The 57,671-nt window shown below is 67.7% G+C and carries 27 protein-coding genes (1 of these 27 running past the window's edge); 17 read left to right on the top strand and 10 right to left on the bottom strand.

Annotation, left to right across the window (positions count from 1 at the left end):
• The 7 genes from ACJA3G_RS00135 to ACJA3G_RS00105 all read left to right on the top strand — a co-directional run.
• Nucleotides 1-915: the 3' portion of a DEAD/DEAH box helicase gene (locus tag ACJA3G_RS00135; protein ID WP_406550749.1), read on the top strand. It extends 573 nt beyond the left edge of the window; the window shows 915 of its 1,488 coding nt (coding positions 574-1,488); its start codon lies beyond the left edge, outside the window; its stop codon occupies nt 913-915.
• Nucleotides 916-1,822: 907 nt separating this feature from the next.
• The gene (locus tag ACJA3G_RS00130; protein ID WP_065965692.1) at nt 1,823-2,026 is read left to right on the top strand and encodes a cold-shock protein; all 204 of its coding nucleotides are present in this window, start codon (nt 1,823-1,825) and stop codon (nt 2,024-2,026) included.
• Between the two features lie 355 nt (nt 2,027-2,381).
• Nucleotides 2,382-2,591 (top strand): DUF6243 family protein, encoded by a 210-nt coding sequence (locus ACJA3G_RS00125; RefSeq protein WP_406550748.1) that lies wholly within the window; start codon nt 2,382-2,384, stop codon nt 2,589-2,591.
• An 883-nt stretch (nt 2,592-3,474) separates the two neighbouring features.
• On the top strand, nt 3,475-5,658 hold the full coding sequence (locus ACJA3G_RS00120) for a carbohydrate binding domain-containing protein (RefSeq protein ID WP_406550747.1): 2,184 nt from the start codon (nt 3,475-3,477) through the stop codon (nt 5,656-5,658).
• A 230-nt stretch (nt 5,659-5,888) separates the two neighbouring features.
• Complete coding sequence (locus tag ACJA3G_RS00115) at nt 5,889-6,647, top strand: hypothetical protein (RefSeq protein WP_406550746.1); 759 nt, start codon at nt 5,889-5,891, stop codon at nt 6,645-6,647.
• 481 nt (nt 6,648-7,128) lie between these two features.
• Nucleotides 7,129-8,757 carry a restriction endonuclease fold toxin-2 domain-containing protein gene (locus ACJA3G_RS00110; RefSeq protein WP_406550745.1) on the top strand — a complete coding sequence of 543 codons (1,629 nt, stop codon included), beginning with the start codon at nt 7,129-7,131 and terminating at the stop codon, nt 8,755-8,757.
• A 21-nt stretch (nt 8,758-8,778) separates the two neighbouring features.
• On the top strand, nt 8,779-9,231 hold the full coding sequence (locus ACJA3G_RS00105) for a hypothetical protein (protein ID WP_406550744.1): 453 nt from the start codon (nt 8,779-8,781) through the stop codon (nt 9,229-9,231).
• A 201-nt stretch (nt 9,232-9,432) separates the two neighbouring features.
• On the opposite strand, the gene ACJA3G_RS00100 is transcribed toward ACJA3G_RS00105, so the two are convergent.
• The 5 genes from ACJA3G_RS00100 to ACJA3G_RS00080 all read right to left on the bottom strand — a co-directional run bounded on the left by ACJA3G_RS00100 (nt 9,433) and on the right by ACJA3G_RS00080 (nt 17,434).
• Nucleotides 9,433-10,548 carry an MFS transporter gene (locus tag ACJA3G_RS00100; protein WP_406550743.1) on the bottom strand — a complete coding sequence of 372 codons (1,116 nt, stop codon included), beginning with the start codon at nt 10,546-10,548 and terminating at the stop codon, nt 9,433-9,435.
• A gap of 444 nt (nt 10,549-10,992) precedes the next feature.
• Nucleotides 10,993-12,444 (bottom strand): hypothetical protein, encoded by a 1,452-nt coding sequence (locus ACJA3G_RS00095; protein ID WP_406550742.1) that lies wholly within the window; start codon nt 12,442-12,444, stop codon nt 10,993-10,995.
• A 55-nt stretch (nt 12,445-12,499) separates the two neighbouring features.
• Nucleotides 12,500-16,351 (bottom strand): caspase, EACC1-associated type, encoded by a 3,852-nt coding sequence (locus tag ACJA3G_RS00090; protein ID WP_406550741.1) that lies wholly within the window; start codon nt 16,349-16,351, stop codon nt 12,500-12,502.
• A 30-nt stretch (nt 16,352-16,381) separates the two neighbouring features.
• Nucleotides 16,382-16,819, bottom strand: coding sequence for an effector-associated constant component EACC1 (locus ACJA3G_RS00085; RefSeq protein WP_406550740.1), 438 nt, complete (start codon nt 16,817-16,819; stop codon nt 16,382-16,384).
• Between the two features lie 258 nt (nt 16,820-17,077).
• Nucleotides 17,078-17,434: a hypothetical protein gene (locus tag ACJA3G_RS00080; RefSeq protein WP_406550739.1), complete on the bottom strand. Its 357-nt coding sequence runs from the start codon at nt 17,432-17,434 to the stop codon at nt 17,078-17,080.
• Nucleotides 17,435-17,699: 265 nt separating this feature from the next.
• Here ACJA3G_RS00080 and ACJA3G_RS00075 point away from each other — a divergent pair, with 265 nt between their 5' ends.
• Nucleotides 17,700-18,371: a restriction endonuclease gene (locus ACJA3G_RS00075; protein ID WP_406550738.1), complete on the top strand. Its 672-nt coding sequence runs from the start codon at nt 17,700-17,702 to the stop codon at nt 18,369-18,371.
• A 178-nt stretch (nt 18,372-18,549) separates the two neighbouring features.
• Here the strand turns inward: ACJA3G_RS00075 and ACJA3G_RS00070 are convergent, their stop codons facing one another.
• Nucleotides 18,550-22,575 carry a ricin-type beta-trefoil lectin domain protein gene (locus tag ACJA3G_RS00070; protein WP_406550737.1) on the bottom strand — a complete coding sequence of 1,342 codons (4,026 nt, stop codon included), beginning with the start codon at nt 22,573-22,575 and terminating at the stop codon, nt 18,550-18,552.
• Nucleotides 22,576-23,975: 1,400 nt separating this feature from the next.
• Between ACJA3G_RS00070 and ACJA3G_RS00065 the strand changes: the two genes are divergently transcribed.
• From ACJA3G_RS00065 to ACJA3G_RS00055, 3 genes are all read left to right on the top strand, one after another.
• Nucleotides 23,976-31,094 (top strand): polymorphic toxin-type HINT domain-containing protein, encoded by a 7,119-nt coding sequence (locus ACJA3G_RS00065; RefSeq protein WP_406550736.1) that lies wholly within the window; start codon nt 23,976-23,978, stop codon nt 31,092-31,094.
• A 311-nt stretch (nt 31,095-31,405) separates the two neighbouring features.
• Nucleotides 31,406-32,083, top strand: coding sequence for a tetratricopeptide repeat protein (locus tag ACJA3G_RS00060; RefSeq protein WP_406550735.1), 678 nt, complete (start codon nt 31,406-31,408; stop codon nt 32,081-32,083).
• A 2,588-nt stretch (nt 32,084-34,671) separates the two neighbouring features.
• Nucleotides 34,672-35,730, top strand: coding sequence for an IS110 family transposase (locus ACJA3G_RS00055; RefSeq protein ID WP_406550734.1), 1,059 nt, complete (start codon nt 34,672-34,674; stop codon nt 35,728-35,730).
• A 582-nt stretch (nt 35,731-36,312) separates the two neighbouring features.
• Here ACJA3G_RS00055 and ACJA3G_RS00050 read toward each other — a convergent pair.
• The gene (locus ACJA3G_RS00050) at nt 36,313-37,278 is read right to left on the bottom strand and encodes a restriction endonuclease (protein ID WP_406550733.1); all 966 of its coding nucleotides are present in this window, start codon (nt 37,276-37,278) and stop codon (nt 36,313-36,315) included.
• A 478-nt stretch (nt 37,279-37,756) separates the two neighbouring features.
• Here ACJA3G_RS00050 and ACJA3G_RS00045 point away from each other — a divergent pair, with 478 nt between their 5' ends.
• A complete protein-coding gene (locus ACJA3G_RS00045; protein ID WP_406550732.1) occupies nt 37,757-38,602 on the top strand; it encodes a hypothetical protein in 846 nt (281 codons plus the stop codon).
• A gap of 749 nt (nt 38,603-39,351) precedes the next feature.
• Nucleotides 39,352-41,445, top strand: coding sequence for an N-6 DNA methylase (locus ACJA3G_RS00040; protein WP_406550731.1), 2,094 nt, complete (start codon nt 39,352-39,354; stop codon nt 41,443-41,445).
• A 216-nt stretch (nt 41,446-41,661) separates the two neighbouring features.
• On the opposite strand, the gene ACJA3G_RS00035 is transcribed toward ACJA3G_RS00040, so the two are convergent.
• The gene (locus ACJA3G_RS00035; protein ID WP_406550730.1) at nt 41,662-43,107 is read right to left on the bottom strand and encodes a serine/threonine protein kinase; all 1,446 of its coding nucleotides are present in this window, start codon (nt 43,105-43,107) and stop codon (nt 41,662-41,664) included.
• 363 nt (nt 43,108-43,470) lie between these two features.
• Between ACJA3G_RS00035 and ACJA3G_RS00030 the strand changes: the two genes are divergently transcribed.
• Genes ACJA3G_RS00030 through ACJA3G_RS00015 form a run of 4 tightly spaced genes read left to right on the top strand, consistent with a single transcriptional unit; the run spans nt 43,471 to nt 53,039 of the window.
• On the top strand, nt 43,471-45,066 hold the full coding sequence (locus ACJA3G_RS00030; RefSeq protein WP_406550729.1) for a PD-(D/E)XK nuclease family protein: 1,596 nt from the start codon (nt 43,471-43,473) through the stop codon (nt 45,064-45,066).
• Nucleotides 45,066-46,256: a hypothetical protein gene (locus ACJA3G_RS00025; protein ID WP_406550728.1), complete on the top strand. Its 1,191-nt coding sequence runs from the start codon at nt 45,066-45,068 to the stop codon at nt 46,254-46,256. The genes ACJA3G_RS00030 and ACJA3G_RS00025 overlap by 1 nt, the downstream gene beginning before the upstream one ends.
• On the top strand, nt 46,249-49,902 hold the full coding sequence (locus ACJA3G_RS00020) for a hypothetical protein (RefSeq protein WP_406550727.1): 3,654 nt from the start codon (nt 46,249-46,251) through the stop codon (nt 49,900-49,902). Before ACJA3G_RS00025 ends, ACJA3G_RS00020 begins: the two co-directional genes overlap by 8 nt.
• Nucleotides 49,903-49,928: 26 nt before the next feature.
• The gene (locus ACJA3G_RS00015; RefSeq protein WP_406550726.1) at nt 49,929-53,039 is read left to right on the top strand and encodes a pPIWI_RE module domain-containing protein; all 3,111 of its coding nucleotides are present in this window, start codon (nt 49,929-49,931) and stop codon (nt 53,037-53,039) included.
• A gap of 816 nt (nt 53,040-53,855) precedes the next feature.
• On the opposite strand, the gene ACJA3G_RS00010 is transcribed toward ACJA3G_RS00015, so the two are convergent.
• Nucleotides 53,856-57,290 (bottom strand): tetratricopeptide repeat protein, encoded by a 3,435-nt coding sequence (locus ACJA3G_RS00010; protein ID WP_406550725.1) that lies wholly within the window; start codon nt 57,288-57,290, stop codon nt 53,856-53,858.
• Nucleotides 57,291-57,301: 11 nt separating this feature from the next.
• A partial coding sequence (locus tag ACJA3G_RS00005) for a hypothetical protein (protein ID WP_406550724.1) occupies nt 57,302-57,671 on the bottom strand: 370 nt, incomplete at its 5' end.

The following is a 57,671-nucleotide window of genomic DNA, read 5'->3' as shown; positions in this document are numbered from 1 at the left end:
GTCGTCGCGACCCCCGGCCGGCTCAAGGACCTCATCGACCGGGGCGACTGCCGGCTGAACCAGGTGGGCGTCACGGTGCTGGACGAGGCCGACCAGATGGCCGACATGGGGTTCATGCCGCAGGTCACCGCGCTGCTCGACCAGGTACGTCCGGAGGGGCAGCGGATGCTCTTCTCCGCCACCCTGGACCGCAACGTCGACCTGCTGGTGCGCCGCTACCTGACCGACCCGGTCGTCCACTCGGTCGACCCGTCGGCCGGTGCGGTCACGACGATGGAACACCACGTCCTGCACGTCCACGGGGCCGACAAGCAGGCCGCGACGACCGAGATCGCGGCCCGGGACGGCCGCGTGATCATGTTCCTGGACACCAAGCACGCCGTCGACCGGCTGACCCAGGACCTGCTGAACAGCGGTGTACGGGCCGCCGCGCTGCACGGCGGCAAGTCCCAGCCGCAGCGCACCCGGACGCTGACGCAGTTCAAGACGGGGCACGTCACCGTGCTGGTCGCCACCAATGTCGCGGCGCGCGGCATCCACGTCGACAACCTCGACCTCGTCGTCAACGTCGACCCGCCGACCGACCACAAGGACTACCTGCACCGCGGCGGGCGTACCGCCCGCGCCGGTGAGTCCGGAAGCGTCGTCACGCTCGTCACGCCCAGCCAGCGCCGCGGCATGGTCCGCCTGATGTCGGACGCCGGAATCCGGCCGCTGACCACCCAGGTCCACTCGGGCGACGAGGCGCTGAACCGGATCACCGGCGCCCAGGCCCCGTCCGGCATTCCGGTCGTCATCACGGCGCCGGTGGTCGAGCGTCCCAAGCGGAGCGCCTCCTCCTCTTCCCGGGGCCGGCGCCGCCCCTCCGGGACGGCCCGGCGCGCCCCGGCCCGTACGTCGGCCGCCACGGTCTGACCGGCAGCACCCAGCAGCACCACCCCGCGACGGCGGTGGGGCCCGACCGGAATCCCGGTCGGGCCCCACCGCCGTTCGGCATACCCGGCCGTCCCCCGCTCGCGTCATCCCGAACGCTGCACGGTGAACGGTGAACGGTCGAGGCGGATTTCCTCACCTTCGAGCGGGCGGAAATCTATGCCGACGAGAGTAGACATTGGGTGGTGGGGTGGCTATGGTTTCTCTCGTAGTCAAGAACGAGCAGGGCCCGGCAGGATGGCCTGCCGGGCAGCAGTACCCGCAGTTCGCAGCACGGTGCGGTGGTGGAGTTCCGAAGCCAGAGCGGTCGTAGGACGGCGACGGGACTGACGACCGGACCGGGGGGCCCGCAGTGATCAGGGGCCGCCATGAGCAGGAGCGCGGCGGTAGTTCCGCAAGCGCGTAGCAGTACGCAGTTCCGTCCGTGCAGTTGAGTCACGAGGGAAGAACGGAGGAGTTCGCGCCATCAGGATCGCCCGGGACGAGGACGTGGGCCCGGGTACCGCAGGACATCGATAGTGAGGTGGTCTCCGGTCAGGCAATCGCGATCCCCATGGGTCCGGCATCGTTCAGGTCAGCTCTGCGGACACAGAGCGCCGGTGCGGTACCAGGACCAGCAGATGGTGTAGAAGCCCCTTCGGGGCCCTGGTGCCGACTCAGGCACCGGGGCCCCTCCGCGTATTCGGCGGTCGACGGTGTGCCGTGTGATCGTTCCTCTGGTGACGTGGCGTGTGGACGTGTAGCGTTTGCGTCAGCTGTCGTGGTTCGGAGTTCCCCATTGCCCACGCTTTGGCGTGGGCGTCTTGCTGTGCTGTGCCGCAGGAACCAGGGCGATCACCTCCGCCTTCCACATGGAGTGGAAGGCGTTCATCGACTGGAAGGCATGACTATGGCTACGGGAACAGTGAAGTGGTTCAACGCGGAGAAGGGCTTCGGCTTCATCGCCCAGGACGGTGGCGGCCCGGACGTCTTCGCCCACTACTCCGCCATCAACTCCTCGGGCTTCCGTGAGCTCCAGGAGGGCCAGGCCGTGACGTTCGACGTCACCCAGGGCCAGAAGGGCCCGCAGGCCGAGAACATCAACCTCGCCTGAACTCAGCGCGCCTGAAGAAGATCGAAGAAGATCAGGGGCCGAGCGGCACTGGCCGCTCGGCCCCTGATCCGCTGTCCGGAAAGCCCGCCGCCCGCCCCGTTCGTCCGCCCAGCGGTCCGTGCGCGGGAAGCGCCAGGCGGCGAGCTCGCCCGCGACACCTGGCCCGGCCGACGCCGTGACGGCGAAAACGTGGTGTGCGGGGCCGACGGAACCGGGTAACGTCTTGTCCATGTTCTTCCAGACGCCGATTTACGAGTGAGAGCGTGACGGGCCCCCGCTGACGTCCTCCGATGTCGCCGCGCCCGTCCCCCGCCGATGAATCCGTAGATCACTTCACATCATTCCGGGAGAACCCGTGAGCAAGAACATCAACAACCCCGTGGGCATGGGCGGCGGCCAGCGCAAGAAGCTGTCGCGCGCCGAACGCCAGAACAACGGGCCGCACCGCAACCTCGACCGCCAGAGCGCCGCCGACCAGAAGGCGGAGCTGGTGCGCAAGATGCGCGAGAAGGCGGGCGTGGCCGAGGACGCCGGGCAGACGGGCGACGACACCGCACAGAGCTGACGCACCGCCGCCACGGGGCGGCACCGCACGGGGCAGGGCCCGGACCGCGACGAGCGGTCCGGGCCCTGCTGCCGTGCCGGACCCGGTCGGCCGCCCGGCTCTCGGCCGAGCGCCAGGGTCTGGCTCGCGCCCGTCACCGCGCGTGCGGGACCGGTTGCCCGCCCCGCACGGCGCGAGCAGGACGGAGACACCGTCGGCGGTTGCGGTGACCCGGGCCGGAGCGGCGGGCGCCCGGGTGCCGGGCGGGGTGGCGGCGCAGGGATCGGTCGTATTTGCGGTCACCACCCGGTCCCGGACGGTGGAGGTCCCGGTGCCGAGGGTGTAGTCAGCGCCGGCGTTGTTGTCCCGAGGGGGCGTCGGGTGGGACGGCGAGCAGGGCGAGCAGGCCGGCGGCCACGGCCCAGGAGAGCCACTGGGAGTCTGGCAGCCGCGTGGAGGAGCGGCGGCATCTGATCCTGGAAACACTGTCGGAAACTTTCTGAAATACCTTGCGTCGGCGGGAAGTTACTGTCGCACGGGCCGTGCGTAAAGGGTTCCGGTGGAAGTGCGGTCGCTTCCGCTGGTCATGCGGGGTGGACTAGGGCAGCCCGCGTCTCGCGGCCGTGCCGGGAGGCCCGAGAGGGCCCGACCGTTCGGCGCTCGCGGTCAATGTCCGTCCGTGCGAGGAGTATTGACGCCCGATGGGGCCAGTCGTAAGTTCGCAGCGCCTTGCTAAAAATTTCAGCAAACTCCTGCAGCGAGGTGGCGCACGGCGCCCCGAGTCGCGGCTGGTGGCCCCACATCAGCCCCTCGTATCCGTCGAGCGCGGCAGCCGTCCCGTCCCCACGAGCCGGTTGCGGCCCCCACCACCGAGCAGCAGCCCTCCACCCAAGGGAGTCCGTCGGTGCCCCATCTGATTCGGCAGCCAAGACCTGCCCCCGCCCCCCGTCCCGCCTCCGGAGCCTGGTCCCGGCGCGGCCCCGCCTGCGTGCTGGCCGCCGGGGCCGTGATAGCCGGCGCGCTCCTGCCCGTCGCCGCCCAGGGCAGCGCGCGGGCCGCCACCGCCTCGAACGGCGGGGATGTGATCGCGAACCTCTTCGAGTGGAACTGGAACTCTGTCGCGAGCGAGTGCACCACGGTGCTCGGCCCCAAGGGGTACGGCGCCGTCCAGGTCGCACCGCCCGCCGACTCGATCAAACTCAGCGGCGCCCACCCCTGGTGGGAGGTCTACCAGCCCGTCTCGTACGGCCTCAACAGCCGGATGGGCACCGAGGCGCAGTTCAAGGCGATGGTCACGGCCTGCCACAACGCCGGTGTGAAGGTGTACGCCGACGCGGTGATCAACCACACCGCGGGCGTCAACCAGACCAGCACCAGTTCCTATGGAGGCGCGAGCTTCAGCCCGACGGCCTACAAGTACAACGACATCCCGTACGGCAGCGCGGACTTCCACGGCTCCCCGCCGTGTCCCAACGCCAACCTGGGCATCAATGACTGGAACAGCGTCACCCAGGTCCAGGAGTGCCAGCTGCTCTCGCTGTCCGACCTGAACACCGAGTCGGACTACGTCCGCGGCAAGATCTCCGGCTACCTGAACAGCATGGTCGACGCCGGGGTGGACGGCTTCCGGGTCGACGCGGCCAAGCACATCGCCCAGGCCGACATGGCCGCCATCCTCTCCCGGCTGCACGACACCACCTGGGGCGGACGGCCGTACATCTACCAGGAGGTCTTCCCCGGCGGCGGAGGCGGGCTCGCCCCGTCCGCGTTCGAGGGCAACGGCAGCGTGCTGGAGTTCACGTACGCCTACAAGCTCAAGGACCAGTTCAACGGCAACATCGCCAACCTGAAGACCTTCGGTCAGAGCTGGGGTCTGGAGCCGAGCGACAAGTCCGCGGTCATGGTGACCAACCACGACCTGGAGCGCGACCAGACCACACTCACGTACAACAGCGGCTCCAAGTACACGCTGGCCCACATCTTCGAACTCGCCTGGAACCACGGCACCCCGCAGGTCTACTCCGGCTTCCGCTTCACCAACAGGGACGACTCCCCGCCCGCCGACAGCAACGGTTTCGTCACCGACACCGACTGTTCCGGCACCGCCTGGACCTGCACCGACCGCGACCGGGGCATCGCCAACATGGTCGGCTGGCACAACGCCGCCAAGGGGCAGGCCGTGGCCAACTGGTGGGACAACGGCAGCAACGCCATCGCCTTCAGCCGCGGAAACACGGCCTGGGTCGCGATGAACAACGGCGCCGACGCCGTCACCCGGACGTTCACCACCGGGCTCGCCACCGGCACCTACTGCGACGTCATCCACGGCGACCTCACCGCCACCGGCGCGTGCACGGGAAACACCGTGACCGTCGACGGCTCCGGCAACGCCACCATCACCGTCCCGGCCGGCGACGCCGTCGCCCTGCGCACCGGCGTGGGCGGTGCGACGCCCACCCCGAGCGGCACCCCCGGCGGCACCAGCAGCGCGACCGTGTTCTACAGCACTGACAAGAACTGGGCCGCCTACAACCTCCACTACGCCCCCACCGGCGGCACCTGGACCACCGCACCCGGCGTCGCGATGACCACGGCCTGCACCGGCTGGGTCAAGAAGAACGTCGACCTCGGCGGCGCCACCGGCCTGGCCGCCACCTTCAACAACGGCTCCGGTACGTGGGACAACAACGGCGGGCGCAACTACGCCCTCGGCAGCGGCAACGTGACCGTCAAGGACGGTGTCGTCGCGAGCGGCGACCCCTGCGCCACGGCGACCGCCCCGCCCACCCCGGCCGCCGGAGGCGCCGACTTCGCCGTCAGCGCCACCACCGTGGTCGGCCAGAACATCTACGTCGTCGGTGACAAGGCCGCCCTGGGCCAGTGGGATCCGAGCAGGGCGCTACCGCTCTCCTCCGCCGCTTACCCGGTCTGGAAGCTGAACGTCCCGCTCGCCGCCGGCACCTCCATCGAGTACAAGTACCTCCGTAAGGACGCCTCGGGCACGGTGACCTGGGAGTCCGGCACCAACCGCACCGCCACGGTCCCGGCCTCCGGCGGGCTCACACTGAACGACACCTGGCGCAACTGACCCCGAACCCCATGGAGGCCGCCGCCGCACCGGGCCGGCGCGGCGGCGGCCTCTGGGGGGAGGGACGCCTGGGCGGTGCACCGGCGCCTGAACGCGAGCGGCTGCCACGGGCACCTGACCCCGGAACGCGAACTGGAGATCCTCAAGGCACCGGGTGGCGTATACATTTCGAGCGCTGGTGCCGGACGGCCGCCCTGCCTCCGGTGACGCGGCTTGGACAAGGAACCACCATGCGACTCGACCTGGCAACGGACTTCGCCGTCACCGACACCCCTCGGCAGCTGCCCCACACGCCGCGCTACTCCCTCTCGGGTGCGTACGTCGTGGCGTCTCCGCACAGGGATCAGCCGAGCCACGAGGTGCTGCTGTCCGAGACGTACGGGAGCGTCGACTGGCTGTGGTCCGGTGATGACGAGTTCCGCTTCGACAACAATGACCGCACGTTGCGAGGCATCATGCTCTCGGTTCCGGAGGAAGAGCCTTCCGCCGGCTGGAACCCCCGCGACTGGACCGTGTTTCCTCCCGTCCCACGGGGCTTGGCGGCCCTTTCCCGGGCCAACTTCGCAGCGGGGCCCACATCGGTCAGGTGGGTGAGCGAATCCGGGGACCACCTGATCTGCGCCCACGAAGACTCACTCGCTCCCGTGAACGACATGCGGCGCCTTCGTGTCGCACCCCATCTGGATCTCGTCTTCGCGGACCACGTCTACGCGGGATGGATCCTCAGCCACCCGGCCGACCACCTCGTGAGGGAGTGGGAACCCACGCCCTCGATGCCTGCACCGGACGGTACGGCGTCCGTATTGCGGGACTATCTGACGACGGTCGTCGAGCCGAAAATTGACCGGATGCGGGACGGTGACCCCGCCCTGCTCCAAGAACTGCACTCGCTCCTAGCCCGTAGCACCGCACTCCCCGACGACCCCAGGTGTGAGGTGCTGCGCGACCAGCTGACCGACCTCCGCGACAACTGGTACGGCGACATCTGAGCAGCAGGGCCCGGCGCGAAATCGACCGTCGCCTCAGGCGCCAAGCGGTCCCGGGAGGTCTTCCACCTGGTCAGACCGCCGCGGCCGTGACCCCGCCTGGAGGGACCGCCGTGTGAGATGAGAGGCTCAGGCGGGTGAGCGAGACGCCGAAGAACACCCTCCAATACCGCTCTGACGGGCCAGAAGACGCCCCGGTCCTGGTCCTGGGGCCCTCCCTCGGTACCACCTGGCACATGTGGGTGAAGCCGTCTTATGGCGTCCACGTGGTCCAGGGCAGGAGCTTTTGACCGAGTTGGGAGCTTCCCATCCAGGCGCGTCAACGGGGTTGGTGATACGGACGTGACAGATGTTGACCGCCGTCCGTTTGTTTCGGCGGGGATCTGCCCGTTGTGCCAGGGGACTCCGCGCTGCGGTCGCTGTACTGCATCCGCTAGTTTGATCGACAACGGGGGTAAATGGGGAGTGTGTGGGGGGCGTTGAAGTGAGCGGGCTTACGCCGGATCTGGAGTTCATCGCAACCGGCATGGTCAGCGGCGCGATGGGGCTGTGCGAGACGATGCGGAGCGCCCGGGACACCGCGATCGCTATGGGGCAGGAGCTGTCCCGGCAGCGCGGGATGGTCGGCGATGATGACGCGGGTCACCACTTCGCGAAGGTCTACGTCTCGGCGGCACGCACTACCCTCGACCAAATCGGGTTTAGCGCACATGTGCTCGGCGAGACCGGCAGAGGGCTGATGCGCAATGCCCGGGAGTTCATGGCGACGGAGAGCGCCGTGGTCGCCGCGTTCCTCGGTAAACAGGTCGACCTGACCGCGAGCATGGGTGACCCGGGAGAGGACTGCCCCCAGCAGTACCTGGGGCTCGGTCAAGAACTCCCGGAGGTCGTCGGCGACACGTCGTGGTGGGACCAGTACGCGCCGGGCGGGCGCAGCGACCGGTTCCGCGGTTCCCCCGAGAGGCTCCGGGACGTCGCTGGCTGCTGGCGTCGGGGCGGCGAACTCATGGTGCGCTTCCTGGAGGATGCACAGGCACATGCCTCCACCGCGAGCAAGGCGCACTCGGGAGAGGCAGCCGAGTCCTTCCACACGTACTTCAGGGCCTCCGTGGGCCTTGGCGTGCCGCCGCAGCAGGCGCAATCCGATGAACCTCTCGTCATGAACCTCATCGCGGCTTGCAACCAGCTCGCCAAGGCATGCGACCGGTACGCGGACCACGTCGAGGACGCCAAGCTGAAAATCCAGTTTCATAAGGATGATCCCCTGACGTTCGACATGCCATGGCATCAGCCGGTGTTCGGGGGGAACGGCTACGACGGCGGCCTGAAGGACGCCGTGACGGGTGATCCCTACATTCAGCAGCTAGGGGACGTGGCGCACGCCCTGGACTCCTCCCAGAGCCGCATCAAGCTCCCGCGGAGCTCCGGCGGACCCGGGCTTCCCGGACTGCCGTTCCTGCCTCCACTCCCGGCGCCGGCGCCGGCACCATTCGCCCTCGCGTCCTACCGCAGCGGCCTGCCGGGCATCATGCCCGCACTCTTCCGCAACCCCGACCCCAACGTTCCCTGGCGCGCCCCGATCCCGCCGTCCCCGGTGCCGCCTCCGGCACTCCTGACACCCAGTGAACTCGCCTCGTTCACCAACTGGGTGAACACGCTCACGCCGGCAGGTCTCGCCGGATCCCCCGATCCCGCGAGGCCGGAGAATGCGTACCAGCTGCGCGTTGCCGGCTACCCCGAGCGTATCGTGCCGCTTTCAGGGCCTGGAAAGTCCAGCATCTCCGCCGACGGAATGCGTGCAGTAGACGGCATGATGGTCGATGCGAAGTACGTCAAAGGCGTTGACGATGACTGCAAGAAGAGCACTTTCCGCAAGATGTCGACCTTTGACATTCAAGACGAGTACAAGCCGAACGGTGAATTGAAGCGGAATAAGAAGAACGTCCTCATCGGTGGGGACAAGAAAGAACTCATCAAATACAGGCAGGCCATCCGCGAGCACAGCGAGCTGCGTGGGCTCGAAATCATCACCAATGACAAGGAGGCCGTCCCTTACTGGCAGACGCTCATGGCGATGGAGCAGGTGAAGGGGGCAGCCCGGTATGTCCGGTAGCACAGAGGAAGAGGTACACGCGTGCTGAACGACGACGACGAGCAGAACACTTTTCTCCTGTTCGCCCCCGAACGGGACCCTCATGCGTGGGGGCTCGACCTGGAACAGCTGGGTGAGGCCCTACGCGGATCCTTCCAGGATGTCAGCTACGAGCTCCGGCAGGACGATGTCCATGGCGGGGCACCGTATATGTGGTTCTGGGCTGTTGACAGCCGGGGGACGGGATTCGACGGGACCGCGCTCACCCAGGGGCGGGACTGCATCATGCTGTCGGGGATCACCGCAGGGGAGGCGGCTGCCTTCATCGTATGGCTTCGCGACTCTCATCTTCCGGCGCCGGATCTGGTCCGCTACTCAAGCGAGGCGGCTGTCGTGGAGGGAATCGAGTCGGATTGGAAGCTGCCCGCAGCGGGTGACGAAGACGGCGTTGCCGACGAATTGCGGCACCACCTTCGAGTCGTCAACAATGCCTGACAAGGCGTAGTCCTGATATGAAACCGCCTGGTGAGTGCGGTTTTCTGATGCCCGGTGACGGTGTTCGCATGGGTGCCGAGCAGACCGAAGGAGAGGCTGCCAGCAGTGCGATGCCTATGGCACTGCCGAGCTGCTGCGCGGTGGTGAGCGTTCCCGAGGCCGAGCCCGCGTGCCGGAGCGGCACCTCGGCCAGGATCAGTGTCACCAGCGGGGTGACCGTGAGGCCGAAGCCGAGACCCGCCGCCAGGAGCGGGGCAGCATCTGCAGGCGGTGCAGGTCGTTGCCGTGGCGGTCCACCATCCAGGCGACCCAGCAGGTCCCCGCGATAAGCAAGAGGAGGCCGAAGTGCAGGATCGAGCGGCCCAGACGCGACGCCAGCACGATGAACGCTCCCGAACCGAGCCCGGAACCGAGGGTTAGGGCACGAGCATGACGCCGGTCTGGAGCGCGGTGAAGCCGAGCCTCGCCTGCGACATAAATGCTGAAGACCAGGAAGAAGGGCAGGAACGCACCATAGAAGAGCACGACGAGTGCGAGTCCGCCGCTGAACCCCCGGTTCGCGCACAGGCTCATCCTGATCAGCGGAGTGCGGCTGGCGCGCTCCCGGCGCAGTTCGTGCGCGGCGAACAGGAGAAGGCCCAGGGTGCCCACGGCCAGCAGACTGAACAGCCAGGGCGGCCAGCCCAGGTCGCGCCCCGCACCATGGGGGTAAACGAGCAGTCCCACGCTGGCCGTGATGAGGGCAACACCGGTCCAGTCGATCGGATCGGCCTCGTCCGCGCGCGACTCGGGGAGGAACCGTAGGGCACGCAGGATGGTCAGCAGTCCGACGGGGATGTTCACCAGGAAGATCGGCCGCCAGCCCCAGTGGAACAGGTCCATCTGGATCAGCCGTCCCCCGACGAGAGGGCCCGTGATGGCGGCGAGGCCGATCACCCCGCCCAGTGCGCCGAGGACCGCTCCATGCTGTTTCGGCGGCACGGCGACCTGAATGACGGAGTAGACCTGCGGGTACATCAGTGCGGCGGCCAGCCCCTGGAGCAGTCGCGCTCCCATGAGTATCTCCGGGCTCTGGGCGACGCCGCAGAACAGTGACGCGATGGTGAAGGTGCTCATGCCGATCGGGAACACGCGCTTGCGCCCGATACGGTCGCCCATCCTTCCGCCCGCGACCAGGAGCGCGGCGAAGGCCAGGGTGTAGTCGGAGAGCACCCAGGGGATGTGGGTGTAACCGGCGCCCAGTCCGCGCTGGATGGCCGTCACCGTGACATTGACGATGCTCACGTCCACGAGCTGCATGAACGCGGCCACCAGCACGAGGGCAATGGTGACCCAGCCGTGGCGCGGTAACGGCTGCGGCATGTCGTCAGGCGGCGATTTGGTGGCCTCAACTCGTGCCGTGTGCCCTCCAGTTCCGGTGTGAGGATCCGGCCAATCCTGCTGACCCGTGGCCGCCGGCCGGTCACCTGGCCTGTCGAGGCCGAGCCGACGCCCTAGCCTTTCCCGGAAGGAGTGCAGGAGCGCCTGCGCGAGCAGCCGACCCGCCGCACGAAAGCACTCCCTGGTGCGAAATACTCCCAACACCCTCTCTGCTGCGGTATGGCGCGCAGCGCAATCACGGCCTGCGGACCGACTCCACCGGCTTCATGGTTTGGCCACCCACTCCGCGAGTGCCGTCCCGCGGCCCCATCGCGTCCCGTGGCCGGGCTTGCTGATCGCGCGCGCTTCGCTGGCCGTGGCCGGTCAGCGCAGGCGTGATGATCACTCGTCGTCGAACGGTGGGATCTGCCGCATCGCCAGTACTGTGCCGTCTTGGCTGATCGAGACCACGCCGCCCCACTTGTGATCCCAGAACGTTCCGTGGCGCTTGCTCTTCCAGTTGTGGACGCGTTGTCGATAGGCGGTGACGTCGGCCTGCCGCTTGTCCTCGCTCCTGGTGACGAGGACGTTGAGTATGTCTTTCGCGACACCGGAGAACGCCTGGACTCTTTCGCCGTTGAGTCGGAAGACGTGGTCCGTACCCTCGTATGTCTCGCCCAGCAGGGTGTAGCGCGCGTCTTGGACGCTGCCGGAGGCGGCGTTCGTGAAACCTTGGAAGAAGTCGCTGCCTTGTCGTGTGTTGAGCAGAGCGGCGGTGGACTCTCCGTCACCGGCGAAGGACGTGAGTCCAGCGGCCCCGACTCTGGCCAGGGCACTCTGGAACCACTCGTAGTACTCAGGATTGGGACCTACTTGGCATCCGGGCTCGACGGTGTCGGGGTCGTTGCCCTCGCCTGGTTTCAGGATGCCGACATTGGGGTTCTTGTCCTTCAGCGGAAGACTGAAGTTCGCGGCGGGCGTGCCGTCCGGGATGTGGAGCCAGCCGCCGGGGCCGTCGGCGTGCAGGGCGTGGACGGTGAGGGGGTCGTTCAGGGGGATCTGCGTGCTGAACACAAGGGCCGGAGTTTCGTTCCAGGCTCCGATGTGCACCCCGTCCGCGTGAACTGCTGCGGAGGCGAGTTGCTCGTATGCCTTTTGCCGGTCGCTGTGGTTGCCCTTGCAGGCGATCGGGAAGACGCGTGAGGATTCGCCTGGTTTCCAGACTTCGGCAAAGAACTGCGGGCGGTAGTGGTAGCCGACGGTCTTGGTCTTCGCTTTGTCCCGGCTGGTCAAGGTCCAGCCGGCGCGGAGCGCGGTGTCGGCGCGGACGATGGAGACGCTGTGGTCTGGATAGCGGCGGGTGAGGATCTGCTCGCTTACCGCCAGGGCGAAGGCTTGTCCCAGCTCCTCGGATTGCAGCGCCTTGTAGTACATGGCGATCCGTTCGCCCTCGTCGGACAGCCTGAGATAGGTTTCGGCGTCTGCTACGAGCGCTTGGCAGTACTTGAGGCTGCCCCAGTGCTCGGCCAGTCCACGCGATGCGCCGCGCTGAGAGAGTGCGAGGCCGCGGCCGAGGTGGTGCAGGATGTCCCAGAACGTCAGCCGTACCGTCAGGCCGAGTTCGTGGCTGGGGAGGGGACGCAGTCCTGGCTTGCGGCGCAGCGGTTCGTAGGTGTCTCCCGGTTTGGTCTTGCCCTCCTCCTGTCGCTTCTGGAACGTCTCGTGGCGCTCACGTTCCTTGTCGCCGGCGGCTTCCTCGACCTTTCCTACCAGTTCCCGCGTGGAATGGACTGGTACGGTCACCTGCCGCTGGAGGTTCTGCAGGACGTCTTCGGTACTCATGGTGCTTGTCACGACTGCCCCTTCTCAGGTCGGATGCCCAGCCAGCCGTGCATGGCTGGCCGGACACTCAGTCGAACAGCGGCGCCAGTACGTTCGGGCCCGCGAGGATGCGCCACGCGGGGACACGGAGAACTCGTTCGACACTGCCGGCCTTCGCACCTCTGCCGCCGGATGGCAGCCCGATGAAAAGGTCGGCTCGCTGGTGCATCAAGCGCAGGTGCCGTGCCGGATCACGGCCGGGCAGTGGCCCGGTGTCCACCAGTACGGCGGTGTTGCCCTCGGACGCGGTGAAGAGCAGGTCGACCCGCTGTCCACCAACCATGGCGTCGCGTTCCAGCTCCACGACACCTCGCGAGGCGAGGAACTGCTGCACAGTGTCGACAAGGTTCCTGCGGCCCGGGTCTTGCTGAGGGCTGGGCCCGTGTACCGCAGCCTGGTGGGCGTCGACAGTTCGTGCTCGGCTCCACAGGACCGAGCGGGACGACAGCAGGTGCGGGAGACCGGTCTGCTGCTGCCAGTAGCCATGGCTGCCCACAGTGATCAACTGGGACTTCGCGCGGGTGATCGCGACGTTCCAGAGGTTGACCTGGCTCGCCACCCAGTGGGCCGTCCTCGCAGGTGTGTTGGCGCTCGCCACAGGGCTGAGGACCATGACGTCGCGCTGGCCGCCCTGAAAGGCATGAACCGTGCCCACCCGCACCCGGTCGCTGCCGATCGTGCGCTCCAGGGCATCCTTCTGCGCGCGGAAGGGGGTGACCACGCCCACGGTTGCGGTTCCTGGCAGGCGGTGCAGCAGCTCTCTGACGATGCCGGCCACGGCGGCGGCCTCGGATGGGTTGTGCCACGACTTACCGCCAGGTCCCTGCGCCGACTCGCTGGAGGGCACGTCTGCCCAGGCCAGTACGGGAGCGGTTTCCCCAGTGCCCACGAGGTCGACGGCGGGCACCTGTCCGCGCACGTCCGTCATGATTTCCAGGGCGCCGGAGTAGCAGTGGCCGTTGACGACGTCGGCTATCTCCGGATGGCAGCGGTAGTGCTCGTCAAGGAGCAGGGCGGCCTCGCCGTTCTGTGCGGCGGCGTGGTACGAGGAGTAGATGTGGTAGGCGAGCCGTCGGTCCTCCAGCCAGGCCGCATTCAGCCCCGCCCTGGCGCGAGCCTGACGTTCCTGCTCCGGTGAGATGCCGGGGATGTGACTCAGCTGCATCGGATCACCAATGATCAAAGCCCGCCGGGCCCGAAAGAGCAGCGGCAGCACCGCCGCGATGGAGCACTGGCTAGCCTCATCGATGACGACCAGGTCGAAGAGCTTCGCGTCCGGCCTCAGCTGGCGAACGGCGTGCGTGGTGATCGCCCACCCTTTCAGGTGGCGCAGAAGGTTCAGCTGGCTGCGCTGGGTTCCTTTGTGCTGCCGCAGAGTCTGAAGACGCTGGTCCAGCAGAGAGCGCCCGCGGCTGAGCGCCTCCGCCGACAATGCCGCGCACAGCTCTGTCGACAGTTCGGCCCGTATCGCGGCACAGTCCGCGCGACCCTCACGTACGGCTTCCTCGCAGTGGGTGAGCTGGGCAGGTGTGAGCTCACGCGTCTGCCGCTCCAGGTCCGTCACGTCTGCCAGCTTGGCGAGGACGTCCGGTGCAACGGGCAGCTCGCAGGCCCACGTCGGCAGGTGCGGCCTCATCTCCGGGCTGGCCGCCGAAACGAACGCCTTCATCGCGCGCTTGCGCCGCCAGCGTCCCCACCAGCCCGTCGCCGCCGCGGCCCGGCGAGCCCGTGCTTCCCAGCTGGCGAGCGCGGAATGGTCGCCGGTCGCCCACACCTGTGACAGGAGCGACAGCGCAAGTCCGATCGTCTCGGCGAGTTCCGCACGCCGCTGCAGAACCCCAGTGAGTCGCACCTCGCCTTCGACCTGCTGGCCGGCCCGGTCGCGCAGAACGGCGGCCCGAGCGCGGAGGTTGCGCAGCTCACCCGCCACTGTCGCCGAGCTGCGGCCGGGCTGAGGATGTGCGTCCGACAGCAGCCGCTCCAGCTTCTCGGCCTCCTTCACCAAGGCGCCGACGTTGCCGGTACGCATCAGGAGTCCGGGAGCGACGTCATCACACCGCTGGGCGACGACATCGACCGCCTCGTTGTTGGTGGACGCCACGAGAACCGACTCGCCGGCCGCGACGCACGTGGCCACCACCGAGGTGACGACCTCGCTCTTTCCCGTGCCGGGTGGACCGGTGGCTACGGTCAGGGGCTGCGTCATCGCTGAGACGACCACCTCTTCCTGGCTCTCGTTGGCCGGTCCGGCGGAGATCACGAGGACCGGATCGCCTGGTGGAGCAAGGGCTGCGCCATTGAGCAGGGCATCCAGAGCCGTGCCGGGAATCTCGTCCGTGCGCGTGGAGATGGCCAGGAGATTCTCCACCAGACCGTCGGTGGCGAACCGCTCCACGCTTGATGGAGCGAGGATCACCGCGGCGTTGTGCGCCCCCGGGCGCAGGGCCTCGTTCACGGAGTCCGCCCGTAGAGCGGAGGGATCGAGCGGTTCGAGTTCCGGCAATCCCAACGCGCCGAGCAACTCCCGTACGGATTTGAGCATCTGCGCGTCATTGCCGTGCTGCCATGTCGGCTGCCAGCGGGCGAGCAACTGGGCGGCCTCGTCCTCGGAGAGAAGCTCCGTCACCTCTTTGGTGTGCAGACAGGGCACCCCGCTCGGGTGGAGTACCAGCCGCCCGCTCTCGTCCGGGGTCAGTTCCATCTGCTGAACGAGCAGTGGCGCGATGCCTACGTCCGTGCGCCGGCCACCTTCGCCACGGGAGGGGAGAGTGACGGCCGGATATCCGTACCAGTACTCGTGCTGCTCTGTATCCCGTCCCGGCCCGCCCGTCGCGGTGCCGCTGCCCGAGGTGTGTGCGCCGGGCAGTCGTGCCGGAGCAGGCAGCGCCGAGCTCAGACCGGACTGAATGGTCTCGGGCCCTTCGGCCACGAGGAAGTACTGCGAGTTCCGCCCGTTGCGGCGATCGGGCAGCATGCTTGCTGCCGCCTGGGCGCTCAGGCACTGCGCGTAGTAACGCAGCAGCCGTTGCCAGTCATTGGCGTTCTCGGCGTCGGCGGCGGCCCGTTCGCGAGCCTTGAGCTGTGCGGTTGACGGCGGAACCGGCTCATCGAGCGGCGGGGGGAGAGGGACCGGGCGCGCAACGGACCTGGCGAAGGCCAGCGTGTGGGTGGCGCGGATGGTGGACTTGGTCGGGCGTTGCTCCTTCGGCAGACCTTTGCGCACCATCTGCGCGGTCAGATACTCGAAGAGGTCGTCCGGCGATATCCATCCGCTGTCCTTGATCCGCCCGTTGCGCAGCCCCTCGACGATTTCGCCGGTGAACCGCGATGTGCCGAGCGTCGAACCAGCGGGAGCCATGGCGGAGGCGGGCTGCAAGGCGTCGGAGGCGGTGATGAAGTAGACGCCGGTGGGCCGTAGCAGGGTGCTGTGCTCCTCCTCGTCAGACAGCACGTCGTCCCGGCCCTTGGCTCGCCAGCCCTGGACGACCGAGCCGCTCGCGCAGCAGTCGAGCAGCACGATCTTGGATGCGGCCCGGCAGGATTGCAGGGTCCGCTCGAGGAATTCCGCCGACACCGCGGTGCGGGGCAGATCGGTAAGGTTGCTGTCGCGAGTGAGGAAGTACAGCTGGTTGTCGGCTTCGCAGAACTCCCCGTGCCCGCTGAAGTACAGCAGCGCGGTCTCGCTCTGCTGGCGCTGCTCCAGAAACGACTCGATCGCGTGCAGCATCTCGGCACGCGTCGGTTCTGCCACCACATCGCAGTCGTTGTACTGCCCGATCTCTGTGCTCTGCAGAACTGCCTGCATGTAGTGCAGATCTGCGCGCACCGCCGGAAGGTCGTGGTAGTCGTCGCTGTCATAGTTCGAGACGCCGATCAGCATGGCGTATCGGTCGTTGTTCCGCACCCTCGGTCAGCCCGCCGCGGAGGTGCCGCTCGGGCTGGGTGTGCTGCTTGCCGCATCCCCATCCGTCGGCAGAGGGCCGCCGGCCAAGAACCGTTCGAGGCGTTCTTCGTCCTCACGGGCCTCGCGACCCGTGATCCGCAGCGTGGCCCCATCGGGGCGCGTCGCGATGATCGCGCGCTGCGGGACTTTGGCCAGCCACACCTGAACACAGGCTGCCGCGAACGAGCCGGCGCTCAGCACCAGGCCCACGACGCCTACGACATCGCCGCCTTTGTCAGTGCCCATGGAGGGGCGGGCAGAAGGCAAGCGAAGAGAGGCCGCCGGATCGGCCTCAGACACTTCGGCCAGCAGTTCACGGGCGTCGCTCCGTGCCCTCAACGGATCGTCGTCGATCACAGTGACCAACAGCTGCGGCTGTCCCTCGCTGTCGCCCTCGTTGCTCACGCGTCCCCCTGCGCCGCCGTCGACTTAGCTGCCTTGGGAAATTACCGGAGCAACTGTGCAGACAAATGTGCTTCTCCGAAAACGATCGGTAGTTGACGCAAAACGTACTTCGCTCTCTTCGGTGCTGGCCATGGCTCCACCGGTGATCACGTATGGGCCGCATAGTGCCGGGCGGAGGCCCCGTGCCGTTCGGTGCTGCAGCCAAGGCCGACCGCGAGAATGACGCCGGGTCCCGTGCCCGGCTGATTGCGCTGCGGGTTAGCGGTGCTGGGCCGGGGCGGAGGGGGAGTGCGGCGTCGTGCCCGTCGGCTTGGGGCTGTTGCCGCCCGGTCCGCTGGCGAGGGCCAACAGGATAAGGAGAAACACGAGGAACCCGGCGCTGCTTCCGGCGGCGACGGCGCGCGGGCTTATGGAGCGGTGGTGCCCGCGCACGCGGGTGCCGTCGGTCCGGTAGTAGGGGTGGACGTAGGTGGTGGGCCCGGTGTGGACCGGGCGGGGAGGCGGCACCGATGTGCGGCGCGGCGTCGTGCCTGCGGTGGCCGTTGGGCGGGTGCGGCGGTAGTGGCCTTTGACGTAGGTGCCGTCTTGGCGGACGTGGGGACGTACGTAGGTCATGTGAGGTCCTCGCGAGTGAAGGGGGGTGATGCGGCACCTTCGGCCGAGGCCGGGCGTTCCTCGGCGCAGCATTCGACGGTAGCGGCACCCACTGACATTCGATCGACCCCAACTCTCTTACGGTGCAGCCCTGTTGTTGGTCCTCCAGCGATTTTCGGCCGGTGATCGTGGGGCACCGGCGGCTGTCAGTGCCGGGTGCTGTCATGGACAGCGGGGAGAACAACACGAGGGGGGTACAACACGTGCTGTACACGGGAGTGGCCCGGTGAGCCGGCGCCGACGTCGTAGCAGCGGGGACGATGCTCTGCTCGTCGCCTTTGGCGTCCTGGTCCTGGTCGGGCTGTTGCTCGTCAAGGCGGCCCAGTGGGCGTGGGCTCACTGGTGGGTCCTGCTCGTGATCGGCGCACTGGCACTGGCCGCGGTCGTGGGCTGGATCTACCAGCGGGTTGACCGGCTGCGGGCCGTCCAGCTGCGCAGGCAGGGGCTGGTCTACTCCCTCGGCCAGCTGGACGCCATGCACCACACCGCCTTCGAGTACGCGATCCGCGACCTGCTCGCCCGGGACGGCTCCCTTGACGCGGTGCGCTGTGGCGGCCGGGGCGATCTCGGCGCCGACGTGAAGGGCCATGACCCGCTGGGCCGCTTGTGGGTGATCCAGTGCAAGCACCGCAAAAAGGGGCTGGACGGAGCGGCGGTCGGCACGCCGGACCTGCAGACCCTCAACGGCACCGGGCGGCCCGTACACCGGGGCGACGTCGTGGTCATGGTGACCAACGGCCGCATCTCCCAGCCAGCCCGGGACTTCGCCCGAGGCCAGCGCCTGCACCTGGTCGACCGGCGCCTGCTGGAGCGGTGGGCCCGCGGGGCGCGCCCGCTGTGGGAGATCCTTCCGGCCGTCCCGCCGCCTCCGTCACGCAAGCCGCCCCGGCTGCGGTAGCAGCAACGGAAGGCGGCGACATGAGTTCGACGGTGCCCGACCGGTAGCGCCAGCACACCAGCCCGCACCACAAGGGTTCCACTCCCACCCAGGTCGCCCGTTGATGCGAGCGGCCCGTTTGCCCCTCCACCTGCGCGGAGGTGGAGGGGCAAACGGGGATAGCACGCCGCCGGGTTGGTTAGGCGATCTGCTTGATGGTGGTGGTCCAGCCCGCTCCGCTGACGTCGGTGCCGGGGGCGAAGCCGGTGCTGTTGCTGCCGGTGCCGGCGAAGAAGTGGAGGTGGTCGTCGGAGGTGAGGGTGGCCCAGAGGTCGGGGTGGCCGTCCTGGTTGCCGTCTCCGGCGGCGGCGACGGACGGGTAGCCGGCGGTGGTTACGCCGGAGCCGATGTCCTGGGCGTTGCCGCCGGACCCAAGGGGCGTGCCGGGGTTGAGGGGGTCGTTGAGGTATTGGTAGATGTCACCGGTGGACTTCCTGCGGGTCCACAGGTCGCCCAGGCCGTCGCCGTTGACGTCACCGGGGGCGAGGAGTTCCATGCCGTTCCAGCCCGCAGTGCCGATCTTCGTGGGTGCGCCGAGCTGGCCGTCGAAGGTGCCAGGGAAGAGGTAGAGGGCGTCGTCTTCGATGGCGAGGAGGTCTGGGTGGGAGTCCATGGTCAGGTCACCGGCGCTGATCACCTGGTTGGTCTTGGACCAGTCGGACGAGGGTGACCCGGCGGGGCGGTTCAGCGCGTAGCGGGCGGTGAAGCCGTCGAAGCCAGTGCCGCGGTAGAGCCACAGGTGGGACACGTCGCCGGGCAGATGCGCGACGAGGTCCTCGTAGCCGTCGCCGGTCCAGTCACCGCGGTGACTGATGTCACTGCCGGCCCATCCGCCGCCCAGGTGCGGGCCGCTGGCCTGGCCGCCATCGCCGGTGCCGGGGTAGACGCGCAGCTGTCCGTCCTTGTCGATGGCGGTGAGGTCCGGGATGCCGTCGCCGTTGAGGTCGCCCTCGGCGTCGCTGCCGGTGCGCTTGTGGAGGTAGCCGAGGGTGACTGGCGCGTTGAACTGAGCGATGCCGCTGGCGGGCGGCTTGCCGGAGTATTCGGTGATCTCGTCGCGATTGGTCGTGACGTAGAGGTCCGGGTTGGTGTCCGGGTTGCCGCCCTGGCTGTTCACATCGCCGGGCGAGGAGACCAGGGGGTAGGTCGCCTTGTCGAGGTACGGAGCAAGCAGTGTGGCCGTGGCCGGGAGCGGGCTGCTGGCGGTGCCGGACCAGACCTGGTCGGCGATGGTCGTGCAGTCCGCGAGGATGACCTGCGTGCCGGGCGTCGTACTGGACGCCGGGTCGGCCAGGCAGCGTCCGGAGGCCGGGTTGACGAGTGAGCCGCCCGGGCCGGGCTTCCACTGCTGGGCACCTGAGCCGTTGCAGGTGTAGAGCTGGACGGGAGTCCAGTTGGCGGTGCCGCCGCCCTTGGCGTCCAGGCACTTGCCGAAATTGCGTACGGTGTTGTCGCTGCCGAGGGCCCACTGCTGGGCCGAGCCGTTGTTGCACCCCCAGATCTGGATCTTGGTGCCGTTGGTGGTGGAGCCGTGGTCGACATCCAGGCACAGGCTGCCGCCACCGGAGGCCGTCACCCCGGAGACGAGGGCGTGACTGGCCGGCGCGGCCAGGGTGGCGGGCATGCCGTTGGCATCGAACCGCAGGTCGTACGAGTAGAGGACGCCGGTGGCATCGTCGCGGGCCCACAGCGTCGGGGTGCCGCCGACGGTGCCGGGGGCGATGAGCGTCGTGTGGGACCAGTCGCCGGTTCCCAGGAGCATGCCCTTGCCGAGGTGGAGTCCGCCGGTGTCGGTCCCGGGGTAGTACCAGAGCTTTTTGTTCTCGATCGTGATCAGGTCGGCGAGACCGCGGGTGTTGGCGAAGCTGCCCGGGGCGAGGAGCTGGGTGACGGACGACCAGGTGGGGGCGTATCCGTCACAGGAAGATCTGGTGTTGCAGTCGGGCTTGTCGGGGATGGGGACGATGCCGCTGGTGTTGGTGAAGTGGCCGGGTGTGCCGTTGCGGTTGGCGTCGTTGCTGTAGGCGTACAGGTTGTGGGTGCTCTTGTTGTACGCGAACAGGTCGTCCACGCCGGACTGGCTGAGGCTGCCGCGGTGCGCGACGAGGTAGTTGTCCCAGCTGGTGCCGTTGGGGCTTTGGGACGCGGTGGAGGCGGTCACTGGGGTCGCGGCAGGGTCGGTGTTGCCGGGCACGAGAAGCAGGCTGCCGCTCTTGTCCGGGGTCAGGAGGTCGGGGATGCCGTCCCCGGTCACGTCACCCGCGGTGACCTTGGTCGCCGGATTCCAGGGGGCGAAGAAGCGGTAGCCGACGGGGCGGGCGTTGCCGGCGCCGTCCACTGCCTGCACGTACAGGGTGTGGGTGCCCCACTGCTGCGCGGTGAGGTTGATCGGGATGTTCACCTTCGCGGTGCCGCCGCTGTCGGGCGTGGCGGAAACGGACTTGGCCCCGGTGGCCGGGATGGTGGTGTCGAGGGAGTACTCGAAGCGGCGGATCCCGCTCTTGACGCACGGGGCGAGTTCGCAGCCGCTCGGCGTGGGGTCGGTACTGGTGACCGGAATGGTGATGCCGGTGTCACCGGCGTGCGCGGTGGGGGTGCGGTCGCTGCCGAGTGGCGGATAGGCGGCCGAGTCACCGAAGGCCGCCGGCGTGGGCGGGGTGAGGTCCACGTTGAAATGGCATGACGTCAGTAAGGGGCTGTCGAGGGTGCCGTCGGTGGCATGGACCTCCCACCCGTAGGCGTGCCCATCCTGCACCGCAGTGCCGATATTGGTGTGCACCGTCGTCCCAGAGGCCACGTACGGACTGCTCGGCGTGGACACCGTGCTGCCGACGCCCTTGCCGTTGTCCTTCCGGTTGTCCCAGACGCTGAAGACGGCCTTGAGGTTGACGCCGCTCATGTACGTGGCGACCTTGGCATTGAGCGTGATGTTGCTGTTGCCGCCGGTCAGGGTGGTCGCGCCGATCCAGCCGGGTGTGCCGTTGTTGCAGGCGGCCCCGCCCGGGTTCATCGAGTCCGGCGTGGTGCTGGGGTAGTCGACCGCCGGGTGGAGGTCGAAGACCGTGGTGATGTACGGGTTGGCGCTGAATCGCATGTAGCCGTAGTTCGTCGACGACTTGTCGTCGTCGCCGTACAGGCCGAATGTCCAAGTCTCGGTCTCGTTCGCGGCAATAGCCCTGATGCGGCTGGTGACGTCGAAACTGACATACCGCGTTCCGCAGTCGGGCCAGGCGCTCTTGACGTCCTGCGTCTTGATTGTGGCCAGCACCTTGGGTTTGTTGTCCCACGAGGTGCTGTCGCTGATCCTTCCGGTCTCCTTCAGCGTGACCGGCCAGGTGTTGTCGCAGCCCGCGTCCGCGCCGTAGGTTTCCGCCAGCGTCAGGGTGGACTTGGAGATCACCATGCTCTTGTAGAGGTTGCGGGTGTTGATCTCGTAGTACGCCTCCTGCATGCCGTAGCAGCGGGAGGAATAGTGCTGGTAGCCGACCCCCTGGCCGTTGTCCTGCTCCTTGTCGTACGCAGGGTTGGGGTTGCCAGGGCTGGGGCAGCCCTCCTGGGCCACGGTGAAGTGGCCGGTCTGGCCGGTGAGCGGGCTGCTGAACGTCGGATCGATGTAGACCGGGTAGGTGGTGGCGAACCCGGTGAGCAGGTTCGCGTCGGGGGTAAGGGTCAGAGAGCCGCCTTCCGCAGTCATGCCGACCTGCTGGACCTTGGCTCCGGTTCCGGGACCGCTGATTGTAGAGGTCTGCGAGGAGTCGTCAGCGGCCTCTCCGCGGGGGCCGGCTGTCGTGGGGCGGGCAAGGGACTTCGATGAAGAGGCTGTCGGCTGCTGGCCGGTGGAGGAGTCCCACATCAGTGGCGCGGCGCTGGTGTAGACGAGGCTTCCGTCAGAGGCTTTGGCGGCGAGGCGGCCCGCTGTATCGGTGCTGAGCGTCAGCCCGTCGGTGCTGGTGGCCAGGCGCAGGCTCTTCAGCTCGGGGTTGGCCGCCGCGCTCGCGTCGTGGACGATCAGGACCTCGCTGAACGCGCCTTGGTCGCTGACACTGGCTTGCAGGTCCACCCCGGGGAGGACGCTCGCGTAGAGCGCGGTGTTGCCCTTCACGGTGGGGGCGGGAAGCTCGTGGGGGAAGGAGATGGCGAGGCGGCGCTCGCTGCCGTCGGTCAAGACGGCCAGCGGATTTGTGCCTCCCCCGGACAAGGCGACTCCACCCGGCGTGGCGGCGGGGCTGTAGGACCCGTCGCTATTTCTCGCCAGCGTGGCGTCAATCGCCTTCCAGGCACCCTTCTTCTCCACCCGAACCGGTTTCAGGTTCGTTGTGGTCGTTATCGTGCCATCGGGATTGGCGAAAGTCTGGCTGGTTTGCGTCGTCTGCCCGTCGATTGCCACGGGCTTTCCGTCTGCCTGGGCCTGATGGAGCGCTGTCAGGGTGGGATTGTTCGACGTGGGCTGAGTCGAATCTTCCGGTGGCGTGATATCTGCCATGGCTTGGCCAGAAAGCGAGATGGTCAGCCCTAACGCAGCTGACAGGAGAGTCAAATGTTGTCCAAGCCGCCGAAGTGTCGGCGCTGGACGGTGATGCCTTCGCATGTGGTGTTCCCCCCATGGGATTGCGTGAAGAAATGCCTGCTGAGATGGCGACTCGGTGCACGCGCCGGACCATCTGTGTCGGATTGAGTAGTTTCCCCTGTAGCACGACGCCTCTGGGGCTTGGCATGCCTCGCGTGATGCTTTGGTAAAGAGTGAGAAAAGCTGCGAGGGTCGCCCGGTGGGGCTGCCGAGGCAGGCTATTGCGAATCGCACGCCTGTAGCAATACGGTTCTGTGATTCTCGCAGGGCTGGGCAACCGCTCTGTCTATAACGGGGACCTTTACGGTCACGCACTTGGGGTGGGGACTTTGAGAGTGCGTTCTTCAGCACGCCCTTTTTCCGGATTACGGACGAGAGGCGCAGCGCGCCGCGCCACTGTGGCCACAGCCGTACTTGCCGCGCTGTCGCTGGTCGTACCGCTGGCATCAGCCGATGGCGTGGGGGGTTATCACTACAAAGGCAAGATATGGGCGGACGGTGAACTGCCTGCTCAGCCCGTCGTGGACGGACATCCGGTCGGCACGGCCAAGGGAGCACCTCGGGCCGGTACACCCAAGGGCGCTCATGCCTTACGTGCCTACACCCCGCAGGCCCCGAAGTGGCCTGCGGCGAGCACCGATACGGTAGACCTTGCTCCGCCGGGCAGTCCGAAGACCCAGGGGATGGCTGCCGCTGCAGCGATCCCACCGAAGCGGGCCGGGACCTCCCCGGTATGGGTTGGGTCGGCCCCTGCCCATGGCGCTCCCAAGGCACACGGCAACGGGATGGCGGCGCAACCCGCAACGCCACCGTCATCGGTCACTGTCAAGACGGTCGACCGGCACGCGGCGCAAGCCGCGCACATCGACGGACTGCTGGTGGGCCTTGCGCGTTCGGATGGAAGGAGTGACGCCGGTCAGGTCCAAGTCGGGCTCGACTACAGTGCGATCGCTCAGGCGTATGGCGGTGGTTGGGGTTCACGCCTGCATCTGGTCACGATGCCGGGATGCGCTCTCACCACTCCCAAGGTGTCGGCCTGCCAGGTTCAGACCCCGCTGGCCACCACCAACGACGCTTCGGCGCAGAAGCTCACCGCATCGGTGACTCTGCCGGCCGGCAATCTGGTGAGTACCCTCAAGCCGAAGGCGTCCGGGATCGTCGGCCCCGCAGCGGCCCCCGCATCGCTGGCGGTCGCGGCGGTCGCCGGTGCCGGCGGCTCGCAGGGCGACTACACGGCGACCTCGCTCTCGGCCTCGGGATCCTGGGCACAGTCCGCGTCGGGAGCGTTCACCTACAGCTACCCGGTCGCCACTCCGCCTGCTCTGGGCGGTGGCAGCCCGTCGGTGGCGCTGTCGTACAACTCCCAGTCCATCGACGGCGAGACCTCCGCGCGCAACTCGCAGTCCTCGTGGATCGGCGACGGCTGGTCCTACAGTCCTGGCTTCCTGGAGCGTTCGTACAAGCCGTGCCGATACGACGGGATCAAGGACTCCGGCGACGAGTGCTGGGCTGGCTACAACGCCACCCTCTCGCTGGGCTCCCACACGGGCCAGCTGGTGCGGGACAAGGACGGCGTCTACCACCTGTCGTCGGACGACGGCACGAAGATCGAGCGGCTGACCGGCGCGGGCAACGGGCTGTGGGACGGCGAGTACTTCAAGGTCAGCACGACCGACGGCACCGCCTACTACCTGGGCCTCAACCACGCCCCCGGCACCACCTCGGACGCCGCGACCAACAGCGCCTGGGGCGTGCCGGTCTACCACCCCAAGTCGGGCGACCCATGCTACGACTCGGACAAGGGCGACGACTCCCAGTGCGCCAAGCCGGTCGGCTACCGCTTCAACCTGGACTTCGTCGTCGACCCGCACGGCAACGCCCAGCGCTACGAATACGCCACCGAGTCCAACTACTACAACATGGGCTACGGCCAGGTCGCTAAAGACGACAAGGGCGGCACGCTCACCCAGTACACCCGCGGCGGATACCTCACCCGCATCTCCTACGGCTACAAGCTCGCCGACGCCATCGCGGGCAAGGAACCCGCGGCGCGGATCAACTTCACCACCGCACAGCGCTGCACCACCTCCGACAGCGTCTGCACGTACGACAACCTCAAGAAGGACACGGCCACCAACTGGCCGGACGTGCCCTACGACACGAACTGCCCCTCGACGTACAAGACGCACAGCGACGACGAGGACGCCACGGACGTCTGCAAGCTCGGCTCGCCGACCTTCTGGTCGACCTACCGGCTGAAGAAGATCACCACCCAGGTCAAGACCGGCAGCGGCTTCCAGGACGTCGACTCCTACAACCTCACTCACGTCTTCTCTGACGCGGGCGGGGTGATCGACCCCGTCACCGGCAAGACCACCGACCCGAAGAACGCCGGAAAGCTGCAGTCGGTCATGTGGCTCTCCTCCATCCAGCACACCGGGTTGGACACCAGCGCGGGCGGCAGCGGCCCGATCACTCTGGATCCCGTCACGTTCACCGGCATCGAGATGGACAACCGGGTCGACGGCCTCGACCCCGGTGCCCCGCCGCTGTACCACCCGCGGATCTCCAGCATCCGTACCGAGAGCGGCGAGTCCGTTGCGGTCACTTACCGCAATCCGGAGTGCTCGCGGGTCAACCACACCATGCCGTCCTCCGCAGACAGCAACACCATGGCCTGCTATCCCGTGCACTGGAACCCGGCAGGGGCCATTACCCCGATCGACGACTGGTTCCACAAGACCCTGGTCATTCAGGTCACGGACAGCGACCTGACCAAGGCCAACTCTGCGCCGAAGGTCACCAACTACGCCTACGGCGGCGGCGCGGCCTGGCATCGTGACGACTCCGACCTCACCGACGACCAGTACCGCGACTGGAGCGACTTCCGCGGCTACCGCACCGTCACCACCACCACCGGCACCGCACCGGACCCGATCACCAAGTCCGTCTCCACCTATCTGCAGGGAATGGACGGCGACTACAAGAAGGACGGCAGCAAGCGGTCCGTCTCCATCAAGAACTCCGTCGACGACACGGCGGTAACCGACAGCAACTGGCTGGCCGGCGCCACCCTCGAAACCGCCGTCTACAGCAACGCCAGCGGCATCCCCGTCAGTAAGACACTCAACGGCCCGCTCACCGCGACGACCACCGCGAGCACCTCCCGCACGGCCTGGACATCCAAGGACCCCGCACCGGACACCCTGTCGACGCTGCCAGACCTCGCCGCGCGCCGCACCACCTCCACCACCAACCGCACCATGGAGCTCCTCGCTGACGGCAGCTGGCGCACCAAAAAGGGGATCACGGAGTACGACAGCCACGGGCGTGTACGGCAGGTCGACGACAAGGGTGATGTCTCCGATTCCAAGCAGGAACGTTGCACCATCACCAGCTACGCCGACGCCCCGTCGGACAACCCGATGATGCTCACTTACCCCAGCGAGACACTCGAGCTGGTGGGAGGCTGCGACACCACGCCGGACAGCAAGACCACCCTGAGCCACAAGAGGCTCTTCTACGACGGCGACGGCACCGTCTCCACCCCCGGCACGTACGGCAAGCTCGGCCAATCCTGGGCCTCGGACAACAAGTCCCACTCGCTCGGCTACCTCACCGCAACCCAGACGGTGACGAAGTACGACTCCGGTGGCGACCCGGTCTACCAGACCCTCGCAGCCGTCACGTACGACGACTACGGACGCGTGACCAAGACACTGGACACCACGTCACAGGCCACCACCACTGCGTATTCCCCAAGCACTGGCATCCTGCCGACCAAGGTCACCACGACCTACCCGCAGCCCTTCGGCTGGACCACCACCGTCACCGTCGACCCGGGGCGCGGCCTGACCACCCAGTCCGTTGATGCGAACAACCGTGTCACCGAGATGACCTACGACGCGCTGGGCCGCCGCACGCAGGTGTGGATGCCGGGGCGGGACAGGGCGACGCAGAGCGCGGACCGCAAGTTCACCTATGCCGTCCACGGCAGCGGCGACAGCCCCGACCCGAATACCGTCACCACGCAGACCCTGCGCGAGGACGAGACATACAGCATGGCCGTCTCGATCTACGACGGACTACTGCGCGCTCGCCAGCAGCAGACGACCACCGCCGACAACTCCGCGGGGCGGTTGATCTCCTCCACTGGTTACGACAGCCACGGCTGGACCGTCTCCAGCATCGCCGCCTACTCCGATCCCACCACCGCGCCCTCCACCACAATGTGGGTGGAGAGGGAGAACACGGTCCCGTCCCAGACCCGTACCGTCTACGACGGACAGGGTCGCGCGGTCGCCACCCAGCAGTGGTCCAGGGCCGTCAAACTCTGGGAGTCCACCACCGCCTACCCGGGCGCCGACCGGACCGAGACCACCCCTCCGGGTGGCGGTCAGCCGAGCGTCACCTACACCAACGCACAAGGCCAGAAGACCGCCACCCGTCTCAAGGACACTGCTCCCGACCGCAAGCTGCCGACCGGGACCGTGATCGCCTCGGGCAGTCAGGTCGCCTCCAACAGTGTCCGCCTGACTATGCAGCCCGACGGCAACCTGGTCCTGACCGGCATCACCAGCGGTCAGACCCTGTGGCAGTCGAACACCGCCGGAAACCCGGGCGCCAGTGCCACCGTCCGTACCGACGGCAGCCTGGTCGTCACCAGCACCACCGGCACCGTGCTGTGGAACTCCGGCAGCGCCACCGCCGGCACGACCGGCGCGTACGCCATGGTCCGCGGTGACGCCGGCTTCCAGATCTACAACGCCGCGGGCAAGAGCGTGTGGAACTCGGGCACCCAGGGCAAGGCCGCGGCCGCGGATGTGACGACCAGTTACACCTACACGGCGGCAGGCCAGACCGAGTCGATCCGCGACACCCTGGGCAACACCTGGTCCTACACCTACGACCTGCTGGGACGGAAAACCGGCCAGACCGACCCCGATGCCGGCCCCAGCAGCTACAGCTACGACCAGCAGGGCCGACTCGCCCAGAGCACCGACAGCCGCGGGCAGACCCTCTCCTACGCCTACGACGGACTCGGCCGCAAGACCGGCCTGTACGACGGAACCAGCACAACCGAGCCGGCCAAGCAACTCGCTGCCTGGACCTACGACACCCTTGCCAAGGGCTACCCGACCTCCTCGACCCGCTACGTCGGCGGCGCCAACGGCAACGCCTACACCAAGAAGGTCAACGGCTACAACACCGCCTACCAGCCCACCGGAACCACCACCGTCATCCCGGCGGCCGAAGGCAAACTCGCCGGCACCTACAGCACCAGCGCCGCCTACACCCCGCGCGTCGGCCTGCTGCAGTCCACGGCCTACGCCGCGGACGGCGGACTGCCCGCCGAGACCGTGGGCTACGGCTACAACCTCCAGGGCGGCCTCGTCGAAACCGGCTCCGACCTGGCGCCCTACCTCGACATCACGCTGTATACGCCGCTGGGGCAGGTGATCCAGTCCACCTACGGCCTGTACGGCAAGCAACTGCGCACCGCGCAGACCTACGACCAGGCCACCGGCCGCCTGGCCACCAACACGGTCAGCCTGCAGACCAACAGCACCAACCCGATCGACGCCACCACCTACGGCTACGACCAGGCCGGCAACCTCACCGCCGCCAACGACGTCCAGTCCTCCGGCGGTACCACCACCGGCATCGACACCCAGTGCTTCGCCTACGACGGGCTGAACCGGCTCGCCGAAGCCTGGACCGACACCAAGGGCACCACCGCCCCGGCCACCGGCCAGCTCGCACAGTGCAACACCGCGACACCATCCGCCGCGACCCTGGGCGGCCCGGCCCCGTACTGGCAGTCCTTCACCTATAACCTGCTCGGCGACCGCACCCAGCAGGTCAAACACGACACCACCGGCAACGCGCTCAAGAACACCGTCCAGACCAGCGCCTACCCCGGCAGCGGCACCACGCAGGCCGCCCGCCCCAACACCGCTACCAGCATCACGACGACCGGCCCGAGCGGCCCCACCACGCTCACCCCGCACTACGACGCGGCGGGCAACACCACCAGCCGCGACACCAAGTCCGGCAGCGCCGCAGCCACCACCCAGACCCTCACCTACAACAGCGAAGGCCGCACCGACACCGTCACTACGCCCAAGGCGGGCGGCGGAACCCAGACCTCGAACTACGTCTACGACGCCGACGGGAACCTGCTCGTCCAAAAGGGCGCGGACTCCAACGTCCTCTACCTCTTCGGCGGCGCCGAGCAGCTCACCCTCACCAAGGCCACCGACAAGGTCGCGGGCCTGCGCTACTACACCAGCCCTGACGGCACCCGCATCACCCGCTCCTCCGCCGGAACGCTGACCTACCAGCCCACCAACCCTCAAAAGACCGCCCAGCTCCAGGTCGACGCCTCCAGCCTCGCCGTCACCCGGCGCGCCTACGATCCCTACGGGGCGCCGCGCGGCACCACCCCCGCCAGCTGGATCGACAACCGCGGCTACCTGGGCAAGCCCGTCGACACGACCAGCGGTCTGAACCTCCTGGGCGCCCGCAACTACGACCCCGTCCTCGGACGGTTCCTCAGCGTCGACCCCGTCTTCGAAGCCGGCGATCCCAACCAGATGGGCGGGTATACCTACGCGGGCGACGATCCCGTGAACGGCTCCGACCCCAACGGCCTGTGGTGGCATCCCTCGTGGAGCAGCGTCGGTAACTTCTTCACGGGTGTGGGGGACTCGGTTGTCGGCACGCCGTGGGAGTGGGGCGTCAACGGCCTCGGATACTTCGGCAACTCCATCTCCAGCATCTGGAACGGCGAGAACGAGCTCTTCAACGAGTGGACCGGGTGGGATGGTCCGCCCGGCATGCTGGGTCTGGAACTGCCGCACAACTCCTGGCAATCAGACGGCCACCCGCTCGCAGACCTCTTCGGCGTCGACACCACGTCGACCTCATACGTAGCCGGCGAAATCACCGGAGCTGTCGCACAGGTCGCCGCGGACGGTTATGGCGTATACAAGCTCGCCAAGGAGTACAAGGCGACGAAGGCGGCCGTCGCGGCAGGTGCGGAGGTCGGCGAAGCCGGAGGCACCGCTTCGCGGATGCTCCGCGACGACCCGGGCGCGGGCAAGCCCCCGGCCAAGCCCGACGCTGGCAAGCCTGCCGACACCAGCAAACCGAGCAAGCCAAGCAGCGGCACCCACGACAGCCCGGAACCCGCACCCGAGGCCCCCGTCGAGGCGGGCAGCGGAGCCGGAAAGTGCAGCTTCACCCCGGAAACCCTCGTCCTGATGGACCAGGGCAAGACCAAGCCCATCGGAAAGATCAAGGTCGGCGAGAAGGTCGAGGCTGCTGACCCCGCCACCGGCAAGGACAAGGGGCCACGCCAGGTCACGGCCAAGTTCGTCAATCACGACTATGACCTCATCGACATCAGCGTCCGAGGAGACAACGGCAAGGCCGCTACCCTCCACACGACTTCCGAGCACCCTTTCTGGGACGCCACCGATGAAAACTGGGTCCCAGCAGGCAAGCTCAAGGCCGGTCACGCACTGACCACCGACAAGGGCCAGCACGTCACCCTTATTGCGATCCACAAGGTCACTGGCGCGGCCGACATGCACAACCTCACCGTCGCCGAACTCCACACCTATTACGTGCTGGCGGGCAGCAGTCCGGTGCTTGTGCACAACACCTGCCCAACCTCAGCGGCACTACGTGCAGCGCCGTCGCCTGAGCATGCGAGCTTGCCGACGCACGAGGCTAAGAAGACAGCAGCGAGGGCCGGGAACTCTGTAGCTGTGAGTGGATATTCGACTGACGTGCCGACGGGATTTTCCCGAGCTACACCGGAACAAGTCCTGAACGCAATGCCGAACCATCTTCGAACCCCCAACGCTTTCATGGATAACAGTGCTGGTCCAGGGGCGTATTATCTGTCGCATGCCGAGCGGCAAGTTTCTACCCTGAATTCCACAGACAGCATATCCGTGTCCCGAGTGATGTGTGACAACTGCATCGGCTGGTTCCAGGAACGAGCAAAGCAATTGGGTCATGAATTGAGCGTCACTGATCCAGATGTGATCAACGTGTTCAAGCCTGACGGAACCTGGGAAGCAGTCGATCATCCCGGTTGGTGGTAGATCTGACCCCATGCCGGAGGAATCCGGCATGGGGTTTCCCTTTTGAGCCCTGATGGCCCAGTCCCGACCTCTCCAAGCAGGGGATGGTGTAGGCTCTGGGAGTTACCTTGAAGAGTCTGGATGTTGGGGGTTCTGAATTGAGCAAGTTTGCCCCTGAATGGCGAAAGTATCCAAGAGGGGTTCCAGGTGCTTCGCTATTGTCTCGCGGGGAATCTTCCGTACGCGAGGGCGATATTGTTGCTGCTGGTAACTGGTTCGTACATGCGATGCGGAGGGGAGAGGGTCGGGCGAAGCAGTGTATTGGCGACCTGATGCCTCAGCTTGAGGCTCTGGTAGCGGCGCAAAATGCAGATGCCAAGGCTCTGCTGGCTGGGATCATGCTGGATTTGTCGATCGATGTGGACCGATCGTTCGCGCTCTTCAAGGACGCAGCCGAATCAGGAGTTCCGGAAGGTAAAAGAGGACTCGGGTTCATGCTCCTGAACGGCATAGGAGTGCAGAGGGATCCAATGCGCGCCAATCTCCACTTTGAAAGCGCACTCCGAGACGGCGACCTGTACTCTGCATACAACCTTGCCGTCAATTTCCATAACGGTATCGGAGTCGAGCGTAACGACGTGGAATACTTGCGTCTCTTGCGTGTGGCGGCGGACGGGGGAATTCCGGAGGCATGTGCGCTTCTGGGTGATGAACTATCGGACCGAGATCTCGACGCTGAGGCGCTTTCCTATTATCTCGAAGCCGCCGAAGAGGGGCACGCTCCTGCAATGTTCGTTGCGGCCTGCTGGTTCCGTGATGGCGTGGGCACCGAGGTAGACAAGGTGCGAGCTATCCGCTGGTTCCTAGGTATGCTGGATCGAGGAAACGCGGATGGCATTCACCCAGCCCACGAACTTGCGCAACATATGACGACTGGCGAGGTGAGAGAGGCGGGTCGTCTCGCAAGGCGCGAAGATGAAGCAGAGCTATTGATCAGGGATCGAGCCTGATCGTCCTTCCGCCCTTCAAATCGCTGCAATTTCCGCGCGTCGGGCTAGTTGCGCGTTGGATGATGCGCGGGTCAGAGTGAATCTGGCCCGCGCATATCTGCCCTGTAGGGAGTTCATGATAATTCCCGCAAGAACCTTCCTCGTGAGATCGATGCACTCGTTCTGAGGTGCCCGGGGGGACTCTCAGATGAATATCTTGCACAGGGGCAGAGAAATATCGGCTGCGCCCGGGGCAGCGCATGGTCGGCGGCGATGCCGCCACCGGGGTTCGGGCTCGCGCGATGCGGAGTGTCAGCCGCCAGATGCTGAACGTACGAGGCAGGTGCATCGGCCCTCGGCCGTTTCGAAGGTTATGTATTGCACCAGGGCTATCGGAGTGTTCGCGGATGCCTGTAATGCCCCGGCCGGCTGGTGAAGGGCGTGTCCACCTTGATGTGGTCCATGCAGGAACAGGGCTGTCGGCCTGCACGGCGGCGAAGGCGTCGAGCCGCGTGGCGCCCTCCGGGGGCCCTATCTCTTTGGTCAGGGTCGTGGATCAGGATTGCGGTATGACAATGTGGTTCCGCACTTACCACGCGGACGAGGATCTGTGGCTGTCTTTCGAGGCCGATGACGAGGGCTGGGCTGCGCGGCAGGTTGAGGTCCGGGGGCAGGACTCGCGTCCGGTGACGGCGGCCTCCTTGCGTAGTCGATTGACGCACAGATTGCGACGATGCGTTGGCTGGCGGATGCCGAGGAGCCGGGGCGACCTCGTTGCTGGCAGTGGGCGAGTGGATCGCCGACGCACCGCCCCAGGTGCTGGACCGGCGACGTGCTCCCCGACCCGCTGCTCCCACGACGGCGGGCCCCGGCTGAGACGACGGTTCGTCTGAAGCGGTATGTGGCGCGAGAGGTCTACCGCCTCGTCCAGGGGCAGGATCGGAGCCCGGCTTGCTCGTGAACGGCTCTCTTGATCCTGGCCGGTCAGGGTGGAGTTCCGATCGGGTCGTGTGGCGGCCGTCTTCGACTGAGATGCCGAGCTCGCGGTCGCGGATGGAGGGTGATCGCGTTGTGACCACCCTGTCCCGGAGAACGCTGAAGGCCGTCTTCTCGCTTCTGCGGATACGGCCTTCGACCAGCGTGAAGCGTTGGTCGGGACGACAGGATTTGAACCTGCGACCCCTTGACCCCCAGGAGTAGGGGTCAAGGGTATTTTATGGATATAGCAGACTTGGTCGGGGCGGATAATGTGCATCGCAGGCTCCGTCGTGCACCATCGCGCACACCGTGTGGTCCCCAACTGGTCCCCAAGCCGTGCCCGTAGAACCCTGCGACGGGACCCAGACCTCGCCGCGATCTCGCCAGGCGGGGCACTGGCGGAAGTGTCCCCGAGTCCGAAGAACTTGACCCACAAGGCGGGGGATGAGCCCGACCGTCAGCCAGCCGGACATCCGGCGCGCCGCGCGGGCCCGGATTGCGACGGATGTGGGCGCGAACGTGGTGAAAGTCGGCGGGCGGCTTCGACACATCGGGTTCCCCTCCCGTGATCACGGGCCGCACCCCGCGGCCCTGAAACTGTGTGTACCAATGGCCACTGCCAACTCCGGGCGGATCATGGGCGGTTGTCGCGGTCGCGCGGCCGGATCTCGCCAAGTGCGTCAGTACGGCGCGTCAGCGAGTGGCCGACTGGAGGGAGGAAGCCGTTGTGCTGCAGCTTTTCGTCTTGGACCAGTTCGGCCGACGGGCCGTTGCGGTGGATTCTGGTGGTCCAGGACGCTTCACGCGCTGTGAGCAGCACGGTCACTGGAGAGGGGGCTGGCGCGAACGTTGGCGGATTGTGGTCGCTCGTATCCTCGTCGTAGAAGAGGGTTCCACCGTGTTGAGTCGCCAAAGTTCTCCCAGGCACTCGCTGCGGCATTTCCCAAGGGCCCGGTCGTGGTCGCCCTGTCCGTCAATTTCGCCGGCGTGGTGCGCCAGCCCCAGAAAGTGGCTAGCTCCGGGCTATTCGCCTGTGGGGAGAATGTTCCGCTGGGGGTAGGAGCCCGCGGTGTGATGCCGCCGCACATTGAGTAGGGGCAAGCCGCCGGTGCTCACACGCCGGCGGCCGGGACCGACCACCTGGTGGAGGAGCGGGAGGAAGTCTGCGAGGGGCAGCTGGTAGGGGCGGGCCACTGGGCAGTCCGTCTATTCCGGTCACGGGCGGATGGAGAGTCAACTCATCGTTGTCCCGTCCAGAGCAGGTTCGGTGCCGGTTCGGACGAAGTCTCCCGGGAGCGGTCGGGGCATGCGGTGGCGCCGAGGGCAGTGGGACGGTTGCGTAGCACTGTTCCGGACGGGGTCTGACTCATGACTTTTTTGACCGAAGTGTCTTGTCACGGGCATGTCGACTGCCGTTGTGGATGGTGCTTGCTGTCACCGAGCCACAGGGCGTGTCCCAATAGGGGCCTTGCCGTCTTTCAGGCGCCATTACGGTTCAGACCGCCCGACCGGCAGGTGCCGGCCACCCAGCACATCACCACGCGGGAGGCAGACCACCATGACGATCAGACAGCGCAGCACCTCTTCCAACCAGCACAGGCCCGCCCGCCGGGGGCGAGGTCGTCCTGGGTGTGGACACGCACGGAGAAGTTCATGTCGCCCCAGTGGTCTGCTCGCTGGGCCAGACCTTGGGCATCAAGTCCTTTCCGGCTACGGCGGTCGGCTACCGTCGGCTGCTCGCCTGGGCTCGCAAGTTAGGTACGGTGCGCCGGGCCGGGGTGGAGGGCACCGGTACCTTCGGTGCGGGCCTGTCGCGCTACCTGCTGGCGCAGCAGGTCGTGGTGTTCGAGGTGAACCGGCCCGACCGCTCGGCTCGTCGACTGCTCGGGAAGTCGGACCCGCTCGACGCACAGGCCGGTGCGCGGGCCGTGCTCAGCGGTCGCGCCCGGGCCCGGGCGAAGACCGGCGACGGTCCGGTGCAGAGTGCCCGGATGTTCAAGATTGCCAAGGATTCCGTGGTCAAGGCGCGCACCCAGGCGATCAGCCAGCTCAAGGCCGTCCTGGTCGTAGCCGACCCGGCCCTGCGGGAGCGGCTGTCCGGCCTGGGCAACCGCGCACTGTTCCGCACCTGCGCACACCTCAGCCCGCGCGAGGGCGAGGCCGGTGGGAGCGATGAGGACCCTGTAGCCGAGGCCACTCGCATGACGCTGAGCATGCTGGCTCAGCGCATCGAGCAGCTCACCGGACAGATCGACGAGCTGAATCAGCGACTGACCGGGCTCGTTGAACGCCATGCCCCGCAGCTGCTCGCGCCAGTGGGTATCGGCCCAGACTCCGCTGCCACGCTCCTGATCACCAGGGGCGACAACCCCGAGCGGCTGAGCACCGAAGCGTCTTTCGCCGCCCTGTGCGGAGTCAGCCCCATCGAGTACTCCTCAGGAGGCCGGAGCTCGCGCCGGCTCAACCACGGCGGCGACCGGCAGGCGAACACGGCTCTGCACCGCATCGTATTCACCCGGCTGCGCCACGACCCGCGCACCCAGGCGTACTACGAACGCCGCACTCGGGAGGGCAAGACTCGGCGTGAGATCATCCGATGCCTCAAGCGATATGCCGCCCGCGAGGTCTTCAACCTGGTCAGGACGGTCTCTACCGACCCCCCCCGTTATAGGGGCGTCTGTGACAGATGAGAGGCTCAGGCGGGTGAGCGAGACGCCGAAGAACACCCTCCAATACCGCTCTGACGGGCCAGAAGACGCCCCGGTCCTGGTCCTGGGGCCCTCCCTCGGTACCACCTGGCACAAGTGGGCGAAAGCGTCTTATGGCGTCTACGTGGTCCAGGGCGGGAGTGTTTGCCCTGATTGGGGCCTTGTGGTTCAGGTGCGTCGACGCTGTTCGTGACATTCGTGTGATCGCTGTGACTGATGTGGACCCCCGCCGGCTTGTTCCTGCGGGCGTCCCTCGTGGTCGGCCTGGGCCAGTGAGCCAGCCGCTCGATACGCTCGGCCCGGACCCTGGCGAGTTCGCTTTGCGTCGCTTCCTGCGGTCGGGCAGTGCGCCTGTTCGGCTCCTTCGCGGGGGCTCGTTCCCCTTCCGGCGCCCAGGTGTGCTCATCTGCCGGCATCGGGACTGCTCCCGGCCCGGTCAGCTGTAGGTCAGCCCCGGATACCCAGGTGCCACAACGGCTGGGGTCCGCGCCCCGCGCCGGCGGTGGCTGGCGCAGCGACCGGATGCACACGCACGTGAAGTCTTGCTCTTGGGCGAGGGGTGATTCAGAAGTCGGTGCCCAGCACGGCGAGGGGGCGCCGGTCGAGCTGAGCGATGCGGACCTTCTCACGCAGCCAGTGCGCGACGTCACCTTCCTGTTCGAGCAGGAGGACAAGTTCTCGTAGCTCACCGAGAACGATCACTCGCTGGTTCAGGGCCCGCTCGCTTTCCTTGATCGCCGGCCCGGTGAACCCGGAGGCCGATATGAACAGCGCACGGACTTCCGAACGTCCGTAGACCCGAACGAGGTGGCGACTCATCGCGTTGATCTCGACGGGCTCACCCCGCCACTTGATTTCCACGAGGTACTGGGACCCGTCCATTTCCAGCGCGCCGTCGATCTGCTCGGCCACCTGGCCATCCTCGTTGCGCAGGATAAAGGACTCCCTGATCAGGATCCCTTCGGTCTTGAAGACGTCGTTCAGTACGCCTTCGAGGGCGGCGCCCCGCTTCCTTGGGTCCATTTCGTTGAAGAGGTCCGCGAGTCGGCCTCGAAGCGCTGCGAATTCCGCACGCCGCCGAGCCAAGCGGTCCGCCTCGGCGGTGCGTGCCGCAAGCCGTGCTGCCCGTTCGTCGTCACGTGCCTGGTTCATCCGGGTGAACGAATCCTTGACGTTCACCAGACTTCGCACGTTCGCCTGCAGCCCTTGTGCTGGTAGTCGATCGTCCGGCCACAGGGTGGAGAAGTCTTCGAACTCGATTGCCCGCTTGAGTAGCTCTCGTCGGACTTGCAGGCCGGCGTCGCCCTGCTCGTTGATCTGGCTGAGCACAGCACGAACAATCTTGTACTTGCTGATTGCTGACCTGTCCGCCGCGAGCTGTTGCCGGTGTACGGCGTGCAGTTCCTCACTGACGCCCGCCCCGCGCAAGAATCCGAGGACCCCGTCCTTGCTTCGGCTCAGCCGCGGCACCAGCTCGATCAGCAGCTCCAGCAGCTCCGGAGGCCAGTGGTAGGCGTCATCGTGGACCATTCGACATCCGCACCTTCCACGTCGAGCCCTTTCGCGGGCCCCTTCGGCCTGCGTTGGATCCGAACAGCACATCCTTCAAACTTGATTGTGCAGTGTGCGTATCAACTCGACCCCGGTTTCACGCGATAGAAGACGTTCAGCTCGCGCATGGTTGGAATGCCCATTCCGGGGAGGCGAGGGCGGCCGTCAGTGGGTACGGACATGCCTCCTGGCCTTGCGGAGGGCGTCGACCGTGATCCCCGTCGGTACCTCGCCTGTGAACACCGGGCGTACCGGTTCTTCCTGGTGCACGGTGCCGAGCCTGCCTGGGCGGAGGCTGGCTGAAGCGGGCCTTGGCAGCTGTGCCGTGTTCAGACGCCGACAGCACAGTCTCCAACGGCGGCCTCCGCCCCAGGCCCTTGGACTACTGGATCACGCTTGGGGGAGTGCCCCGGATATCCAGCGGCTCGGTGCGGTCATACAGCGCGGGGAGGCCGAAGTGCCGAACAGGTACGTGAAACTCGCGGGCTTCGACCGGAAGCTGGACCTCACCGAGCCGGATCTTGGAGTGACAGGTGGAGCGGTGCTCCTGGAACGCTTGCTGGCAGACCGCCGATTGCCCGTAGCGGTGCGCGGGCTCACGTGCGCGGAGATCTGCGAAAGGCTGGGCTACACGGAGCCGATGTACCTGTACCGGCGGATGGGCCGGGTGGTCGCCTCACACACCCGCAGCGACGCACAGGACCGGCACCATGCTGGTGGGGAGTCGGACGAGCACAAGGCGTACAAGGAGCGGGCGGTCCGCGCGGCGGAGGAAGGCGGCCACCATGCAACGACGGAGCGGACGAGCACGGACCAGAAGGTCCGCAGCGACGTCCTGATACAGGGGGCGAACGGTGTCCTGCTGGGCTTCGAGTCGCAGCTGTCACCGGTCAACCCACGGGAGATCACAGCACGGGACGCGGCTGCGCGACGTGCGGGGCTGGCGGACGCGTGGCAGACGGACAGCCGGGTATTGGCGGAGGCACTGGTGGTGCCGTGGCTGCGCACGGACAAGCTGCCCTTCGAGCTGATCGTTCGGCATGACAGCCCGCTCCCGTTCCGAGGCGGTGTCCGCCGGATCGATTTGGTGTGCTGTGATGAGCGGTTCCCGGGCCGGTGCCCACGAAAGGGGACCGGGAAGTGCGGGAAATGGCATCCGACGACGCGGCCAGCGGAGGTTCCCTTCGACATGTTCATCCGGGATGCGGCCTCCGGGCTGTACGTGCGGGCGACGGTGAAGGTTAAGCGGACGGCCTTTGAGTTCTGGGGCCCCGGCGGCAGACTACGCCGCCTGCCGCGATGAGACCGCGGCGGAGCCGCCGCCCGCCGTGACGCACCCGCGGCAGGCGAAGAGTGTGATGGGCGATGGCGATCCGACATGCCGGGTGCGAACCTCGGCAGTGGACGACGGGCGTGATGTCCCGCTAACAGACATTCCCGGTACGCGCGCAACACGATCCAAGTTGGCTGGCACTCCCACTGCTGCAGGATCGACGCTGTATCGGGGGCACTGCGGGGCAGGGGTGACGAAATGTGGGGCCCCTGCACGGTTCTACGCATGCGGGTGGCGGTGCGACAGACACCGACCCGGGGCTATCGGAAGCGAGATCTGAGCACATGGCCCGGTGCGGCTATAGAAGCCTCGTGACCCAGGAGCGCTGCATGCCGTTCGCATCCTTCTGCCCGCCGCAGAGCGCGTTGTGAATGCTGTGGCGTTCTCGTCCGACGGGCAGCTCGTGGCCAGCCCGGTCATGAACGGCACTGTGCGCGTGTCTTAGGCATGATCCGACGCTTCTCTTTGGCCATTTCGTATGTCTCCCTTCAGTTGGACAGCGGGGCGGCGGCACGGTGGTGTCAATGCCGACAGGGGGACCGAGCGTTGTGCGCCCGAGTTGCGCACTCGAGCGTTTGGGCGGCCGTCGTAGAAGAGCGCGCGATCGACGAAGTGTCTGTGAACTCAGTCAATGATTGGCCTGGTAGGGGTAGCTGAGCTACGGTGTCGGCATCCGTGTCAGACCCGTCCGAAAGTCACCCTCCCGCTCGGAGAACCACATGTCAGACTCCAACGATGCGCCCGTTACCTTGGCGGGAATCGCGCGCATCGCGGGCGTTGGTCGAGCGGCGGTAAGCAACTGGCGACGCCGCCATGACTCGTTCCCGATGCCGGTCGGCGGTACAGACACGAGCCCGCAGTTCTCCCTCGCGGAGGTCGAACGGTGGCTGTACGCCCACGGGAAGATCGAGCGGATCGGGTTGCGCGAGCGGCTGTGGCCGCACTATGGGGCCCTGGGGGATCGTGCGGTGATGGGTGCGGCGCTCGCCGAGGCCGGCCGCCACATGCTTGCCGCGACAGGCGCGGATCAGGCCGCACCCGAGCACTCCTTGCTCTCGGACGAGGCCGCTCGCGTGATGAACGAGACGGTCGACGTCGCACGGTATGAAGGAGAGCGGGAGACATTCACCTTCCTGCTCACACGCTGGCTTGACGCCCATGTACGGCAGGTCGGCACCACCCCAGCCCCACTGGCCCGACTGATGGCAGACGTTGCGCTTGCCGTCAGGGCGGAGGAGCGCCGGGGCGCGGATGGGCGGATCACCGTTCTTGACCCCGCCTGCGGTGTCGGTGGGCTGCTTCTGGCCGTTGGTGAGGGCATGGCAGAGCGAAGCGTCGATGCCGATCCCGGGACCACGGCGCTCATTGGTACCGAACTCGACCCGGTACTTGCCGCGCTGGCGGAAGTGCAGCTGGGCTTCGCCGACGTGGATAGGGGAAGCGGCGGTGTGAGGATCGAGGCAGGTGACTCGCTTCGCGCGGACCCAAACGATGGTGTCCGGGCCGACATCGTCCTGTGCAACCCCCCATTCAACGCGCGGGACTGGGGCCATGAGGAATTGGCGACTGACCCCCGCTGGGTCTACGGCTTGCCACCGAGGACTGAGCCCGAACTCGCCTGGATTGAGCACGCTCTGGCGCGACTGGCGCCAGACGGCGTGGCTGTACTCCTGCTGCCGCCGGCGGTGGCCTCCCGACGTGCCGGTAGGCGCATCCGTGGGGCGCTACTGCGCACGGGCGCTCTGCAGGGAGTCGTTGCGCTCCCGGCCGGGGCTGCCCAGCCGCATAGCGTTTCGCTCCAGTTGTGGATTCTCCGGATGCCCGTGCCCGAGGGCAGCACTGTTTCCGTCGAACGCTTGTTTCTGCTCGACGCAGCCACATCGCATGGGGTGACGAGAGGAGCTCAAAGTATCGATTGGCCGCAGTTGACGAGCCGCGTACTCGATGCGGTACGTGCTTATGACTGGTCTGGAGAAAGGAAGGCAGAAGCAGGGAAGCAGTTGCCTGAGGGGTGTGTCGCCGTTCCTGTGGTGGACCTGCTCAATGAGCAGACAGATCTCACGCCGGCTCGTCACGTGCCGGAGACGGCCGTAGAAGCCCAGGCCAAGCTCCATGAGTCCTGGGGGCGCCTGGGCGGCCTGCTCGACGAAGTGCGCGATCGCTCCCAGTCTCTGGCGGCAATCGACCTGCCAACGGGTAGTGATGCGCCGTCCACGATCACGGTCTCGGACCTACACCGTGCCCATGCTCTCAAGCTGCAACAGGGGCAGACGCTCCCCGGTGACCTACTGCACGGCGACGCGCTGCCAGATGGCGCGGTACCGGCCTTGAGCGTTCCCGACCTGGTCCTGGGAGGACAGCCGGGGGGGTGGCTCGTCCGGGCGGAGGTAGAGCGGGGAGCCAGTACGGGTTCGTTCACCGTGGCCGAGCTGGGGGATGTCGTCGTGGCGGGTGTCGAGAGGGCGTATCGCGTCTGGGTCCAAGAGGACACGCCCTTGGTGCTCGGACCTCAGCTTTACGCGCTGCGCCCGGACCCCGAAGTCCTCGACCCCTGGTTCCTCGCAGGCTGTTTGCGCGCGTCCGCGAACGCGCGGCAAGCGGGTTCCCATACCTCCAGCTCTGCCCGCATCGACGTACGCAAGCTACAGGTGCTCCAGCTCGCACTTGCTGAACAGCGACCGTATGCGGCGGCCTTCAGAGAACTCCTGGCACTTGAGGAGTCGCTCCGCTCGGTCGCATCGGTGGGCGAGGCTTTCGTGCGGAGCTTCGGGGACGGGCTGGCAGAGGGAAAGCTGCATTCTTTGCGTCCGTGAGCACGCCGCCGATCGCCTACGGTGCACCCGCCGGACCTCCTGGTAGGTGACTTGCTCGCCGAGCACAGGTGTTGACCCACGGCCGCTCGGGAACGATCACTGAAGAGCTTGGACTGGAAGGAGCTCCGAAGACGCAAGAAGTACGCCACCGCCCTGGCACGCTCACCCAATGACCTGCCCTGGCCAGCCTGAGCGCAACTTGCCCACGCAAGGTCGCTAGATGTCGAATCCCAGCCCCTCGAGCTCGATGCCTACCTCTCGGCACCGCTCAGCCAGCACTTGGGCGCGCGGGCCTGTGACGTCGGCCATCTGCTCGAGCACCATGGCCCGCGCCGCCGCGGCCGGAAGCAAGTCACCGAAGGGGATGCGGCACTCCGCCGCACCCAGAGTGCCTTCCAGGTAGTCGGCCAGAGCGTCCAGGCTTGCCTTGTCCTCAGCCCGCAGGGCCAGAGCCTCGTAGAGCGCGATTGCCTCCTTGCAACGCCCGGCCACACGCATGCCGTTCGCGGCCACGCGCAAAGCCGTCCGGACGCCGGGGTCGAAGGCGCCCCAATCCCGGCGGGCGGCGGGCAGCAGCTCCAGCAGCTTGTCTACCGCACTTGCCGGCTCACCGGATTCGACCTCCGCTGCGGCCTCGGTGGTAACTTCCTGAAACATCCGGCGGCTGAGGAACCCGGAACCGCGCCGTTTCCTGCCGGAACTGGACGCAGCCACCGGTGTCGCGGGCGCCACGGGCAGGCCGTATTCGTCGGGCAAGCGCAACGGACGCGTCGGGTCCGGCTCTAGCCGGGGGGACGGGGCAGCGTCACCTGGACGCGGCGCGTACTTCCGCAGCACCTCCGCGACCATGCGGGTGTCCACCGGCCGGTCCTCCGGCGCCTTCGCCAGCAACTTCAGTACCAGCCTCTCGAGCTCTGCCGGGATGTGCCCGACATGACAGGTCGGCGGGAGCGGCGCGGCATGCACATGTTGGCCCTTCAGCCCGTCCCCGGAGAACGGCGGATGGCCGGTCAGCAGGTGGTACAGGACGCAGCCCAGTGCATACAGGTCGGTCTTCGGGGTGATCTGGCGTTCCAGGATCTGCTCCGGGGCCTCGTACCCTCTGCTGCCGACGGTGGATCCGTGCTGGGTGTAGTCGGTGACGCCGGGCCAGAGCGGCTTGGCGATGCCGAAGTCGATGAGGACGACCACACCGTTCTCATCGATGATCAAGTTGTACGGCTTGAGGTCGCGGTGCACCACCGGCAGGTCATGGGCGCAGGTCAGGGCCTCGGCGATCTGAACCCCGATGGCCGCGCTGACCTCGACGGTGGGGGTGTACTGCTCCAAGAACCGGTGCAGGGGCTTGCCGTCGACGTAGCGCATGACGAGGTAGGGGTCGGCGTGATGAATGCCCTGGCCGTACAGCTCGGGAATGCTCCTGTTGTGCAGCCGTCCCAGAAGGGTGCCCTCGCGCCGGAACCGGCCACGCATCCGCCGGAGTTCGTCGTGTGCCTCGTCTTCGTCGAGCGCGTCCAGGAGCTCGTTCTGCGTGCGCAGGCACTTGACGGCCACGAGCCTGCCGTCCCGCAGGTCCCTCGCCAGCCAGACCACGGCCATGCCGCCGCTGCCCAGGTGCTTGAGCAGTTTGTACCGGCCGCCCAGCACCTCGTCCTTCTTCATGCCGCCCCTTGCCTGTGAAGCGTCCCGCCTCTGGCACGCAGAAGAGGCGCGACGGTGGCGAGTTCCCGGTTCCGCCGGACCGTTGCGTGGCGGATGCGCCCAGTGTAAATCGATTCACGCATTTGTCGTGCATGGACTGAGTTCACAGATGTTTTGTGCCATGCTGGATATGCCGGAACCCGATGCGCCCCTCCGCGGTGCCGCATCGGGCCGTCCTGTCCGAACTGCTTGGAGGAGACCATGAGCAGTGGGCCGCGCCCCGCCGGGACCAGCGGTGACATCAGGCTGGTCCGTACGAACCTCGCTGCGGCGCGCCTGGATCCCCGGGACTGCCCCGCCAAGCGAGCCAGCGACGCCCGGCCGATGCTGATCGCAGATCCCGAACCCCCTCAACTCTCCGAAAACCTACAAGACTTCACGCTTAAGGTCTTCATGGATGCGCTCGACCTGATTGAACACGAGCGCAAGGACCCGGAGTGGGTGATCGGGGAACTCTGGCGAACAAACGGGACCTTCGGGCTCTACCGGCGCCGTGAAGCGCATCCCCTGCTGATGTCCTGGTCAGCCGAGGCGGTCCGTCGCTATCTGGCGGCCAGAGCGGCAGACCAGCAAGCCCGCCAGGCCGCTGGCCTGGTGCTCACGGTCCCGGTCCGGGACGCGTGGGTGGTCGGCACGGACCCGGGCCCGGTCGACTCCCGGGGCGCGGACACCTATGAGATGACCGCTTGGGGACGCCGCTATGCGGCCCTCGACGGCTCCACGAGGGAACTGTGGCTGCTCACCTTCGGCACCGCCAAGAGCGACCGACCCGAAGCGGAAAAGGCCGTAGCCGCATACGTGGCGGCGCGCGGGCGTCCCGCTGTCGGAGGTTGGCGCAAGCGGCACGCTCCGGTCCCCTTCGGCGAACTTCCCCAGCACCGCGCCGCCCTGCCCGAGCACGTCCGGGTCATCGAGTTCGGCTGCGGAGACGGCAAGTGCAACGAGCTGCTCGACTGGAACAGACAGGAAGCGCGTCAGCACTTCACGGCGGCGGGGTGGCCCTCGTTACTCCAGGCAATCGACGGGACCGGGACCCGCCCCGGGTCCGGCTGCATCGACTGCAAGGCGCTGAGCGGCTGCCAGGCCCTCCCGCATAGCCCGGAACTGCTGAGCATTACGCCGCCGAAGCGCCGGCGCCCCCGCCGCAGCGTCTCGGTCAGCGATCTGCGCGCCTATCGGGACTGTCCGGCGAAATATCACGCGACCCGGCAGCTCAAGCTGCGCTCCTCGACGCCCGAGAGCCCAGAAGTCCGGCGCGGCCGTGTGGTCGACGACATTCTGAACCAGCGGCACGCCGGCACGCCCTACCGAAGCTGCGAGACCTTTCCCGGCCCGGCGGACCCGGCCTCCTGGGGAGCCAGCGATCTGCACCTGAGCGGTCAGGAAGCACTCGACGGTGCCGCCATGCTCGAACAGCACGCCTTCTACTGTCCCTTGGACGGCCTCGCCGCCGAAGAAGAGGTGCGGGTGCAGTACCAAGCGGTCTGCTATGACCCCGGACTCGATCTCGTGCTGATAGCCACCCCCGATCTGCTACACACCCGCCGCGGGGGCTGGATCTGGCGGGAGACCAAGACCGCGAGCAGATACCTCTATGAGGGTGAGCCGCTGTTGAAGCTCTACCCCCAGCTGGCGCTCGGCGTACTGATGCTGGCCGCGGGCGTCTTGGGCGGAGACACGGCGCGCTCCCGGGTGGAGCTCGAACTGCTGCACACCGACGACGTGACCTTTGAGGAACTCGACCCCTCACACCCGGGGACCGTCGATGAAGCGCGAGAAGTGATCACGCAACTCGCCCAGCCCTGGGCCTGGGACCAGGACTACCCAACCGCTCCAGGCCGGCACTGCGACAGCTGCGAGGCCCTCGAATGGTGCCGCGCGGGCATCGAACACCTCGCCCCGACAAGGCAGGATTCCTGATGGCCACCGTCTTTGACGCCCACGCCGCCCAGCGCGGAGACTGGCTCGACTTCCCCGACGTACGCCTCGTCCGTACGCTGGCCGGCGCCGTCATCCAGCTCGCCGACCTCGGCCCGCTCTCCTCCTTCAAACTGCCCTACCCGGCCGAAGCCCAGCGAGCCCTCGACCGGACCGTCCTGGCCTGCCTCCTCAGGGGCGTCGAGGAGATCCCGAAAAGTCTGCCGGAACTGCTCTTTTGGTGCCACAGCCGCCCCCTGGAGGACTGGCCCCTGGACCTGCCGCCAGACGCTTTCGGACCGGACGACTACCTGGTGGACCCCGAGGCACGGGTTCCCACCCAGCTCTGTCACGAGTGGTGGATCAGAGGCAAGGACGCCGGCGCCGCACACTTCGACCGCGAGGTCATTCACACGGCCATGCGCCTGTGCCGCAAGGCGTCATCACCCGAGTCCTACGTCGCTTTCCGCAGGCTCCTGGTCGAACGGCCAGTACTCACCGGAGTGGAACGGTTCGAGACCGAGACCGACCTGTCCCTCGCCCCCGTACAAGAACTGCTGGACCAGTGCTACGCCCCGGTCCCGGCCTCCTACGAATTCCAGGGCGGCTACCTCACCTGCGGCCGCTGCCTGACCTTGCTCACGCCGCTCCTCGACGGCGCGTGGTGGTGCGAGAGAGACCGGTGCCGACGCCGGGGCGCACCGCCGCGTGGACGGACCCTGACCGGAGCCGACGTGGCCGGGCTACTGCAACTCGTGCGGCCGCTACGGCAGTTTGTCACCGGACCCGGACGCGCCGAGGTCGAGCTGGAAGCCCGACTGCGCACGCTGGGGCTCGAGGTCCAGCTCTGGCCCGGCTTCGACGCCTACGACTTGCGTGTGACCTTCCCTGACGGGCACATCTGGGCCATCGACGTCAAGGACTGGAGGCATCCCGGGCTGCTTGGCCGGTCCGCAAAACCCGTTCGCCCAGAGCCGCCCTACGACGAAGCGTGCTGGGTGGTTCCCCGCGAACAGGCCGAAGCCCACCGCGATTACCTCGGCACGTACCGCCGCAACCGCCCCGCCTCCGCCGCGGGCCTGCCCCTGCTCACCGACGACCGGCTCGTCGCCCTCGCGACTGCCCGCCTCCGCGGGGCAGGCGGCCCCCTCCTGACGGACTCCGCACCGACGAACGGATCCCCGAGTGCGTAACAGCAGCGAGTGGTACCAGAAACTCGCCAAAGCCCTGGAGCCCGTCTGGCCCCAAGAACACCAGGACGTAAACCCCTCACTGCTCTGCCAGGTGGAGCTTGGCCTCTACCTCATGGAGAGTCTCGACCCGTCCGGCGACGCCCACGGTGTCTACACCCTCCTGGGCGGCTACCCCTTTGCCGCGGCCGCGGGCATCGCCACCACACCGGCACAGAGTGCCCGGCTGGATGTGGCGCGTCACCTGCTGTGGAAGCTGCGTCGCCGCCGTATGTGGCACCAGTGCCTGGAGACGTACGTCCAGCTGCCCGAACGGCTCCGGGGCTACCGGCTGCCCGAGGGAGGAGGACCGGCGCGGCGCGTCGAACCCACCATCGCCGCAGACCGCTTCGACAGGTTCGAGCATGCGCTGTCCCGGCTTCCGCACTTCGACCAACGGCAACTGCCGCCCGCCCCGGCGGGTCAGGCCCGTTTCACCGAGCGGCACCGGCCAGCCTCCGTGACCATCCCCGAACAGCTGTGTTTCCCGCCTGCGACCAGCCACGACCTCAGTCAGGTCCCGCACACCGCAGGCCGTCCCCTGGACATCCCGCTGGCCGAACTCGGCGAGACCGCCAGCTGGATGGAGGAATCCGAGACGGCCCGCGGCCTTACCTCCGGCCATTGGGTGCGACGACTGGAGGACCTGCAACTCGACGCCCTGTCCGCCGACGGGCAGCGCTTTGAGAAGACCACGGTTCTCCGCATGGACCGCCTGCTCCATCTGGTTGGCATGGTGGGCGCGGGCAAGAGCACCCTGATGAACCTCATCGCCGTCTGGGGCGCACGCAAAGGGCTCCGCACCACTCTGGTCGTCGGTGACGTCGCCGAACAGCTCACCCTGGTCGGCCAGTTCCGCGACCTGGACCTGCAGTCCGCTCCCGTCATCGGCGGCACCACCCGCGAACAGCACGCATCCCGGCTGCACCGCCGCCTTGCCGCGCGCGGCCAAGCCTCCCTCCTCCAGCACGATGATCCAGCCTTCGACGACCTGAGCTCGGTGTGCATCCTTGACGCACAGCGCGGACTGGAAGCAGCCGAACCCCTGCGCTACGTCGACGCCCCCTGCACGGAACTGCGCCCGGTAAAGAAGCCTGGTCCCACCACTGTCGGGGAGATCCCGCTGCCCGTATACCGGCACGACCTGCCCGAGGCGCCCGCGGAAAGCGAGATGTCGCGGTCCGACCACGGCTGTCCGGTGTGGAGCGTCTGCCCCCGCCATGCCCCCGACCGGGAGCTGGTCGATGCTCTGATCTGGGTGGCCAACCCGGCCAGCCTCCTGCAGAGTGCTGTCCCCAACCACCTCAATGCCGAACGCCTCAGGCACCTTGAACTGGCCTGCCTGCGCAGCGACATCATCATCGTCGACGAGGCGGACCGCGTACAGATGCAGCTCGACACCGCCTTCGCCCCGTCTGCGACGCTGATCGTGCGCGGCCCGGATTCCTGGCTCGACCGCCTCGGCATCCACAAGATCGATGAACTGGCCCGGCAAGGCCGCCTGCCCCTCTCGGCACGCGATGTCGAACGCTGGTCGGCCTCCCTGGACCTGGTCCACATCGCCGCCAACCGCCTCTACCGCCGACTGATCACCGACCACGACCTTCGCCGCTGGGCGGACATCGAATACTTCAGCGCCTGGACGCTCCAGGAGAAACTCGTCAACGAGTGGTACCCCCGTCCGCGCGTCACCGCTCTCCTCCCCGACGAGACCTTCTCCGACGCCGAGGTGTACGACTCCAACGACGAGGCCGACGGCGACGCACCCCTGCCGCGGACCCCGGACACAGATCCCTGGGATATCCGGCGCAACGAAGTTACCAAGGCGTTCGACGCCTTCCGCGATGACCCGCTCGGCGATCGCGGCCCGCACAACGACCTCACCGACGCCCTGATTCGCAGTGCCGGAGCTCTCCTGCACCACCTCGACCAGACAGCGACCAGCCAACGTGTCCGCTCCGTGCTCGATACCCTGCTCACCGGGTCCCCGCTGCTGGATGGTTCCCTGCGCCAGAAGCCACCCGGCCCGGGGAAACCCGACCGGGATCCCGTGGACATCTGGGGGAGCGAGCCCTGGCTGGAACGAGAAGCCCGGCGTCTCGAGTTCACTCTGGTACTGGCCGCCCTGCATCAGCGTCTCGAACGCGTCACCTTCTTGTGGCCGCAGGCCGAGGCGGCTCTGCATCTGGACACCGCCGACAACGAACTCTCCCGCAGACCGCCCCTCGACTATGCGCCGGTGGTGCCGGAAGCCCCGATGGGTAACGTCCTTGGATTCCAGTACCTGCCCGAAGATCCGGAGCGCGGCCCGGACGGCGACGAACACCGCAGCGGTACCCTGCGCTTCTTCCGCTGTGCCGGCGTCGGCCGCGAGCTCTTGCTCCACCTGCCCGCGCTGGGCGCCGACCCTGCAGCAGGCCGTCCCGGACCGCACGTCCTGCTCATGTCCGGCACCAGCTGGGCCGGGACATCGACCCGCGCACACATCACGGCCCCGGTCACAGCGATCCTCAAACCCCACCAGGCCGCCATCGACTCCATCCGGCAAACCCTGTTCACCACGCTGTTCCTCTACGACGGCGAAGGAACCCCGCTCACCCTCTCCGGAGCCCGACTCGATACCCGTGAACGGATCCTGGCCCAGATGGTCACCCAGCTCGGCAAGTCGGCCCCAGGCAGCACCTCGCTCCTCGACCAGGAACTACGGCAGATCGAGGACGGAGAACGCCGACGCGCCCTCCTCCTGGTCGGCAGTTACCAGGACGCCCGGATCGCCGCCGACCTCCTGGAACGCATGCCGCGCTGGCGCGGAAAGGTCCGCGTCCTCGCGTCCGACAAGGCAGAGCTCGACCACGCCGGCCCCAGAGACACCGCCACGGGAGACTTCACCGGCGCCTCCGCCGTACGCCGCGGCGACCTCGCAGCCTTCGCCAAGGACGAAGACGCCGAAGTCCTGGTCGCCCCCCTGATGGCAATCGAGCGCGGCCACAACATCCTCAACCAGAGCCACAAAGCCGCCTTCGGGACCGTTCTTTTCCTCGCCCGTCCCCACCCGCGCCCCGACGACCTCTCGCTGGCCGTCTTCGCCATCAACGACTGGGTCACCAGGTTTGTCCGCAACCAGCCGGATGCGGAGGCGGGAACCTTCGGCAAACTCGTGGCCGACGCAGCGGACATGGACACCGCGGGGCTCGCCTTCCGCCTCGCGGCTCGCAAGGAGTGGCGCCGCCTGCTGTCGCGACGCTACATCTACTCCCAGCTCAACGACGCGGAGAAGACCTCCTTCGCCTGGGATCAGCTGGTCACCATCTGGCAGGTCATCGGCCGACTGGTGCGCGGCGGAGTGCCCGCGCGGGTGGTATTCGTCGACGCGGCCTTCGCCCCTGCACTCGCCGAGGCCGGTGCCCCGCCCGCCGCAGCGACCCGCAGCGGACGCCGACGCAACGACCACGGCCTGCTCATCAAGCTCCGCGACGTCCTCGCGCCCTACTTCGACGACGACATCACACCCGAGTCGTTTGCCGACCCCGCCGACCCCGCCCTGGTTCGCACGCTCTACCACCCCCTCTACGACGCCCTGTGCGGCCTGATCACCCGAACTGACCGCTGAGCCACAGCAAGGAGACAGCAAAGACCATGGCCGCCAAGTACCGCGACACCAGTCGGGCCGCCTACGTTCTGAAGCCGAACACCGCCCCCTGGACCACCCGTTACCGGGCACTGCCCTTTGCCGAGCAGTGGCACGAAAGCGTTCTGGACCTCTGTAACCTAGGCCGTCCCCCCGAGGCCGAGCCCTACCGCGCTGCGCCCGTCGCCCGATTCAACGGAGTTCTGCAGAGCCTCGCCCCCGACCTGGTCGTCCGCGGCCGTCCCCGCGATCCGCAGCAACTGGCCGAGGACTTCTGGCTCTACACCCCCTCCGACGCCCCCCACCCGCTTCCCGGCGACACCCTGCACCGGCTGAGCGGCGCCTGGCTTCAAGACCTCCGCCCCGAACCCGCACATCACCGGGCAGTCCTGGACACCCACACGGCGCTGCGCTCCTGCCCACCACAGTGGCAGGACGTCACCGTCGACCTCCTCGGCTGCTCCACGACCGACGGCGGAACCGCGGCTCCGCGCGACCGGCAATACCAACTCGCAACCGATGCCCTGGCCCGGCGCATCCTCGCCCTGGGACCCTACGAACACAGCGCCGGCAGCCTGCACTTCCGGGCCGTGCCACGCGGCCCGCGCCAGCAGGGAGCGGAACTCCTCTCACAGCCTCTCTCGCACGTGGTCAAGGGGCGCGAGTGGTGGTTCTCCATCGTGATCAACATTTCGCTACACACCGTCCCCTTCGACCCTCGACCCCGTCTCCACCTGCACACCGGAGTACGCCGCTGGGCAACTCGCCTCGACGCGAGGAAACAGCGCCTGCGGCTGCCGTACGGCCGCGACACCTCGGTCTACCTGCTGCCCGGCATCCCCTGGCTCCCCGGAGCACCCACCAGCGAGCGGTACGCCGTGGCCCGGCTGACCTGGGACCGCGGCACCGAGGGCTATGCCTGGAAGAACAACGGCCCCGCCCAGATCCTCGGCAGGCTGGCACTCAACCGCCTCTTCCCCGACCCCGCCAGCCTGCTTGCCACACCCGAGGAGTGGATCGGCGACGGGGACGGCACCCGCGCCGCCGTCGTCCACAGCACGCACATGGGTGCTCACGGCATCGGTGCTGGCCTCATGTCGCACCAGCGTTCACAGATCGTCCAGTGGGCCGAACAGGCGTTGCCCGAGCAGCTACGCCGGGTTCCCTCCCTCAGCCGGGCGAGCGCCGGCAGCAGCGCCCCCGCCAATGCCCGGCCCAAGCCCAAGGCGGCGGAGAAGGAAGCGGAGGCGCAACGCGAAGCCCGCGCCCGCCGGACCGCACTCGCGGTGGCAGCCAGGATCAACCAGGGACAGGACCCCGTCGAGGCCATCAAGGGGACGGGAGCCGGGTGCCTCGTCGAAGCCAGACTGCTGTGGCAGAGCCCGTCGTTCCGGGATGCGGCCATCGAGGCCCTCGCCGACGTCCTCGGGCTGGACGGCGACGGCAGCCGCCCGGAGTCAGCCACTGCCGAGAACGCATACGAGCGGGCCGTACCCGGAAGCCCCGTCACTCTCGAATGGAAAGCCCCGGAACTCACCCTCCGCCTCCGCTGTCTGCGCACCACCGAGGGAATCACCGACACCCTGGGCATCGACCCCGCAGCGCGGCCCAGGGGCAAAGCCCTGGAGGCCGGTATCAACGCCCGGCGGAAGGCTGCCGCCGCATTCATGGCAGACGACGGAGCTGACCTGCTTCACCCTAGCTTCGCCCTCGTGGAGATCGACCGCCGCCAGGACTTCGCCCACCGTCTGGATGACCCCAAGTACGCGCTACGGCTGGGCTGTGCGGACGCGGGCGTCCTGACGCAATTCGCGCTCGTCCCCACGAAGGCCAAGGGCTACAACAGCGAGAAGAACCTCTCTCACCGGGTCCATTCGGGCTGGGAGGACGCTCTGCGCCAGTACGGTGTCCGTGTCCTACCCGAGCACACGCTCGGCGAAGCCATCCCCAAGGACCTGCGCTACGTCGCCACGTACATGGTCAAGCGGCGCAAGGACGGCCCCACCCGACTGCCCCGCCACACCCCGGTGGCCGTCATGGTCACACCCCTGGCACTGGGCAGCGGCCTGGCGGCCATCACTGGCTGGGACGAGCGGACGGGACGCTGGATTCCCTACCCCCAGTTCCTGCTCGCCCTGGTCAAGACAGCCGAAATCCCGGAGGTCAGCGAACCCACCGAGACCGAGTCCGCGACGCCCACGGACACCGAAGCCGCCTTCGTACCGCGGCAGCGTTCGAAGTACCGTGTCTGGCAGCAGAACATGGATGAACAGCGCAGGGCGACTGCCCGATACCTCCAGAGAATGGTCCGTTCTCTTCGCGGCCGACCCACCGCCCTGCTGACCCATTCGCAGAATAGTCGGCTGCACTGGCCCTGGCTCCAGGACGGCCGAACCGAACGGGATCTGATCAAGACAGGGCACGCGCAGCCTGTGGGACTCGACCCCGATCTCCGGTTGATTCGCGTACGTACGGCGGCAGGGCGGGAGACCCCGCAATGGTGGGGCAACGCCTCTCCCGGCGAAGTCAACGGCCTGCCCCAGGGACTGTGGGTGGAGGACGAAGACGCCGCACGCTCCTCCGGCCGGATCTTCTACAGCACCACACCCAAAGCGAGCACCTTCCGAGACTCCGCCGTCGAGGCTGACAAAATCGCGCCGCGGCCGCTGCGTCAGGGACCCAACAAGGGCAAACCCACCATCGATACACACATCCCGGCCTGGAACCCGGGGCTGGTGGAGATTGCAGTCCTGGGCTGCCACGAGGATGCCGGCGACTCAGCCGAAGCACTCGCTCTGGCTGTGCACCAGTTGCGCCAAGCCCCCGACTACCTGGACGCACTCTCCCTGCCCCTGCCCCTGCACCTGGCGAGCCTCGCCCAGCACTACGTACTGCCAACGGTCGCCGAGGCAGAGGCGGGTGAGGCTGAGGAATCCTCCCTTGAGGAGCTGGCCACCGCCGAGGTGGTGGGCAACGTCAATGGGCAGCGCGTAGCGGCGGCGCTGGGCGTGATTGAGGAAGGCGCGGACACCGAGCTAGCAGACTTGGACCCGGAATACGCAGAGGAACCCGGCCTCGCGCAAGCACCGGAGGACGAACAGATCGCCTTGTTCCCCTGAGAGGTGTGGGGGCGCTGGCACCCCCAACCGGCTCTGCCGTAGTTCCGCGGGGTCGCATTCCATGAACGGCGATCATGCTTCCCTGCATCCGTGATGCACGGCCGGTCTCCTTGGAGGAGGCACCGTCGGTATCGGCGGCCTCGATCTCCGGCTTGCGGGCGGGAAGCCGGGAACCGGGCGTCGGCAAGCGCCGTGATGCCGATGACTTCACGGGCAGCGGATCGGACGGTATATACCGCTCTTGCCGCAGCGGTGGCCTCCGCGCGGTGCGTTGGTTGCCTCGCCTGGCAGCGTCTTGGAGCGCTGCCTCTGGGACGGGGGCCGGTGAAGGTGACGTGCTCGGGGCTGTCGGCTGGATGGAGCTGGTAACGGGTGGCGGTTTTTGGGGGAAGGGAACGTTATGCACGCGATGTCCAGGGGGGAGGGCTGCTCTCGGGCAGTCCCCGCTCACTGCTGTTGCTTCCGGCGGGGTTGTCGTCCTTTCGTCTTCTCTGCTGGCATGACCGCAGCCGTTTACGTGAAGCGGCAGGCACAGTAGGCGATTGCGTGGGGTGGCTCCTTCAGGCCCCCAAGCGTGTCACTCGGCGAGCTCCAAGGCCCTCTTGTAGTCAGCGATGGCGAGGACAGCCAGACTGCTGCTAGAGCGCAGGCTCGTTTGCAGTTCAATGCGCACACGGCGCCGGTCGCACTCGGTGACGAGGAGGCGCTCGAAGGGATCGTCTGACCTGGCGGTCTGCCACCCTGGGCCGCGCGGTGACGGCCCTCGGTATCAGTGGAGCCAGCAACTCCCGGCCTTGTCGCTGAGTTGACGGGATATCACCCCACCGTGATCCACGACCTGATGATCTTTGGAGGCGGACCCTGGCCTTCCGTGGGCACGAGGTCCGTCAGGAGGGGCAGATGCTCCGGCACCACACCGGCGATCTCCTCAGGCACATGCTCCCACGGGACGCAGCACAGCGCCTCGACCATCACGAGGCGCCCCTGCGGGCAGGGGCCGAGCGACTGGGCGATCGCTGCGAGCGCCTTGCCGCGGTGATCGGGCATGGTGAGGGCGTCAGCCAGGGCACGGGCCGCCGGGCGGGCACCCGCCCTGCTGAGCGCCTTGACGACGGCTGGCGTGGCCGCCTCGCGAAGGACAGGGGTGCTGATCTCCTCCAGCAGCGCGGCGGCACGGGCGACGTTCCCCGTGGCTGCGGCGCCCGCCGCGAGGTAGCCGAGGGCGTGCTCGTCTCTTTGCCAGTCGGTGATCTGCTCCGCTACGGCCAGATCACCCGCGTCCACGAGCTTTTTCACGACACCAGTGAGGATCTCGTTGACCGCGTGGTCCGGCAGACCGCCCTCCAGCCTGAGCACCGCGTCGATCTCGCCCGTCGCGAGGAGCGCACCGGCAGCGGCGTACGTGTCCCAGCGTCGGCGGGAAGGGCTGTCGGCGGTGCCTGCCAGGCCCAGGATCTCCTGAGCCAACTCTGCCGCTTCCTCCGGTTTCCCGATGCGGCCGAATGCCTCGGCCACCCGTTTCAGGCCCTCGGCGTGCTCGGCACGATCCGCCAGGGTCCGGCTTTCGTGGATTACGCGGCGCAGAAGTTCGTCCGCCTCTGCGGGGCGACCCGTGTGGTGCAGGCCCTCGGCTACCTCCGCGAGGTTGAGAACGCGTGCGTAATCGGCGGACGCGTCGGCGGCCTGTTCGGCGCGGTGGATGAGTCGGGCCGCGTCGCCCCAGTGCCCGTACCGATGAGCCGCGACGGCCAGCTTGATGAGGGTGTGCACCCTGGGCACTCGGCCCCTCCGCGCCATGTTCGTCGCCCGCTCGACCACGGCGTGGGCACGTTCCTCTTGGCCCGCCCGCAGCAGGAAGTCGGCGGTGTCGGCCGACAGCGCCACCTGCCAGTAGAGGTAGGGCACCTCGTCGGTGGCGTCGCGGGCTTGCCGGGCCAGGCGCAGCGTCCGCGCCGGGTCACGGGACCCTGCCGTCATCCTGCCGACGGCGTTGAGGACGCGCGCCCGATAGATGGGTTCCGTGATCCGCTCGGCCAGCTTCAGGGCTCGGTCGAGGCCGCCGGCTTCCGCGGCCGCAATGCCGATCTCGACCAGGCCGTCCTCCGGATCGTTCAGGAAACGGCTGACTAAGTCGATCGCCTGCTGTTGGTGCCCGGTCGCCTCGAGGCTCGCAGCGACGTGGGGATAGACCCAGTCCACGCCGTCGGGGTCGTCGATGTCCGCCGCCAGCCGGGCCGACGCCACGGCGAACTTGGCGGCCTGCGCGGCGAGCCCCGGCGCCGTGGACATCCCCTGGGCGAACAGGGCGAGGCACTGCGCACGCCGGACCGCGTCACCGGAGTCGGTTGGACGGGACACGACCCACTCCACCAACGCCAGCGCCCGGCGATGCTCGCCGAGCCGGGAGAGCGCGGCGGCCAGCGAGGCGCCCAAGGCACTCCGGGAGACGGTGTTGGGCACCGCCATGACCGCGTCGACGGCTTCCAGCACCCAAGAATCCACATCGGTGCCCCGGGCCCTGGCCTCCTCCTGGGCCGCTGCGGCGCTCCTCGACACCCCGGCCAGAGCCCCGACGGCGGCGACGAAAGCTTCTGCCCTGCACTCCGGGTCGCTGATGTGGCGGGCCGTTCGCATGGCCTCAGCGGGCCGGCCGGAGCCCGCCAGGCCCTTGGCGATCGCCGACAGGAAGCTGTTCCGATCTTTCGTGCTGTCCGCTCCGTCAAGCAGAGCGGCCGCCTGTTCCGGGCGCGCGGCGGCCAGGGCGCCGGCGATGGCGCTCAGGGCGGCCACCCGGTCCTGCGCGTCGCGCTGCGACTCGGCCAGATGAACGGCACGCGCCGGGTGCCCGCACCGGGCCCATAGGGCGATCAGGGCGGGGGACAGGGGCGTCGTCCGGTTGTGCAGCCCGTCCCGCGAGGCAGCGAGCCGCAGGGCCACGGACACGTCCTGATCGCCGCGGCGCCCGGCGTCTGCGAGTACCAGGTCGAACGCGGCCGACACCGCGCTGAGCGCCTCCAGGTCCGCCTCGGATGCCCGCCACAGCCGCTCCTGACGCCGGGTATCGCAGGCCAGCGCCACCAGCCTGGAAGTGTCCCCCTGTTCGCGCAGCAATTGGGTGTAGCCGCTCAGCAGGTACTCGGGTGTCCCATCCGGCCACCCAGCGTGCCGGTAGGCATCCGCCCACCGGTACAGACGGCTGTGGTGGGCGGCCAGCTCCTGGTCCGTGACCAGCTCTGCCGCGGCGCGTCGGATCTCCTCGTGCGTGAAGAGAAAGACGGGTGGACCGGCGGACGTCCAGTGCCCGGAGCGTTGGCGGAAGCTGCGGCCGTTCACCGTGGACAGCTCGCGCTCGACCAGCCGCGCCAGGCTCCCGGTCAGCTCCGCGAAGTCAGGCGCGCTCAGCCCACCTCCGGCTGCGACGGTCAGAGCGACCAAGTCCCAGCCCAGCCCCCCGCCGTCTCGCAGTCGCAGCAAGTCCTCCTCCGCGTCCCAGCGCGCCGCGCGGGCGCGCGGGGACGGCTCCAGCCGGTGGTCGATCCGCGTGGTACGCAGGGGATGGTCCGCAGGCACGTCCCCCGGTACCGGCGGATGCGGACGGCCAGCGACGACGATTCGCATGCCGTGCGTCGGAACGCGGGGCAATAGCGCCGCGATGCTGTGGCCGTCGGCACCGGCGATCACGCCGCGGTCCTCGTCCAACCCGTCCACCACGAGCACGAGCCGCCGGCCGCGCGCCGCGCACCCCTGTGCGGCGCGGTGCAGCGCGAGCAGCATCTGCTCGCTGCGCGTGGCGGGGGTACTCAGCGGCTCCTCCTCGCCCAGCAAGGCGTACACCTGCCGCTGGACGACCTCGCAGAACGCCGCGGCGTCGTTCTGCGAGGTCATGCGGGAGGTGATGAAGAACGACACGACATCGACGCCAGGTGGAGGATGCAGGACGAAGTGCGCCAGTAGGGCCGACTTTCCTGCCCACGCCGGGGCCACCCAGCGCCAGTAGCTGGCACCGTGACGGTCTGCGGGGACATCGTGCGCGCAGAAGGCGACGAGTTGTGCGAGTTCGCTCTCGCGCCCCTGGAAGTCGGAGGCCGCGAGGGCCTGTTCCACCTGCAGGAGGTAGCCGGAGACGGGGGCGCGCCCCGCGAACACCTGCACGGAGCTGTCAATCATCACGCCGCTGTTGGCAAAGGCCCCGGCTCCCTCGGCGGATGATCCGCCCGACTTGCGCACCGCGGCGCGGCTGCGGAAGAACATCGGATGCGCCGCTACTCCTGCTGCCGGTAACCGGTGTTCGCGCTGCCGCCGTCCGCCCGTGCGTCACCGGTCTCCCCGACGGAGACCGCACCGGCGGACGAAGAGGCGACGGCACCCGTGTTGGCGTTCCCGCCGCCGGTGGCCGTGGCACGCCCGGTCCTGCACACCTGTACGGACGTGCTCCCGGACGGGGCCAGCAGCGCCCAGACGCCGACCCCCAGGGCGGCCACGCCGACCACCGCCGAGACCACCCCGGCCACCTGGTTCGCTCGGTCCCAGCTCAGCAGCGACAGCGCACCGGCGAAGACCGCGAGGACCAGCACCGTCGTGACCAGGACGGCGCGCCGGTCACCACCCCGCACAGGCACCCTCTCATCCACC

The organism is Streptomyces sp. YS-3, assembly GCF_045257485.1.
In the GTDB taxonomy this organism is placed as follows: domain Bacteria; phylum Actinomycetota; class Actinomycetes; order Streptomycetales; family Streptomycetaceae; genus Streptomyces.
This window is presented reverse-complemented; position numbering and strand designations above follow the sequence as displayed.

What these genes read in the sequence shown, in the direction of transcription:
- ACJA3G_RS00130 (WP_065965692.1), top strand. Translation starts at nt 1,823, where the DNA reads ATGGCTACGGGAACAGTGAAGTGGTTCAACGCGGAGAAGGGCTTCGGC.
- ACJA3G_RS00115 (WP_406550746.1), top strand. Translation starts at nt 5,889, where the DNA reads ATGCGACTCGACCTGGCAACGGACTTCGCCGTCACCGACACCCCTCGG.
- ACJA3G_RS00090 (WP_406550741.1), bottom strand. Translation starts at nt 16,351, where the DNA reads ATGCTGATCGGCGTCTCGAACTATGACAGCGACGACTACCACGACCTT.
- ACJA3G_RS00080 (WP_406550739.1), bottom strand. Translation starts at nt 17,434, where the DNA reads ATGACCTACGTACGTCCCCACGTCCGCCAAGACGGCACCTACGTCAAA.
- ACJA3G_RS00065 (WP_406550736.1), top strand. Translation starts at nt 23,976, where the DNA reads ATGCCGGGATGCGCTCTCACCACTCCCAAGGTGTCGGCCTGCCAGGTT.
- ACJA3G_RS00060 (WP_406550735.1), top strand. Translation starts at nt 31,406, where the DNA reads ATGCCTCAGCTTGAGGCTCTGGTAGCGGCGCAAAATGCAGATGCCAAG.
- ACJA3G_RS00050 (WP_406550733.1), bottom strand. Translation starts at nt 37,278, where the DNA reads ATGGTCCACGATGACGCCTACCACTGGCCTCCGGAGCTGCTGGAGCTG.
- ACJA3G_RS00040 (WP_406550731.1), top strand. Translation starts at nt 39,352, where the DNA reads ATGTCAGACTCCAACGATGCGCCCGTTACCTTGGCGGGAATCGCGCGC.
- ACJA3G_RS00035 (WP_406550730.1), bottom strand. Translation starts at nt 43,107, where the DNA reads ATGAAGAAGGACGAGGTGCTGGGCGGCCGGTACAAACTGCTCAAGCAC.
- ACJA3G_RS00030 (WP_406550729.1), top strand. Translation starts at nt 43,471, where the DNA reads ATGCTGATCGCAGATCCCGAACCCCCTCAACTCTCCGAAAACCTACAA.
- ACJA3G_RS00025 (WP_406550728.1), top strand. Translation starts at nt 45,066, where the DNA reads ATGGCCACCGTCTTTGACGCCCACGCCGCCCAGCGCGGAGACTGGCTC.
- ACJA3G_RS00015 (WP_406550726.1), top strand. Translation starts at nt 49,929, where the DNA reads ATGGCCGCCAAGTACCGCGACACCAGTCGGGCCGCCTACGTTCTGAAG.
- ACJA3G_RS00010 (WP_406550725.1), bottom strand. Translation starts at nt 57,290, where the DNA reads ATGTTCTTCCGCAGCCGCGCCGCGGTGCGCAAGTCGGGCGGATCATCC.